Here is a 57,671-nt window from a genome sequence, read left to right on the forward strand (position 1 = left end):
GTAAAAGTTGACAAGACGCTTTTAAATTTAGACGGTACAGAAAATAAAGAGAAGTTAGGTGCAAACGCTATTTTAGCTGTTTCAATGGCAGTTGCGAGAGCAGCTGCGAATTCCTTAGGACTTCCACTTTACAAATATTTAGGTGGAGTAAATGCCAAAGTTCTACCAGTTCCTATGATGAATATCATAAATGGAGGGCAACACGCTGACAATAATTTAGACATACAGGAATTTATGATCATGCCTGCAGGCTTTAACTCCTTTAAAGATGCTTTAAGAGCAGGTGCTGAAATTTTTCATAATTTGAAAAATATTTTAAAAAAAGAAGGTCACATTACTGCAGTAGGGGATGAAGGTGGGTTTGCTCCTAACTTGAAATCAAATGAAGAAGCAATAAAATATATCATAAGAGCTATAGAAGCTGCAGGATACAAACCTGGGGTACAAGTGTTTATAGCTATGGATGCAGCTGCATCAGAATTCTATAATGAAGAAACAAAAAAATATTCTATTGATGGAAAAGAAATGAGTTCTTTAGAGCTCTCAGATTATTATATTTCATTAATCGATAAATACCCAATAAAATCAATAGAAGACCCATTTGACCAAGAAGATTGGGAAGCTTACGCTAATTTTACTTCAAGAGTTAGAGATAAGGTTCAAGTTGTTGGAGATGATCTTTATGTAACTAATGTAAAAAGGTTGCAGAAAGGCATAGAATTAAAAGCAAGTAATTCAATTTTAATTAAGTTAAATCAAATTGGGACGGTTACAGAAACATTAGATGCTATTGAATTAGCATTTAAAAATAATATGACAGCTGTAGTTTCTCATAGATCGGGGGAAAGCGAAGATACTTTTATAGCTGATTTAGTTGTAGCAACAAATGCTGGTTTTATAAAGACTGGATCGTTATCTAGAACAGATAGAATTGCAAAATATAATCAATTATTAAGAATAGAAGAAGAATTAGGTGAAACTTCTCAATACAGAGGAGTAAAAGCTTTTTATTCAATAGGTAAATAGAAAATACTTTTTTTATTATAAGAAGGCTACTCAGTTGATGAGTAGCCTTCTACTTTATTATATTTACTCACTTTAGAAACTTTAAAATTCAATTTTTAGGAAAAGATAAGCCGTGCCTTGAACCCTATGTATCAATAACAATATAATACTTGAACGAAATAGATTTTATCATATCACTTTCTAAAACAAACTAATTCTTTTTACTTTATACTCTTTAAACTCTAAAGATTCAATTAATTGCTTTACATTTAAACTAAAAAACTCTCGATTGTTTTCAGCATCAAAATCTATATAGATTTCATTTCTATAAGAAAATATAACAAATTCAACGACACCAAAATTTTTAGTTAACATTAAAAGATCTATTTTATGACTAACGTCTGATTGAAATTTAGAAAAATCTTTTTCATATTGTCTTTCAATCATTGAAAAAATAGGAATTCCAAACAATAAAGTAAGAATCATAGGAGTTTTTTGTTCCATGGACAAATTTTGTAATTCTAAATAGGAATTTAAAAGCTTATTAGTAATCTTTTCATTTTCATAAGATTTCGTCTTTTCAAAAGTTAAATCTGTAAGTTCTTTGAACAACTCGTTAGATTCTTTATTTTTTTTATACAGATTAGAGGATTCGTCTATAACTTTTTGATCATTAAAGACTTTTTCGATTATTCTACTAAGTTTATCTGAAATTTCGATAGGCGAAGGAACAGATACGGACGAATTTTTAAAAGATCTTAGAAAAATTTCAAGTAATTTTTTAATAAAAGTATTTAAAGAAATTACCTCTTTATTATTATTAAAAGGCACAGAGCTATTTTCTAAATTTTTATTTAGAGCATGTACAAACTCTGCAATCCAAGTTGAAACTTTAATTTTTAGATTTTCGCTACCTTGCTTAGAGTTTATTTCGATGAAGTTTGATGTTATGTTAGAAGAAAATTTAATATTAATTTTCAAACTTTCTTGTGAAAATTCTCCTAAATATTTAGTTTGAATTATTTTTTTTGAATCTGGAACAACGTCCATGAATTTAATCACAATAGGAGTTCCAGTTTGAAATTTCTTTTGACTCATATTTTCTAAAAATACAAATGAATCATTTATTTTTACTATAAGTACATTGCCTTTTGAAAAAATCACTTCTCCCATCGATTCTACAATATTATTCAATTTTATGGATGAAGCAAATTGAGTATTATTTTTATTGACAACTAAGTTTAAAATATTGTTTATCATATAAAGACCTACTTTTCATCGTTATTATTGTCTTCATTGAATAAACCCAAATCTACTGATTTCTTAATACTTTTGTACCTCTTTATCTTAGAGATTACTAATTTTTCTGATGTAACTGTTTTTTCCTTCATCATAATATATCTAACGTTAACAGGAGAAGTAAAATACCAACTACTCGAACTTGAAGAATATTCTGGTAAATTCACTTTGAATTTTGTACCAATAACTGCGTGAGATTCAATTTTTTCAATTGCATTAATTTTTTTAAAATAAGTAATAGCATTTTGGGATCTTCCTATACTAATATTTAAGTTTGAAGCAATTTCACGAACACTCGTATAAGTTATCGTATGATCGTAACCTACACCGTAACTTAAGTTATATAAATATAAATATACTTTTGCAAATGATGACGGGGTTAATTGTAGAATATACATTAAAACTTTTTCAGGAATTTGCAAAAAAGGTCTTACAGGCCTATATTCATAAAGTGGAATATTGGTATCTTTTCGATTACTCATTATTAACGTACTCCCATTCATCTTTAGATATTGTTTCGCCATTTTCTAATTTGTAATCTATTAATCTGTAATTTTGGTCAAAAGTTGCGAATAAATGTATCTTGTTAAAACATTTTGATCCAATATATTCTTTATCTATAATATACCCACCATTATCGTAATCGGTAATAAAATCGTATCCTTTTCTAAGATAACTTCTGAATTTTTCTCCACACTTTGAACACTTAAAGTATATAATCAAAGTGTTTTTATCTTCATAAAAAATTTTTTTTCGATTATTTTTATTTTCTGATTTCTTTTTCTTTCCAAATAAATTAAACATATTTTTTCCTCCTATATTTTTAATTTATACTCACTTTAGAAATTCCAAAACTTAAGTTTTGTCAATATTTTAGTTTTAAATTTTTTCAAAAATACCTCCATAGCTTTAATCTTTACTAATTCTTAATTCTTTTAACTTTTTCGGTACTTGTACCGAGAGAGGGAAGGGGGCTCCGCCCTGGACCCATTTTAAATTCAAAAGCTTATTTTAAAAAAAAATTCATTTCTAAAGTTCCTATTTTAATTTTTTGTTCGATTTATGAATCCTGAAACTTCCTTTTACACTTATGATTATTATACCACAATTTAATTCTAAGCCATATATCTTCTTTAATACTTGAACGAATTTGTTTTATCATAACAAAAAAAACACTACACAAAAACAAAGTATGATAAAATAATATAAAGTAATCAAATAATAGCAAACTATAAGAAGGTGCATTATGAAAGAAATTTATTTATCTAAAAAAGAAACAAAGTTTAAAACACATAAAGGATATCCTATGTTGGGGATAAAATTAGAGGAAAACGGTGCGAATTTTGGTTTATTTACAAGAAACGGTCTATCTGTTTCTATTGAAATATATGAAAATTATTATGACGATAAACCAATTTTTAGTTATGTTCTTGATAAAAAAAATAATAAAACAGGAGATATATGGCATGTTTTTATAGAAGATATTCACCAAGGAATGTGCTACGGTTGGCGTGTTGATGGTCCGTATAAACCAGAAGAAGGATACAGATTCAATAAACATAAACTATTGTTAGATCCTTACGCTAAAATTTTTTCTGGGAAATTAAATTTTTCAGATGAATGTATATATGGATATAATAAAACAAGTCCTGAAAAAGATTTAAGTTTTAATGCATTAGATTCGGCAAAATCAGGTTTTAAATCTACAATTTGGGATACTTTTAATTATAATTGGGAAGAAGATGAACACCCAAGATATCCTTTGAATGATTTAATAATTTATGAAATGCACATTAGACTATTTACTATGAGTACAAATTCCCAAGTAGAACATAGAGGAACTTATAAAGGTTTAATAGAAAAAATTGATTATCTAAAAGAATTAGGTATCAATGCAGTAGAGCTTATGCCGATTTTTGCATTTGATATGGAGGATAATCCAAATATTAATCCAATAACTGGAGAAAAATTGAAAAATGTGTGGGGATACAATCCTATAAGTTTTTTTGCCACAACAAGCAATTACAGATATGGCTTAAAAGTTGGAGATGAAGTCATTCAATTTCAAGATCTTGTAAAAAATCTTCATAAAAATAAAATTGAAGTAATTTTAGACGTTGTATACAATCACACAGCCGAAGGAAATGAATTAGGTCCAACATTGAATTTCAGAGGACTGGAAAACTCTGTTTATTATTTACTTAAAAACGATAACAAAAGATATTATGAAAATTTTTCAGGAACTGGAAATACAATAAACTCTGGACACTACGTTGTAAAACAAATGATTTTAGATAGTCTAAGATTTTGGGTTTCAGAAATGCATGTTGACGGTTTTAGGTTTGATTTAGCTTCAATATTAGGAAGAGATTTTAAAGGTAATTGGGTAGGTGATCTATCTTTATTAAAAGATATTGCAGATGATCCTCTTTTAGCTGGAACCCATCTTATTGCGGAAGGTTGGGATGCTGCTGGAGGATACTACGTTGGAGATTTTCCTACGGGATGGGCCGAATGGAATGGTAAATTTAGAGATACTGTAAGAAAATTTGTAAGAGGAGATGAAGGAACTGTTGCAGACCTGGCTACAAGAATTGCGGGAAGTCCCGATCTTTTTGAAAAAAGAGGAAGAAAACCATATCATAGTGTAAATTTTATAACTTCCCATGATGGATTTACGATGTGGGATTTAGTTTCATACAATAATAAGCACAACGAAGCTAACGGTGAAAACAACCAAGACGGAACAAACGCTAACTATAGTTATAATTACGGAATTGAAGGAGAAACTGATGATGAAAAAATAATAAGGCTGAGAAAAAAACAGATTAAGAATTTTATCACGATTTTGATGGTTTCTCAAGGGCTCCCTATGATCCTTATGGGTGATGAATTTTGTAGAACTCAGTTTGGTAACAATAACGCATATTGTCAGGACAATTACATTTCATGGGTTGATTGGTCAAGGAAAGAAAAATTTAAAGATGTTTTTGAATTTACTAAAAATATGATCGAATTTAGAAAAAAACATTGTGCTTTTAGACGAGATAGATTTTTTACTGGTAAAGACATTAATGGAAATGGAATACCAGACATTACTTGGCATGGAGTAAAACCTTTTAAACCTGATTTTGGATATTATTCAAAAAGTCTTGCTTTTATGATTAGTGGAGAAGATATAATAACTGGTTGTGATGAAAAAGATAATGATATTTATGTCGCCTTAAATGCTTTTGTAGGAGAGTTAACTTTTGAAATTCCAAAATTGCCTAATAGAAAAAGATGGTATAGAGTTGTTGACACTTCAAAAGATTTCCCTGATGACTTTTTAAGCGAGCCAATAATTTTAGAAAATAATCACTACCAAGTTTCTTCAAGGAGTTCTATAATTTTAATCAGCAAATAGCTCGTAATTGGTCGTGAAAACCAAGAGATGCCTATATAGGAGTCCTACATGTACGAGATTGAATCGACTTTGAATTAGGAACTTTAGAAATGAAGATTTTCTAAAAATAAGCATTTGAATTTAAAACGGGTCCAGGGCGGAGCCCTCCCCTCTCTTTCACTACACGTAGCGAAAAAGTTAAAAAAATTCAGAATTAGTAAGGATTAGAACTGAGGAGGTATTTTGTAAAAAAATTAATTCTAAAACATATATATAATAAGGATTTTGAAATTTCTAAAGTAATTAATAATTTATACAAAGGAGGATTCCTAAAATGCGTGATTATCTAAAAATATATAAAAGTTGGCTTGAAAATCCTTATATAGATGAAGTAGCAAAAGCTGAACTTAAAATGATTTCAAACAATGAAGAAGAAATTAAAGATAGATTTTATAAAGATCTTGAATTTGGAACGGCAGGTCTAAGAGGAAAGTTAGGAATAGGCACTAATAGAATGAATATTTATACTGTAGGAAGAACTACTCAAGCTTTAGCTGATTATATAAAAGGTTTTGGGAAAGAAAGGATGAAAATGGGAGTAACAATAGCCTACGACGTAAGACATTTTTCGAGAGATTTTGCAAAAGAAGCAGCTTTAATTCTTTCAGCCAACGATATTATTACATATTTATTCGAAGATATAAGACCAACACCTGTTTTATCTTTTGCTGTTAGATTTTTAAAATGTACATCCGGTATAGTTATAACTGCAAGTCATAATCCTAAAGATTATAATGGCTATAAGGTTTATTGGGATCAAGGTTCTCAAATATTAGATGATGTAGCAAACGGAATCGTTGAAAAAATCGAAAAAATTGGATACGATTTCGGGAAAATTAAAAAAATTTCTGAAGAAGAAGCTTTAAGAAAAGGCCTTTTAAAGTATATTGGAAAAGAAGTAGACGAAGAATATATAAAAAGAGTAGAAAGCTTGGCTTTAAGAGATAAAGAAATTGATAAGAATATAAATATTGTTTATACTCCTTTAAATGGTACTGGAAATTACTTTGTTAGGAAAGTACTAAAAGATAGGGAATTTAAAAATGTTTTTGTTGTTAAAGAACAAGAATATCCTGATCCAGATTTTAAAAGTGTAGCTAACCCCAATCCTGAATATGAGATAGCTTTTGAATTAGCTAAAAAATTAGGAAAAGAAAAAAATGCTCATCTTCTAATAGCTAATGATCCTGATTGCGACAGAACAGCCATTGAAGTTTTAGATAATAATTTTGATTATAAGATGTTAAATGGTAATCAAGTAGGTGCTCTTTTAGTCAACTATATATTAGAAAGTAAGAAAGAAAAAGGTAAATTAGAAAAAAATTTAGCTATTATAAAATCGATAGTAACTGGAGATCTATCTACTCGCATAGCAAAAAAATATGATGTCAAAGTATTTGAAACGTTAACAGGTTTTAAAAATATTTGTGGGAAAGAAAACGAACTCGAAAAGCAAGGGAAATACAAATTTCTTTTTGGTTTTGAAGAAAGTATAGGATATGTTATGGGAACTTTTGTTCGAGATAAAGACGGTGTGATATCTGCAATGCTTATCTCTGAAATGGTGGCATATTATAAAACGTTTAATAAAAATCTTTTAGAGGTTCTTGAAGATATTTATAAGGAATTTGGATACGAATTAGAAAATAATTATTCTTTGATTTTAGAAGGAATAGCTGGACAAGAAAGAATTAATAGGATTATGGATTATTTTAGAAATAACTTTTTGAAAGATAACTTGAATACCTTTAATTTAAAAATTTCTAAATATGCTGACTATCTAAAAAGTGAAATTTATTATATAACGGAGGATAAAATTGAAAAAATTAATGACATTGCGTCTTCCAATGTATTGAGATATTGGCTTGAAGATGGTTCTTGGTTTGCAATCAGACCTTCCGGAACAGAACCTAAATTGAAAATATACATATATTCGTATGATAAAAATAAAAATAAATCTGAAGTAAAACTTGATTTGATAAAAAGCACTATAGATAATATAATTGATTCTATAAAATAAAATTTATTTCTTTTTTGGGGGATACACAATGGCTAAAAGTGGAGCTAACTTAAGTAATTACACTGATAATCGTGAAAAAATTGATGAATATATAGAGGAATTTTTATCCTATCTGAAATTTGTTAAAAGAAGATCTAATTCAACAATTAAAGAATACAATAAAATTTTAAACAACTATAAAAATTTTGTCGTTACATATGGGCTTAATAAAAATTGTTTTTTTAAATATTTAGAGTATATTTCAAACCTTTCTCAAAGAACTATTAAATTAAGAATAGTTGTACTTAGATCTTTTTTAAATTATCTTTACGAAAATGGTGAAATTTCTGGTAAAAAATATTGGAAAGATGCAAATGCTAATATACCAACAGATATTCCCAAAGGATTAACTGATGATCAAATAGAAATTTTTTTCAAAGTTATAGATAATGATTTTGACAAAACTTTTTTTTCATTGTTATTAAAAACAGGTTTAAGAATATCTGAAGCACTTTCTTTAAAAAAGGAAAATATAGTTTTCAACAAAACTTATGCTGAGATAATCGTAAAGGGAAAAGGAAGTAAAGAGAGAATTTTAAAAATATCAAAAGAATATGCGGAAGAATTGATTAATTTTTCAAACAATAAAAACTATTTATTTTCTAATGACCATGATATTCCTTATACTTCAAGAACCATGGAAAGAAGATTTAAAAAACATGTAATTAATGCTAATCAAGTAATTGAAACGTTAAAAAACAGTCAGGGGAAAAACGTAAATTTCATTAACGCTACTCCACATGCATTAAGACATACATGTGCTAAAAGACTTTTAGCTTCGGGCAAAAATTTGGAAGAAGTACGTTACATATTAGGGCATACAACAATTTCAACAACTGGAATATATGTAAGAGCTGATAAACATAGCTCACTTTTGGATAAAATATAAATTTTCATTTAATTTTAATGAAAATCTTTTATAATAATATAAGAAACTTAATATATAATTAAGTGGTTGTTTATTATTTAGGAATTTTAGAAATGAATATTTTCTAAAAATAAGCATTTGAATTTATAACGGGTCCAGGGCGGAGCCCTCCCCTGCATAGCTCCAAGTACCGGAAATGGTAAAGAATTTAAGAATTAGTAAGGACATTTACCTTTTAATAGGGACTTTAGAAATGATAATCTTCAGAAAATAAGATTTTGAATTTAAAGTGGGTCCAGGGCGGAGCCCTCTCCCCATTCCTTCGGTACAAGTACCGAAAAACTAAAGAATTTAAGAATTAGTAAGGGTTAGAAGTGGGGAGGTATTTTGTAAAAAAATCAACGCTAAAACATATACTTAATAAGAATTTTAAAATTTTTAAAGTGAGTATGTTTACCTTTTAAGAGAAGTAGGTGTATTAAAAATGAAAAAGATTATAACTATTTTTTTGATAGTAAGTTTTTTAACATTAGTATATGGTGATTGGAAATTTTCTTCGACCTTTATTTTTTCATCAACAAAGAATGATATAAAATATGAAATATTTATCATCGATTCTAAAAAAGATGATAAAGGCCCACCACCGTGGGCACCAGCTCATGGATATAGGGTAAAATATCAATACTATTATTATCCGAATTCACAAGTTTATTATGATAGCGATCGAGGACTCTATTTTTATTATTCTAACGAAAACTGGGAATTTTCAGTTTCTCTTCCATCTTTTATAAATTTAGATAAAGATATATCCGTTATTCTTGAAATGGATGCTGATAAACCTTACATTTATCACTCAGAAATTGTTAAAAGATATCCTCCAAAAGCAAAGAATAAATAAATTTTATAATCAAAGATAAAAATAGTTTTTATTTTTAATTTTTTGATGTAAAACGCGATATAGTAGTAACTATATTGCGTTTTTTATGTTTATTACTTTTAATAATTTCCTCTTTTTATAAAAAATTAAAAAATTTCTATTTTATTTATGTGTTTGTGTAATTATAACAAAAATTAAAATAAAAGATATTAAACAGTAAATTGCAGTATATATGCTCTTGATAAAATTAAAAATATACTATTAAAATTTACTAAATTCAGGAGGTAAGAGATGTCAACTGTACTCTATATCAAGGCAAATCCCAAAGATGATAAGGATTCTCGTACTTTTAGAATTTCAAATCACTTTATAAATGTTTATCAGAAAACTCATCCTAACGATCAAGTTATTACCCATGATCTTTATAAGGAAAACATTCATTTTTTAACAAAAGAAGATATCCAAACAATATTTTCGCCAAAAACCGAAGAAAGTCGAAATCATCCTATTTTGAAATATACATACGAGTTTGCTGAAGCAGATAAGTATATCTTTGCTTTTCCAATGTGGAATTTAAATATGCCAGCTATTCTCAAAGCTTATTTTGATTATATTACAGTTTCAGGAATTACATTCAAGTATACTGAACATGGTGCTGTTGGCCTTTTAAATAATAAAAAAGCGCTTTGTATTACAACAACTGGTGGTGAATATCTTACTCCTCCAATGTCAGACTTTGAGATGGGAATGAGATATATAAGGACCATACTAAAATTTATGGGAGTTGATGATATCAAAGCAGTAGCTGCACAAAGATTAGACATTATTGGAGAAGATGTGGAAAAAATAATTTCAGATGCTTTAAAAGAAGCTGAAGAAGTAGCTAAGAAATTTTAATAAAATTATTATTAAATTAATAGCAATTCAATTTAGTAAATAAAAAAGTCCACTTAAAGTGGACTTTTTTATTTTGAATTCACTTGATATGTATAATAAAGAAGAAAGAAAAAAAAGATGGATCGTAAAAATTTGAAAGAACATAAAAATATTTTATAAAATTCTAATAATAATTTGAATATTATCAAATTTATAAAAAAATACTTAAATTATTTTATTATTTTCCTTGACTTTTTAATAATAACATGATATAATTTATTAAAAATATTAAGTTATAAATCAATAATTTTAAAGGAGGGGATAAAAATGTTCAAACCTACTTATAAAAAACTTAGAAAAAATGAATCTTATTATACTGCCTATGACAATCTCGATAAAGAACTATACTACTTTTATTTAGAAAATATTAAAAGATTATGAGAAATCTTGAATTAAAACTTAAGTGGGAGAACCATCTCTCCCACTTAAGTTTATCTTAATCATATTAATTTAGAGCAGCTTTAAAAACATTTCGCATTAAAATTACTGATGTAACATTACCCACACCGCCAGGTACGGGTGTGACGTTGCATATTTCTGACACTTCCTTAGAAACATCTCCCACTATCTTACCATTTATAACGTTTATTCCTACATCTATTATAATTGTACCCTCTTTTACGAAAGTTTGATCAACAAAGTTAGCTTTTCCTATAGCAGCAACTAAGATATCAGCTTTTTTGGTAATTTCTTTTAAATCTTTAGTTCTTGTATGGGTTACCGTAACAGTAGCGTCTCTTCCGTGTTTCTGCAAAAGAATCGCAACAGGTTTTCCAACTGTTGTACTCCTTCCCATTATTACAATATTTTTCCCTTCAGTATCTTCAATATCTTCTATTATTTTTACAACTGCTTCAGCTGTACACGGGACAAATATTTCTGATTCGTAAAACATAGAACCAATATTGTACAAGCTCACTCCTTCTACATCTTTTAAAGGATTTATATTTTTTGCAACATCCAATTCTGTATAACCTTTTCTTAAAGGTCTGCCTACAAAGATTCCATCTACTGAACTATCTTCATTATACTTTTTTAAATCATCTATTAAATTCTTACTCTCAATAATTTCCAAATTTATGCCGTATTTTTTTGCACTTTTCTTTTGAGAATTTAAATAAGATATTGTAGATTCATCTGGTTCCACCACTAAACTAATTAACTTTGGTTCATAATTTATTTGTGATTTAATTTGTTCTATTTCAGATTTTATTTTGTCTATAGTATTTTTTACATCTATTATCACAGGAATCAACCCCTTTTCAATATAATATACTGTCTTTAGAAATTGTAAAATATATATATTATATATGTTTTAGCTTGGTCGTCTCTACACGTAACCAGCAGAGGGCTTCGCCTCTAAAGTATTTAATTATCAAATTTAAAAGTATATCAAGATAAACCTGTAATAACTCCATCTTTGTCGATGTCCATATTAACAGCGTTGGGAACTTTTGAAAGACCTGGCATTCTCAGTATATCTCCTGCTAAAGCTACTATGAAACCGGCTCCTGCTGATAATTCAAAATCCCGTATTGTAAATGTATAATCTTTTGGAAATCCTAATTTATTAGGATCGTCTGATATCGAATATTGTGTTTTAGCCATAATAATCGGTAATTTATCATAACCATATTTTTTTAAAAATTTAATTGATTGAAGCGCATCGCTTGTATATTCTACTTTAGACGCTCTATATATATTTTTAGCTAATTTTTCAATCTTTAATTCTAATGAGTCCTCAAAATTATATATTGTTCGTAAATCTGACCTTTTCTCACAAGCAGAAGCTACTTTTTCCGCTAAATCTAAGGCTCCTTCAGATCCTTTAGCAAATCCATCATTAATACTTGCTTCTACATTAAAACTTTTTACAAATTCTTCAACTGTATTCAATTCTTCTTCTGTATCTGTATCGAATTTATTAATGGATACAACTAACGGTACATTGAATTTTTTTAAATTTTCAATATGCACTTGTAAATTAGAAAGTCCTTTTCTTAAACTATCTAAATCAGGCTCAGATAATTCTTTTTTATTTTTACCTCCATGATATTTCAAAGCTCTAACTGTTGCAACTAAAACCGTAGCAGAAGGTTTTAATCCAAATGTAGGAGAGACAAAATCATAAAATTTTTCTGCTCCCAAATCAGAACCAAAACCACTTTCAGTAACTACATAATCAGCAAGTTTTAAAGAGAGTTTTGTAGCCACTATAGCGTTAGTTCCATGAGCTATATTCGCAAAAGGACCTCCATGTACAAAAGCGGCTGTATTTTCTATTGTTTGTACAAGGTTTGGATTTATAGCATCTTTTAATAATATTGTTAATGCTCCGGCAATTCCAAGATCTTTTACTGTTATTGGACTTCCTTCTTTATTTCTTGCTACAACTATTTTAGAAAGTTTTTCTTTAAGATCTTCTAAACTTGTTGACAAACACAAAATTGCCATAATTTCAGACGCAGCAGTTATCACAAATCCATCCTGACGAAGATACCCATTTTCTTTTCCCCCTAATCCTACAACTATTTCCCTTAATGCTCTGTCGTTCATATCCATTGCTCTTGGCCAAGAAACTCTTGTGGAATCAATATTTAACTTATCATATTTTATATAAGCATCCAATACAGCAGAAATAAGATTATGTGCTGAAGTAACAGCATGGATGTCTCCCGTAAAATGAAGATTTATATCTTCCATAGGTAAAACCTGTGAGTAACCGCCACCAGCTGCTCCACCTTTTATCCCCATAACAGGACCTAAAGAAGGTTCTCTCAAAGTTACTATAGAGTTTTTTTTAATTTTGTTTAAAGCCATCGACAATGCTATACTTGTAGTTGTTTTACCTTCTCCAGCAGGTGTAGGAGTTATAGCAGTTACAAGTATCAACTTCCCATCCTTTTTGAAATCAAGCTTTCTTAAATAATTGTGTGAAACTTTGGCAATGTATTTTCCGTACAAGTTGTAGTCTTCCTCTTTTATATCCAGTTCATTTGCAATATTCGTAATCTTTTTCAATTGAGCAGCACGAGCTATTTCAATATCAGTAAGCATCTAAAATCCTCCTTTGTTAGTTTTTTTACTTACTTTAGAAATTCTAAAATCCTTATTATATATATGCTTTAGCATTGATTTTTTTACAAAATAACTTCCCGCTTATAGTCCTTACTAATTCTTAATTTCTTCACCTTTTTCAGCCCTTGCAGCCAAGAAAGGGGGAGAGGGCTGTACCCTGGACCCATTTTAAATTCAAAAGATTATTTGAAAATCTTTATTTCTAAAGTACCTATATAATGGATTTTTCTTACTTTTTCACTAAGTGTAGCAAAGAAAGGACTGTACCCTGGACTCATTTAAATTCAAAAGCTCCTTTTCTGAAAATTATCATTTCTAAAGTTCTTATACTTTTTTGTGTAGTTACCTTAATTAAATCAGAGTTTTTAAATTAACTACTTAAATTATTTAAAAGCTTTATAAATACTTTCACATGCTTTCTTTAGTAATTCTTTGGGACAAGCGATATTCATTCTAAAAAAACCGTTTCCTTCTTCTCCAAAAATACTTCCCTCTTCCAAACCAACTTTAGCTTTGTTTATAAGGATATCTTTTACTGTACTTTCATCTCCATATTTTCTAAAATCCATCCACATTAGATAAGTTCCTTCTGGTTCAATAATTTTTAAATCCGGCATATTTTCTGAAAAAAACTTAAGAACAAACTTTATATTATTCATTAGATATTCAAGTAACTCATTCAACCACTCTTCCCCATTTTCGTAAGCTGCTTTAGCACTTGTCATACCAAAAATATTTAAACTATCTGTCGAAACACTTTTTATCATATTTTTATATTCATTTCTTAATTTATCATCGGGTATTACTACAAAAGAAGCATGTAGCCCCGGTAAGTTAAATGTTTTGCTTGGTGCATAGAAAGAAAGCACTTTTTTTTGTATATCTTGTGAAAGAGAAGAAATCGGGAGGTGTTTATTGGGAGAGTATACTAAATCAGAATGAATCTCGTCAGAAAGTATTATTATATCTCTTTTTAAACATACTTCTGATAATCTTTCAAGTTCTTCTTTTTTCCAAACTCTTCCCACTGGATTATGGGGATTACAAAGTATTAATAATTTTGTTCTATTCATGTTTAATTTAGCGTCAAGATCTTCAAAGTCCATTTCATATCCATTTTTGTTCAATTTTAAGGGATTTTTTAGAATCATCCTTCCATTAGCTTTTATTATATTATAAAACGGATAATAGACAGGGCTTTGGATAACAACGTTGTCTCCTGGTTTTGAATAGGCCAGTATAGCAATTTTTAAAGCATCTACAACCCCATCAGCCGGAACTATCCAACTTTTGTCAATTTCCCAACTGTGTCTTTTCTTAATCCAAATAATAAAAGGATCAAAATAATTTTCATCTACCATAGGATAACCAAATATCCCGTGATCAGCTCTTTCCTTTAATGCTTTAATTATTTGAGGTGGAGACTTAAAATCCATATCAGCAACCCACATAGGAATAACATCATCTCTTCCATAGAGTTCTTTTAAGCCGTTCCACTTTACTGAGTCTGTATTTTTTCTATCTATTAGTTCGTCAAAGTTATAAATCATAGAGTTATGTCTCCTCCTATAATATTTTTGATTTACTCACTTTAGAAATTATGAAACTCATATTTTATAAATGTTTTGACGTTTAGTTTTTTAAAAAATATCTCCATTATTCTAATTTTAACCAATTGGCTATTTTCTTTAATTTTCATTTCTAAGCTGAAAGATACACAAGACCATGTTTTTGAGTTAAAATTTACCTAATGTTATAACTTTTATTAAAATTATATCATAAAAATTTAAATTATTCTTGGATATTTACAAAATAAGAAAATAAAAAGTATGCATATCCTATGGCAAATTTAAAAATAACTTCACTATCTCCATTTGCTTAAACCAAAAAAACGATACTTACTCTTTTTATATAAAAAGAATCAAACTGTTCTATTTTGAAACATATTTTTAGTTTTATTAGCAATTTTGACAAGGGTTAGGATTACTGAAACTTCTACTAATACATCCGCTACAGTAACAATTGTTGCTACCGATTGCAATCTAAAAAGTGGAATAGCAACGGCAACTCAAAAAAGTTATTTGCTTCGAGCATGGCTACAGGTGATGCGATGTTTTATGCTATCTTCCACACTACTTGATAAATCTATCTTGAACACATAGAATAAATCATTAACTATATTAATATCGCCACCTGAGTTAGGATTTTTAAAACATGCTTTTTATCGTCTTTAATCCGGTAACAATTCATATTATGTTCTTTATATTTTTTGTATCTCTCAATATCGTCTATAAATAAACTATTTTCTCGAAATTTTTCCTTTAAATACCTATAAAGTAATTCGTCCTCTTTTTTAAATTTAGCGTTTATCTCATAATATACCCATTGAGCATCTTTCAAAGAAGAAATAATTCCAATGGTTTTAAGCTTACTTAAATGCCTTAGAAACATTGGATTGAGTCATTTCAAGCAATACTTCCAATTCACAAACACAAAGTTCTTGTTGCTGCATCAATAAATTTAAAATTCTTAGTCTATTTTCATCTCCAAGAGACTTAAAAAGTTCTTCCATTAATTGAACATTCCCCCCGTTTATATTATTATATTCATCTATGCTCATATAATATAATAATATAATAATATAATAATTTCTCTTATTCTCCAAATTTCGTATGATATAATTTGAATAACTCTAAAAAATAGCATAAGGATTGTGAATTTTGTGTGTGGAAGGTTTGTTACTTATTCACCATTCAAAGAAATAATTCAAACTTTTGGCATAGATCTTGTTTTGATTAATGATTATATACCAAATTATAACGTTGCACCTTCTAACGAAGTATTAGTTGTGTTTGAAAAAGAAGGAAAAACTGCTTTAAATAAGTTTAGTTGGGGCCTTGTTCCTTCTTGGGCAAAAGATGTGAGTATTGGTTATAAGATGATAAATTCCAGAGTTGAAACATTAACTGAAAAAAGGACCTTTAAAAATTTAATTAATTCAAACAGATGTGGAATAGTAGCAAATGGCTTTTATGAATGGAAAAGAGAAGGAAATAGTAAAACTCCATACTTTGTAAAATTAAAAGGAGATAGATTATTTTGTTTTGCTGGATTATACGATATTTGGAAAATTGACGAGGAAAGTAATTTGTTTACATGCACTATAATTACTGTGGCCTCTAATGAAAAAGTATCTCGCATTCATGATAGAATGCCTGTTATGCTCGAAAAAGATGAAGTGAAAAAATGGATTGATAGTAAAAATACTTTTAACAATGTAAAAGAAATGTTGAAAGCCAAAGATGATGATAAGATCGAGTTATACCAAGTTAGTAGCAGAGTTAACTCACCAAGAAACAATTCAAAGAACAACTTAATTCCAGTAAATTAGGGAGGGATAGTATTGAAGGTTCCAATGATAATGACTCCAGGTCCAACTTATGTAAGTGAAGAGGTGAGAGACGCCCTATCTCAAAAGATAACAAATCCAGATTTGGACCTTAACTTCTATGAATATTACAAAGAAACATGCGAAAAAGTACAACAACTATTAAAAACGAAAAACAATGTTTTAATACTTTCTGGAGAAGGGATATTAGGATTAGAAGCATCCTGTGCTTCTTTAGTAGAACCTGGAGATAAAGTACTTTGTATAGAAAACGGTATTTTTGGAAAAGGGTTTGGTGATTTTTTAAAGATATATGGTGGAGTAGTAGATTACTTTACTTCCGACTACAGAAAAGCTATAGATTTAAAAACTTTGGAGAATTTCTTAGAAGAAAATCACGATTATAAATTAGCAACTTTCGTACATTGTGAAACTCCTTCAGGAATTACTAATCCAATCGAACAAATAAACTCCTTATTAAAAAAATACGGTATTCTTTCGATAGTAGATGCTGTCTCCTCTATAGGTGGAGAAGAAATCGAAACAGATAAATGGGGTATAGATATTCTATTGGGAGGTTCACAAAAATGTGTATCAGCTCCTCCTGGTATTACTTTTTTAAGTATTAGTGAAAAGGCTTGGAATATAATTTTAAATAGAAAAACTCCAATTACGGGATTTTATGTGAACCTTGCTAATTGGAAGAGTTGGTACGAAGATAAATGGTTCCCATATACGCCTTCCATAAGCGATATATATGGTTTTGGTGTTGCGGTTGAAAGATTACTTGAAGATAATGGTCGTGTAGAACGACATAAAAAGATAGCTAATGCAGTAAGAAAGAGTTTAATATCTGGTGGACTTGAATTGTATCCCCAAGATAATTTCTCTAATACCGTAACTACTGTAGTTGTTCCTATGGGAACTTCATTTAACGATATTTATAACAAGATGCTCAGCGAACATAACATAATGATCGGTGGAGCGTTTGATTTTTTAAAAAATCAAGTGTTTAGAATAGGTCACATGGGGGAAAATTGTTATGAAGATAAGCTTTACCTAACTTTAAAAGCATTAGACAAAGTTCTTAGAGATCTTGGCTTTGAATTAAAGGTAAAGTTGCATAAGTATTTTATTGAAAATTTGGATTCTTAATTTTAATTATGGTATTTGAAAATAAATATTGATTATGTATTGTATATATAATTATATATTGTGTAATATGATTTTTATAAGTATAAAATATTTACACATATAAAAAATATTATACCTAATATTTAATTTATACAATTATATAGTTAATATATAATTTAAATAAACAAGTTACACTATATAATATTGAACTTCTTAATTGGTTCTTTGAAAAATTTAGGAATTTTAAGATTGAAAAATTATTAAAAAAGATAAAAAAAATTTCTAAAAAATTATTATGAAAAAATCATAAGATTTTTATAAATACGTATCGAAAAAGATAAAAAATAAAGGAAATATTGTCGGAAAACCTAAGTTTTCCGACATACATAATTTGATACACTCCAAAACCTCTTTTTTAGTAAGTTTAAGTTGAGCTCTTTTTTATAGCCTCATATACGTAGTTTAAATGGTGTGCTTATAGAAAAATACTTCTCCTTTCTATTAAATAGAAAATAAAAGCTCCTATGAAGAGGTTATATTTACCTAAATATACATTATAAAATTTATATATAATTCTATATATTTTTATGCATTTTTCATTCTAATTATTTTATAAATAATATTGATGCATTTTTATAAATTTTTTCTACGTTAAATATTATATATATAATGTACAATAATCTTTTGTTGTATAAAAAAATTAGAAATAATTATTTTTCAATATTGTTTATTTTAACGTTGGGGAGGTAGACAATCATATGAAAAAATCGCATAGCACGCGAAAAAATACTTTACATAAATACACTAAACTTATAGATATTTCTAAAGGAGAATTACTTAATAAAGGTATTTCCCAGTTCAACTACGAAAGAGTCATTTTATTTTCAGGTTTAAGTAAAACTACTGTATATAAAAAATTTGGGAAAAAAGAAGATTTTATTATTTTTTTGATAAAGTCTATTTTAGATGACTTTTATGTTTCATTTAAAGAGTATGTTCATAAATTTACATCTTTCAAAGAAGTTATTGACTTTGTTTCACATTTGAATTTTGACATAGAAACAATTTTAAAAGATTATCCTATAGATGATTTTTTTCAACATTCCGAAATAACTTCATATGTAAATAATTATTATTATCTTACTTTTGGAAATGTTATAATAGACAAAATAAAAGAATTTCAAAAAAAAGGAGAAGTTAGGAATGACATAGAGGCAAAGTATATATTAGAATTTCTTACTTCAGTTACAAAAGGAATGGGAATGATGCTTAAAGATCATGATTCTAAAGATGTATTAAAAAATTATACAAAATTAATTGAGTCAGCATTATCAGTAAAATATGAGTGAAATTAAAAAACTAAAAAGGGAGTGAATCTATATTATCAAAAGTATAAAAAAATTTTTTCCTATTATTGTTATTTTACTTTTTATTTGTATAACTTCTTATACTGCCCCTGTGTCAAGTCGAGTTCCTATTATAAGAGAAGAAGATCTCAGTGAGAAAATCGAAGTTTTACAACCTTCTAAAACTTCTCAACCTACAGAAATTCAAGAACCACCAATTACTACACCCCCTTCTATTTTCTCCCCGGTTATTCAAATCTCTGAAAAAAACAAAAATGATGTTATTACCATGCTTGACTCTTTCAATGGATTTGTTGGATTTGAATTAAGAGATTTGAATTCAAATCAAATACTAATTGAATACAACTCTCAAAAATTATTCGTGCCAGCTTCTTTATCAAAACTATTTACTGCCTTAGTTGCTTTAGAAAGTTTAGGAAATAATTATAGGTTTGAAACACATGTGTATATAACTGGAGATATAACTCCCAATTTTATGGGCAATATTTATATAAAAGGATTTGGGGACCCTGTTTTAACCTCTGTTCAATACAAAGAAATTTTAAAAAAAATAACTATTGAAAAGGGGATAAATAAAATATATGGAGATATTATTTTTGATTATTCATTTTTAAAAGAGGAAGGTTTCGGAAGAGGCTGGATGTGGGATGATCCTCAGCCTCAAATAGCATCCTTAAATATTTGGCAAACAAATTATGAATCTTTCAAATATAAAACAGATCTTGAAATAAAAGACTATATTACATATTTGACTACTATATATCTACAAGAATTAGGAATAACGTTCTATGGAGAAATCAAATATGAAAAAGTACCGGTCAATTCTAATCTGATATATACTCATTATTCACCACCCCTTATTGATATTACCAAACAAATGTTAGAAACAAGCGATAACCAAATAGCCGAACAGCTCTTTAGAAATTTAGGATCTATTTATGGAGAAGGCACAATTGATTCTTCGGAGAATCATTATAAGAATGTTATAGAAAAAACTTTAGGATATCAGTCAGATAAATATATCATAAAAGATGGTTGTGGATTGTCTATGTACAATCTAACTTCTCCTAAAATGGTAAATGATACAATTTTTTATCTGTATAAAAAATATGATGATAAGTTTTTAGATCTTTTAGCTTCTCCATACGAAGAAAGCACTATAAAAAATCGATTTAGTTTTGAAATATGGGCAAAAACGGGAACTCTATACTACGATTCAGCAATTTCTGGCATTCTAAAAACAAAGAAAGGCAATTCTTATTTATTTACTTTAATGGAAAATAATTTTGCTTTTAATAATAGAAGGGCAAAAGAATTTGAAAATTCTATAATCCAATACATATATGAAAATCTATGATCTGTTAAAAAATCAATGAATTAAAGATAAAGACTTCAGAAATGAGATTTTTTGAGAATAAGTTAAAATAGAATCCTGCCATTTATAGAATTTGAGGTTCATAATTTTGAAAGTAGTATCTCAATAAATAGATACTTTAGAAACGATAATTTTCAGAAAATAAGCTTTTGAATTTAAAATGGGTCCAGGGCACAGCCCTTTCTCCCTTCTTTGGCTATAAGTACCGAAAAAGGTAAAGAAATTAAGAATTAGTAAGGACTAGAAGCAAGGAGGTATTTTGTGAAAAAATCAATGTTAAAACATCTATAATAATAAGGACTTTGAAATTTCTAAAGTGGATATCAATAAACTGAAGGAGGTTAAAGTAAATGCATGCTCAATTTAATGGTTATTATCGTTATCCAACAATTTTTAATGATCAAATCGCATTTGTTTCAGAAGATGATATTTGGTTAATAACTACAAAAGGTAGTATTGCCAGGAGACTAACTACAAATTTAGGGGAAGTTTCCGATTTGGCTTTTTCAGAAGACGGAAAATGGATAGCATTCACCGGAAGAGATGAAGGAGTACCAGATATTTACATAATCCCTTCCGACGGTGGAACTTCAAAAAGATTAACTTTTTTGGGATGTAATAGTAAAGTTGTTGGATGGCATAACGAAACAGTTATATTTTCAACTAACTATGCTCAACCATTCAAAAGAATAACTGAACTATGGGAAGTGGCTATAAATGATAAAACAAAACTAAAAAAATTAGAGTATGGACTTGCTACAGAAATATCGTTTGGCAAAGATAAAGGAGTTGTACTCGGTAGAAAAACTGGTGAACCCGCCAGATGGAAAAATTATAGAGGAGGTACTGCAGGTGAAATATTAATTGACGTAGAAGGAAACTTCAACTTTAAAAAATTAATTAACTTAAAATCTAACTTCGCTAATCCTATGTGGATAGGCGATAGAATTTATTTTGTCTCAGATCATGAAGATGTAGCAAACATTTTTTCTTGCTTAGTTGATGGAAGTGATCTAAAAAAACATACCCATCATAATAATTATTATGTAAGAAATGCAAAAACTGATGGAGAAAACATCGTATATCATGCCGGAGCAGATATTTATGTTTTTAATGTAAAAAATAACGAAACAAAAAAAATAGATATAAAATATTTAAGTGGTTTAACTCAGAGAAATAGAAAGTTCGTTGATCCATCAGAATATTTTGAAAGCTTCAATGTTTCTAAAAAAGGTGAAAAACTATTAACAACTCATCGAGGGAAAGCTTATTACTATGAAAATTGGTTTGGACCTGTAAAACAAATAGGAAAAGCACATGGGGTAAGATATCGCCTCTCCACCTATTTAAATTTGAAAGATGAAGAAAAAATTGTAACAATTAGTGATGAGAACAATGAAGAACATATAGAAATACATAATTTGAAAGAATCAAAAACAGAAATTTTAAAAATCAAAGATCTTGACTTAGGAAGAGTCACAAAAATAATTCCTAATCCTAATAAAGAAGAAATCCTTTTGACGAATCAAAGAAATGAATTAATACTTATTGATTTAGATAAAAAATCCAAAAAAGAAATAGACAAAAGTGATATAGGGCCAATTAATGGATTTGCATATTCTCCAGATGGAAGATGGATTACTTACTCTAAGTATATTAATAGGAAGCAAGCCGCAATCATGATATATGATAAAAATGAAGAAAAAACTCATCAGGTTACAGAACCTGTGTTATTAGATGTACTTCCCACTTTTGATCCAAATGGGAAATATTTATACTTTTTATCTTATAGGACTTTTAACCCAGTTAGTGATAATTTACAATTCAATTTTGCTTTCGTTAAAGGCGTTAAACCTTATTTACTTACTCTAAAAAAAGATATTCCTTCTCCTTTCCAAGATGAAGGAGAAAAGGATACCTCACAGGAAAGTTTTGACAAAAGAGATGAAAATAAAGAAAATATGAAGTTAAAAGAAATTGAAATTGATTTTGAGAACATAACTGATCGAATTCTTCAATTTCCAGTAAGTGAAGAAAGATATTTAGATATTGAAGCAGCCCAAAATAAGATTTTTTATACTATAGCTTCTGTTAAAGGAGAATTAGATAACGAAGAAGATATTTTTAAGAGCTTACCTTCAGAACTCACTTTGAAATATTATGATCTTTTAGATAAAGAAGAAAAAACCTTTCTTGAAGGAGTTTCAGAATTTAAAATCTCAAATGATACTCAGAAAATAGCAATTAGGATAGGAAATGATCTAAGAATTTTATCAACATCAGAACCGCCTGCTTCGGAAGAAGAAAAAGATGAGACAAAAAAGTTTAACAAAAAAACTGGGTGGATAGATCTTTCACGAATAAAGGTAGAAGTAGATCCCCTAAGTGAATGGAAACAAATGCTTTGCGAAGCATGGAGATTACAAAAGTTTTATTTTTGGAATAGTGAAAATCCAAAAGTTAATTGGGATGAAATTTTGAACAAGTATATTGTTTTAGTAGATAGAATAGGATCGAGAACCGAATTTTCAGACTTAATTTGGGAAATGCAAGGTGAATTAAAAACTTCACATGCTTACGAAGTTGGAGGGGATTACAAGCCAAAACCAACTTATAAAATTGGTTATTTAGGAGTTGACTTAGAATACGATGAAACTGAAAATATCTATCGAATAACTCACATATTGAAAGGAGATCCTTGGGATAACAAATATAAGCCTCCATTAATTGGCCCAGCATTAGATGTAAAAGAAAGCGATTACATTGTTTCTATAAATGGTAAAGATCTGAAAGAAAAATCATTTAATGAATTATTGGTAAATTACAATAATCAGTTCGTAGAAATATCTACAGTACATGAAAGAAAAGATACTATAATAAAAAAGTTTGTAGTAAAAACTTTGTCCGATGAAACTCCTTTACGATATAGAGAATGGGTCGAAAAAAATAAGAAATATGTTCATGAAAAAACAAATTCAAAAGTTGGATATGTGCATATTCCAGATATGGAAGCTTTAGGCTATTCTGAATTTCATAGATATTACTTAAATGAAATTCATCGGGATGCCTTAATAGTAGATGTTAGGTTTAATTCAGGCGGAAGTGTCTCTTCGCTAATCTTAGAAAAATTAAATAGGAAATTCATTGGTTATGATTTTCCGAAATGGATGGCCCCAGAACAATATCAATACGACTCAGTAAAAGGCCCTATAGTAGCTGTAACTAACGAATTTGCTGGTTCCGATGGAGATATATTCAGCCATTCATTCAAAATGATGAAGTTGGGAAAGTTGATAGGGAAAAGAACTTGGGGCGGAGTAGTAGGTATTTGGCCAAGAAATCCTTTGGTAGATTTTTCAATAACAACTCAACCAGAAATGGCTTTTTGGTTTAAAGATGTGGGTTGGGGAATAGAAAATTATGGTACCGATCCTGATATAGAAGTAGATATAATGCCTAAGGATTATAAAGAAATGAAAGATCCACAACTAGATAAAGCAATAGAAATTATTTTAGATGAATTAGAAAAAAATTCACCTATGGATCCATACGACATAAAAAAATTTTAAATAGAATAGTAATATAGAACTTATAATAATATAATAATAACTAAAACGCCGAGAAATAAAGCATCTCGGCGTTTTAGTTATTTTGGTTATTCGTTATTCCTTACTTATTTTATGGGAAAAGAAACATATTTAGGTATACCGTTTTGATAAACAGGATAGCTTTCTCCATATATTAAAGGCTTAGCATATTCTATGAATTTTTCATTCATGTTATATCCATCATCACTTATATATTCTTCAGGTAAATATTTAGTATTGTTCGCAACTTCAAATAATGGAACCTTTCCATATTCCACTTCATATGGATCATTAGACAATCTATTTATTGTTACCATATAACCCGTTATACCATTTAAAGCATATTCTAAAGCTTTTTCCCCTATTTTTATAGCTTCTTCCTGATCTGTTTTACTTACTATATGACCTCCGCTTCTTTGCAGATAATCTGGAATAGCAACATGAACCTTTAATCCAAGCCTCGTAAGAATAATATTTGCAATTACTCTACCAACGTCACCTAATTGTCTATTTCCGAAACTGTCTGTATAACCCATATCAGAAACAAAAGCCCCACTTTTATATTTTATGCCTTCTGAAACGGCTATAGAACAGTACCCATTTCCTTCAATCTCTTTTTGTACTTTACTTAAAAAATTTTCTTCTTCAAAAATTCTTTCAGGAAGTAATATAATTTGAGGACCAAAATCTCCATTTAATTTAGCAAGGGAAGTAGCTGCTGCTAACCATCCCGCATGTCTTCCCATTGTCTCCATAATAAAGATTTTTGTCGAATCCTTTGACATGCTTCTTGTATCAATACTTGCTTCAAGCATAGAAATAGCAAGATATTTAGATGCAGAACCGTAACCGGGAGAGTGATCTGTTCCATATAAATCATTATCGATTGTTTTTGGCATTCCTATAACCATTAAATCGTATCCAATCTTTTTTGCGTACTCGTCTATCTTATTTGCAGTGTCCATAGAATCATTCCCACCGTTATAAAAAAAACAATTGATATTATAATCTTTAAAGGTTTTAAAAAGTTTCCTGAAACCTTCTTCATCGCCTTCTTTTAACCTATGCCTGCATGAACCAAAAGCACTTGCAGGCGTATATTTTAGTGCATTTATTTTCTCTGCTGATTCCTCAGTCAAATCAAATAATTTCCCTTCAAGGATACCAGAAATACCGTTAATTCCAACATAAATTTTGTCTATAGACTTATTTCTTCTTGCACTATTAATAAGTCCATAAGCAGAAGCGTTTATTACACTAGTAACTCCACCTGATTGCGCATAAAGAATGTTCTTTTTAACCACTTAAAACACCCCTTAAAGTCTATATTAAACTTACTTGTTTAATCTAAACCATTTGAACTGTTTTATAATTTTGAAAGTAATTTAAATTTTCTTCCTCTACTATATTTTTTTTCACAGACATAACCATTCCAAAACCTTGGGCATTTTTAGCTCCTAACCCTGAATTCAAAGCTAATTCTATTAATTTTTTGTCACCTTTTAAAATAAAATATCCCGTCCAACCTTTTATTATGATATCTTTATAAAATAAAAGTTTTTCATTTTTTTCTGTTATTCCATAAGGTTCTATAGAAAAATGTGAATCTCTAATTGGCAATTTTAAAGCCGAAGACTTTCTCTTAAGATTTTCTTCTATAAGCTTTTTAAAATCAGACGAATAAGGAGAAAAATAATGAGTATACCTTTTACCATTAGGTAATAATATAGTCGAATAAACAGTTATAGGAGACAACGTTTTTACTAATATTTTTTCTTTAACAAAAGCTTTTACTTTCTCACACTTTACTAAAGTAAAACTATTTTTTTCTATCCTAAAAATTTTTTGTTCGTTAAGACTATTTAAAACCGAATCAACCAATTCTTCAATAGGTGAAGCAAAAAAGATCGTAAAAAGTCCTTTAAATCTCATCCTTTTTTCTTGAACCTTAAAAGGGCCAGAGGGATAAATACGTGAAAAAGTGAAAAGTTTTAATTTTTTATCTTCGGCTTTGGTACCTATATCATGATAGCCTGGCATCTCTTCTGACATTAAGCTATAAAATAATCCTTGCAATGGCCTATTGTAATGAACTGGCAAATCTATTTCTTCTTCGTTAATAGGCCCAAAAACGAGTTTAATTATCAATAATATTCCCCCCAATAAACATTATTATTGAATTAATTCCCATTATGGCAACACCATAATGGGAATTAACATAATTTATTATTAAAATATAGCTTGTTCGGTTTCCTTATCAAAAACATGAATCATTTCTAAATCAACAACTACTTCAAATTTTTGACCTGCTTCCGCACGTGTTTGTGGACTAACTTTAGCTGTTATCGCTTGATTACCAATAGCCAAATGCAGCAATGTTTCGCTCCCTAACGGTTCAACAACATCTACAACAGAGTTAAGCACATTACCTTCATTTGCACTGCTCGAAATTGATTTATCATATAAATCTTCTGGTCTAACGCCAAGAACAACTTCTTTATCTACATAACTTTCTAAAAGAGATGCTCTATTATCTGGAACTTTTATAGCAATACCCTCTTCTTTTAACCAAATGCCATTTTCTCTAACAACTTTTACGTTCAAAAAGTTCATAGGAGGTGTTCCAATAAACCCAGCAACAAAAATAGTTTTGGGATTATTATAAACTTCAAACGGACCACCAATTTGTTGAATTATTCCTTCATTCATTATAACTATCTTATCCGCCATTGTCATAGCTTCAACCTGATCGTGTGTAACATAGGCAACTGTTGCTTCTAATCTTTTTTGCAACTTTTTAAGTTCTGCTCTCATTTGAACTCTTAGCTTTGCATCTAAGTTAGAAAGAGGCTCGTCAAATAAGAAAACCTTAGGATCCCTAACAATAGCCCTACCAACAGCAACTCTCTGTCTTTGACCACCTGAAAGTTGTTTGGGTTTTCTATCAAGCAAATGTTCTATCCCTAAAATCTTTGCAGCTTCTCTTACTCTTTTTTCTATTTCGTCCTTAGGGGTTTTTCTTAATTTTAAACCAAAAGCCATATTATCATAAACAGTCATGTGAGGATATAACGCATAGTTTTGGAAAACCATAGCAATATCTCTATCTTTTGGTTCAACATCATTTACAACTTTTCCATCTATCTTTATAGTTCCTGATGTTATATCTTCCAATCCTGCAATCATTCTTAGTGTTGTTGTTTTACCACATCCTGATGGACCTAACAATACTAAAAATTCTTTATCCTCAATAATAAATTCAGCATCTTTAACTGCATGAAAACCATTCGGATATACTTTATTTATTTTTTCTAATAAAACTTCTGCCATTTATTAGCACCTCCATATTAGTTTTAATTAATTTTTTAAAAATTATAAAACATAAATTCTATAAATATTTCAAATTCTGAATTTTTTAAAAAATATCTCCTCCTTTAATCTTAGCTAAATATAAATTTTTAATGAATTCATTTATTATGCGATTCACAAAACATTAAGCATCAAAATTTTTGAAAAAGGCTTTAATATCTTTAAATTTCTCCACATCTTCTAAATCAAAAAGCGATATATCTCTTATTTCATCAATAAATTCCATTAAATGAATAAACTTATTATAATTTATCATTACACTTATAGGAACACCATTTTTTGTTATAATTACATCTTTATCCTTTGTTTGGTCGACAACTTGAGAAAATTTCGCTTTTGCATCCGCTAAATTATAAAATACAGAATCTTTCAATTCCATTATAACACCCCTTGACTATAATTATAGTCATTTTATAAATATTTGTCAACAATACCAAACTGAAGATTTTGCATTCTAATTGGTTATAATACCATACAATCAATTATAATCTTCTATAAATAGATTTATTGAAAATATTTACTACGCGCATAATTTTTTACTTCATTTATTTCATCTACATTCAATGTAAAATTTGCCCAATATGGTATATAGGTATTGTTCAACAATAATGGATCAATATTTTCAAAAATATATTTTTCTTCAACCAATTTATTGAACTCAGTTGTACCAGGTATAGGTGTAAATTCATTTAAATTTATTCTAATTCCTAAGGAATAGCAAAAATCTATTGCTTCTATAACTTTTTCTTTGCTTTGACCAGGCAAATTAATTAAAATATAAGCAGATATGTCATCTTTACTAAAACCTACTTTTTTTAGGTTTAAAATAGCTCTTTCAAGATCTCGATTACTTACTTTAAACCCTGTTTCTTTTTGAGTTTTATAATCATAACTTTCATATCCCAGCTTAATCGTTTTAAAATTAGCTTTTTTTAGTAAGTAAGCAATCTCTTCATCAACTCTTCTTGCATGTATTCCATTTGGCAAGTGAAATCTAATCTCAAAAGCAGAAAGCGCCTTTAGCAAATCTTTAATATCATCCCTTAACAAAAAAGCATCATCGAAAAAGACTATATCTTTTATATAAGGTCTTTTTTTTAATATAAAGTCAATATTATCTACAATCTTATCTATGCTTCGATATTCGAAATGCCACATTTTTGGAGTAACACAGTAAGAACACTTGAAGGAACATCCAACCGAAGTAATTAATACAACATAAGGAAGGTCAGAATCGTATAATTCATAGGTCAAATCTGTTTTTTCAAACCAATCTAATCTATCTAAACTTTCTGAATTCAAATTTAATTCATTTAAAACACCTTTTAAAGGTAAAATTCCCATACCAGGAAAAACAGAAACATTATAACAAGAAAATGTCTCTTTTGCATGTTCTGTATATAAAGTAGAATAAATACCACCAAAAAATATCGGAGTTTCAGGGAAAAATTCTCTTAAAACTTCAATACATTTAAGTCCCCCATAATACCAATATGTAAGAGTAACTCCAACCAAAATAGCATCTACTTTTTCATTTTTTTTAATTTTCTCTAATTTTTGTCTGAATAGTTCGATTGGTAAACCGTATCTTTTAAAATCTCTTGGTATATTTTTTAATATGGATGGTTTTTCAACAACTTCATTATAAAACTTACCAGTACCATAGTATTTATCTTTTACTTTTTTTTGTTTCACCAATTCTTTGTCATACCTGTTTAATAGATCTATAAAAATTACCTCATGGCCTAAATTTTTTAAAATTTCAGAAATATACAAAAGGCCTAATGGTTTTAACCAAAAATCATAAGCAGCTGAGTCATAAATCCAAGGATTCACAATTAGAAACTTCACGTCCGTTCCTCCGCATTTATCAACATTCTTAGACCAAAAAGTTTAAGTGCTATTCTAAATCCAATTTCATTGTTTATTTTAAAGAGTTTTTACTTCTTTCATATAATACTTTATACCTTTTAAAGTAAGGTTTGAATCATATTTATCAAAAAAAGAAAACTTTAAAAATTTAGCATCGCCGCCAGTCACAACCACAAAAAAATCTTGTTTTCTCTCGTTTTTTATTTCTTGAATTAATTTTTCTATGCCAAATAAAGTAGTTTTAACAACTCCTATTTGTATATTATCAATAGTATTTTTGCCTAAATTATAATTCACAGGAATTAAATCAACTTCTGGAAGTTTGGCAGTTTTAGAAAATAAAGCATTTATAGCTGTTCTAAATCCCGGAATTATAGCGCCGCCAACAAAATTTCCTCCTTCAAGAACATCAACTGTAATTGCGGTTCCAAAATCTACAGCAATTACATTATCTCCATAATCAACTTTACTCGCTATTACATTACTTAATCTATCTGCACCTATTTCTTTTGGATAGTCAACTAAGTATCCAATATTATAAACTTTGTGTTCTGAAGAAACAAATATAGGCTCTATGTTAAAATATTTATTAGAAAATTGTTCCAAAATAAAGTTTACTTTTGGAACGACTGAAGATATTCCTATTTCTTTAATATTATTAATATCAAGTTTAGAATATTCTACTAATTTTGATAGATTTGCGAATAATATATCTTCCGATTCGAGGATACTTGGTCCCAATCTCCATGTAAAAAACTTATCAACGTTGTGTATTCCAACAATCGTATAAGAATTCCCAACATCAAATAGAAGTTCCATGCATATCCCCCTTTATATTATTTTCCAAAATTTTGATAAATTAATTAAACAGTTTTTTCTGATGCTTTTCTTAAACGATTCATCACAGCAATACCTATACCTTTGTCTTCTATACCTTCAACAATCATAACTTCTACTTTTTCATCGTACTTTCTTAACATCTCAAAAAGTTTTGCTGCAAATTCATAATAGTTATCCTCACTACCTATAATATCATAATTTATGTTTTTTTCTTTGTAAAAAAGAGAATGCTCTCTTAAACACAATACAATTGCATTTGAATATTTTTGATATTCATCGACGACCTTATTTACCATATTTTCTTTTTCATCATGTTCTATTAATATTACAGGAGTATTAGGAGAGTAGTGCTTATATCTCATTCCCGGAGCTTTTATATAATCGGCTTCTACAATACCATATACAAATTTCGGAATTTCAATATCGCCAAAAATCTCTTTTAACTTTTCAGGAGGTATTGGCCCTGGTCTCAATAGTACAGGAACTTTACCTTGAGTTAAATCAATTACGGTAGATTCCACACCAAATTCTACTTTGCCACCTATAATTATATAATCAACTTTTCCTTTTAAATCATGTATAACGTGTTCAGATAAAGTTGAACTCGGCTTACCTGATATATTAGCGCTTGGGGCAGCTATTGGAACGCCCGCATACTCAATAAGCTTTAAAGCAATAGGATGTGCAGGCATTCTTATTGCAACAGTATTTTTGCCTGCAGTAACAATATTAGGGATTATCTCTTTTTTTCTAAGGACAAAAGTCACAGGACCAGGTAACAGTCTCTCTATCTTTTCTAACAACGAATATGAAATGTACGAGAACTCTAAAAAAGATTTGATATTTGCAACATGTAAAATCAACGGATTATCAAAAGGTCTACCTTTTGCTTCAAAAATCTTTCTTACAGCGTTTTCTGAAAATCCATTTGCTCCCAACCCATAAACCGTTTCTGTAGGAAAAACTACAGTTTTATTTTCTTTAATTGCTTGAGCAGCTTTTTTAATTTTTTCTTCTTCAATATTTAAAGGATCTATTTCTAAAATTATCGTTTCCATTATATACTCCCCTTTGTCTTTTTTCCAAAAAGGAAAAACCTCTAATAATATATTATATAAAAAAAACGAGAAAAAGTAAAATAATTAAAAATAAAAGCTTTTAATTGCTCTTAATCATGCGTATATAGAAATATTCATAAATTACGAAATAACTCTCCTATTATGTTATAATAAAAAAAGAATAGCAAAAATAAAATGGTTAAAAGATGAGGAAAAATAGATGATAAATTATGAATGATAAATTTTCGAACAGTTTTAATGATTTGAAAGAGAAATTAGAAAAGATTGAATCAAAATTAGACGAATATTTAAATTCTAACGATTTCGAAAACTTTTCCAAATCGTTAGAATTTAGATTTAGTTTATTGAAAGAAATAGAAGTTTATAAAGAGAATCCTGAGACTCAAAACATTGTGCAAGATATTTTAAAAAAAGATTTAGAAAGAGAAAAGAGAATAAAAGAACAGTTTGAAAAAATTAAAATCCAGCAACTAAATCTACAAAAAAGTAAAAATGCCATGAAAACCGGTTATTTGAAAGTTGAGGAAAATATGAGCAGACACAAAATAAACAAAAGTGGTTAAGTTTTTTTAAATTATTATATTGTTAGATATCTTTTCTATAATATCGTGATTTAAAAAATATCTTATCAACATCCCTATAAACTTTTTCTCTCACTTCTTTCAATGTTTTACCGCTATTTACAATATTCAAAACTCTTCCCCCGTTGGTTACTAAATCTTTATCTTCTAACTTAACACCTGCATAAAAAATCTTAGACGTTATTGTGGGATCTATAATTATTTTTTCACCAACGTTGTAAGAAAAAGGATAATCTTTAGTACAAATCGTTAAGCATAAAGAAAATTCGTTGTTCCATTGAATTTCACAATTATTAATATTCTCATTTTGAAGTGAATTTACAATGTCTAATAAATCATTTTTCATCAAATATAAAATAGATTGAGCTTCCGGATCACCGAATCTTACATTATACTCTAATACGTACGGCTCATCATTTTCTATCAATAATCCAATATATAACACACCTTTATAAAACAAACCTTCTTTTTTTAAACCATTTAGTGTTGGAAAAATAATTTTTTGATCAATAACTTCTCTCAATTCTTCTTTTATATCAGGATGAGGAGTTATAGCCCCCATTCCACCAGTATTAGGCCCTTTATCTTCTTCCAAAAGTTTTTTATGATCCTTAGAAAAGCATAAAATATTGTAGTTCTCCCCATCTAACAATATAAATAATGAAGTTTCAAAACCACTTAAATATCTTTCTAAAACAATTTTTCGAGCAGCTTCTTTAAAAAATGATTTCTCCATCAACTCATTAAGTGCTTTTTCTGATTCTTCTAAATTATTACATATAAAAACTCCTTTTCCCCCAGCAAGACCGTCAGCTTTTATAACAAGCGGATATTTTGAGTTTTTTAGATTTTCTATATAAGATCTCGTTTCATATAAATTATCAAATGTTATGTAATCTGCTGTTTGAACTCCATATTTTTGCATAAAATTCTTGGCAAAAACTTTACTACTTTCTAACCTCGCTGCTTTCCTTTCAGGACCAATTATATTTAACTTATTTTCCTTAAATTTATCAACTATTCCTTTAGCAAGATACTCTTCAGAACCTACAAAAGTTATATCTATACTTTCTTTTTTAGCAAAATCTAAAATCTCATCTATATCGTCAATATTTACACACTTACATTTATTTTCAAAAGAGATACCATCGTTGCCAGGCATAACAAAAATATTTTCAACATTTTTATTTTGTGCAAATTTCCAAGCTAACGCATGCTCTCTACCACCCTTACCAATCACCAAAATTCTCATTACTTAAAAACCTCCCGTAAAATTTTTTTATACTCACTTTAGAAATTTCAAAATCCTTATTATTATAGATGTTTTAACATTGATTTTTCTAAAAAATACCTCCTGCTTCTAGTCCTTACTAATTCCTAATTTATTTACCTTTTTCGGTACTTGTAGCCAAGAAAGGAGGAGGAGGCTCCGCCCTGGACCAATTTTAAATTCAAAATGTTGTTTTTAGAAAAGTCTTATTTCTAAAGTACCTAAATTTTTTATTAAATACTTTAAAAATTTTAAAGTCTTAGATAATATTAAAGCCATTTTAAACTTCCATCAGCTTTTAATATTTCTTAAAATCAAATAGTTCATTCATAAAAAATGATGCCCGTTTTCCCTTCTTTTTTTGCTTTATACATTCTTTCATCAGCTTTATTCAAAATTTGAGTATAACTGTCAACTTTTTCTTCACTACAGCAACAACCGGCACTTACAGATATTTTTGGTTCCATTTCATTAATACACGAAAAAATCCTATTGACTATATTTAACAAATCTTTTTTAAAAATGTTTTTAAGTATCAACACAAACTCATCCCCACCATATCTATATACCCTATCATCATTTCTTGTATTATTTTGTAATATATTTGCAATTTGAATTAAAACCCAATCACCAAATTCATGCCCATAAGTATCGTTGAAAGCCTTAAAATTATCGATATCAAAAAAAACGAGACATATTTTTACTTTTTCCTTTTCAAATTCTTCTAAATCCAAAAAGAGTTTAGAATGATTATAAACTCCTGTTAAACCATCTTTTTCAGAGCTGTTTTTAATTTCAAGAAACTTCTGCGAATGAGTTAAAACCAATGAGACCATCTCAGCAAATACAGATAAAATGTTCATTTCTTCTTTTGTTGGTTTTAAGTTGTTTTCAGGACCGTCCAATGAAATATACCCTATTAATCTATCTTTTTCATCTCTCAAAGAAAGCAACAATAAATCATCAGGATCCCATTTATTCGACGTTTCTTGAAAATAATTTTCATCAATATTTTCCCGAGGTTGATGGGTATAGATATCATTTATTAAATTTGCTTGAGGAATAAAATAAATTTCTTTGTATTTATATTTTTTTCTAAAAAATCTATTGACTTCGCTAATCGGTACTTCTTGATTTTGAATCTTTTCAAAAATCTCTTTTGATAAACCTTTTTGAGTTACTCTCCTGATAAGTTTCTTATCAAAATCAAAAAGACTTATTAAAACATAAGAATATCCTAATTCATCATGTAAAATATCCCCGATTTTATCTAAAATTTGTTCTGGCGGAATTTTTAAAGAAAAATCTTTTAAAACTGACCCCAAATTTATTATTACTTCATTCAACTTCCTCAATCTTTCACTTTTTATATTTTCATTCAATTTTTGATTTAATAAATTGACGAAAGCATAAAAAATCAACAAGATAAACAAGTTAACTAACAATATAGAGTATCTAAAAATGCTTTCTGAAAAGTATAGATATAAAAAAGAATAAGGAATAAAACTTAAGAAAAGTAAATATTCAAATAAAAAAAAGCTTAGATCAACTTTTTTAGGAAGATCGACTATTAAATAATTTAAAAATTTGGAAATACTGACAAATAAAAACAAAGAAAACAAAGAAAACGATGTCGAAAAACTGTATGATATTAATGCCGCAACAGAATAGGCAGTAGAAAATACAAGAACCCTATATATTCTTTTTGATAATTCCTTATGTTTCGTTCGACTAAAGATTATTATCAAACAAGAAATTAAAATATACTCTGGACCTAAAATAAAAGCATATAAAAAAGCCGGCATATTTGATATCAATCTATTGTTTTTCCAATAAATTTTTATATTATCTGTAATAATAGTTATAAAAACAAGAAAAAGAAAATCCATCCAATTTACATTAATAAAATCTAATTTTAGTAAGTAAAAAGATACAATAGTAGCGATAAAAAGAAGTAAATTCTTAATTTTTAAGTTCAACTTTATCATCCCTTTGCTTTTCTAATTGTTAATATTATATCACAAAGGGCAAATTTTTAAAATTTATTATTAAAACAATCTATTTTATATTTTCTTTATGTTACTTTTATAAATGTTTAAAATGTCTCATTCCTGTGAATACCATAGAAATACCATATTTATTACACGCTTGTATAGAATCATTGTCTCTAATAGATCCACCTGGCTGAATTATAGCTTTTATACCATATTCTGCTGCTTTCTCAACTACATCACTAAAAGGGAAAAATGCGTCTGAAGCCAAAACTTCTGCTCCTTTATCTTTGCTTCTTTCAAGTGCCTCAATCGCCGCCCAAATTCTATTTGGCTGACCAGTACCAATCCCTGTAGTAGCTTTATTTTTTGAAACAACGATGGCATTAGATTTCACAAATTTAACGACTTTCCATGCAAATATTAGTTCTTCTTTAATTTCGTCTGTGATTTTTTCTTCTGTAACTACATGGAAATCATTAATTAAATCTTTATCAACTTCTTGAGTTAACAATCCTCCATCTATTGAAACATGTTCATATTTATCTAAAGGAGTATATTTCATTTTAAGTATCCTAAGATTTTTCTTCTTTTGTAAAATTCTTAAAGCTTCTTCATCATAATCAGGTGCCATAACTATTTCAAGAAATATTTCATTCAATTTTTTTGCGGTTTCTACATTAACAGATCTATTAAAAGCAACGATTCCACCAAATATTGATACAGGATCACATTCATAAGCCTTCTTAAATGCTTCCAATGTATTTTTACCACTGGCTACCCCACAAGGCGTACTATGCTTTAAACCACAGCATGTAGGTTCATCAAATTCAGCTACTACTTTCCAGGCAGAATCTGCGTCTCGTAAGTTATTAAAAGATAACTCTTTGCCATTAAGTTGATCAAAAGTAGTCATACTTCCTATATTTAATGAATTTTTGTAAAAATAAGCTTTTTGATGAGGATTTTCTCCATATCTTAAATCAAAAGTCTTTTCAAAAGGGATAGTTAAATATTTTGTTTGATAATCTTTCCCTGTCTTTTTAGAAATAACATTTTGCAAAAAACTACTAATGCAAGTATCATAAAAGGCTGTTAAATTGAAAGCTTTTGAGGCTAAATACAATCGATAATCTTCATTTATCTCTTCACCGTTTATCAATTTTTCTTCTACTTTTTTTGCATCTTCTTCATCAACAATAACTAATACATCTTTATAATTTTTAGCAGCAGCTCTTATTAAAGTTGGACCACCTATATCTATGAACTCAAATAATTCACTTAAATTAATATCATTATTTTGGGCCATATCTAAAAAAGGATAAAGATTTACATATACAAGATCTATAGGCTTTATATTATATCTAACTAAAATTTCCATATCTTCTCTTTTATTCCTTCTCGCTAAAATACCACCATGTATTTTTGGATGTAATGTTTTAACTCTACCATCTAAAATTTCTGGAAAATCGGTAATTTCCTCAATAAGAGTAACTTTAATTCCATTTTCTTCTAATTTTTTAGCGGTTCCCCCTGTAGAAACTATTTCTATCCCTATATTTTTTAAAAAATTTGCAAAATCAACCACATTTTCTTTTTTATAAGTACTTATCAAAGCCCTTTCAATCTTAACCATTATTGTCCTCCCCTTTTATTAAAATTTACTCTTTAGTTCTAATATCCCTTAATTATATATTTTTTTAATTTCTTTGTTACTTGTAGTCAAAGAAAGAAAAAAGTCTTTTTTCTTTATAACTCTTATTATATTATTATATTCCACTTATGCTTTTTAATATTTTTTCAATTATCTGTGGATAATATTGATGCTCTAATTTATGAATATTTTCTTCATATTTTTCTAATGTCCAATTTTTTAGTATTTTTAAGTTTTTTTGAAAAATAATTTCTCCCGTATCAACTCCTTCGTCCACATAATGAATAGTTATGCCACCGTAAGATTCTCTATTGTTAAATGATCTTTCTATAGCGTTTAAACCTTTATAATTAGGTAAAAGAGAAGGATGAATATTTACAATCCTTTTTTCATAATATTTTACTATATAATCGGGAAGTATCCTCATATAACCAGCTAAAACTATTAAATCAAAATCTAAACTCTTCAAAAGTGCGAAAAGTTTTTTGTTGTATTCTTCTCTACTTTTACATGAGTGATAATCAATAACCCAACAATCAATTCCAACCTTTTGTGATCTTTTAATTACAAAGGCTTTTTTATTGTCAGTAATCAACAATTTCACTTTAACGTTTTTTTTAGGATCCGAAAAATAATTACATATTGCTTCAAAATTAGTTCCATTACCAGAAGCTAAAATTATTATTTCTTTCAATCTTAATTCTCATCTCCTAATTTTTAAATGTCTCCCTATAACCACTTCAAATTCAAAACGTTGCGAATATTAGAAACTTGCATCACACCTTTTTAAAATTCAAGATAGACTTTTTCTTCAACACTTTTACAATTCGATATTTCCCCTATTAACAAAACTGTTTCTGAAAATTCAATTTCTAAGATTTCCTTTACTTTAGTTAGATTATCTTCGTTCATTATATAAATCATTCCAACTCCCATATTAAAAACTTTAAACATCTCATTAAGAGATACTCCAGCATCCATTATATCGTGAAAAACTTTTGGATATTCCCAATCAACTTTAATATTTGCACAATAACCGTTAGGAATAATTCTACCTAAGTTATCTATAATGCCTCCACCTGTAATATGAGCAGCGCCTTTTATATAATCTCTTATTCTTAAAGTTTGATCAACATATACTCTTGTAGGATTCAAAATATAATTCTTATAGGCCAATTTCTGATCTTTCAATAATTTTCTAACTAATGAATAACCATTAGAATGTATTCCTGAAGAAGTTAATCCTATCAATTTATCTCCTGTTTTTATCTTTGAATAATCAAACATTTTTTCTTTTTCAGCAATTCCTACAGCAAACCCTGCAACATCTTCTTGATTCTCATAAAAAATACCGGGTAATTCAGCAGTTTCTCCACCCAAAAGTTTGCAATCATATTTTTTCAAAGTCCCTGTCAAATTTTTTATAAAACATATAAAATCGTTTTTATGAAGTGAAGAAGTAGCAAAATAATCCAAAAAGAATAAAGGTTTAGCTCCCATACAAACTAAATCATTTAAGTTCATGGCAACAAGATCTATGGCTGCAATGTCCCACATTTTATGTTCTTTCAAAAGTTCCAATTTTGTTCCTATTCCATCTGTTGTTGCTACCAATACAGGATCTGTATAACCGTTGAAAGCTAAAAAATCATACAATGGAAAAATCCCCGCATATGCTCCAATATTATCTCCAACTAACTCCTTTATTTCTTTTATAGCTTCATTTGCCTTATTAACATCTACCCCTGATTCTTTATAATACATAACTTCCTCCTATTTATATTAATTTTACTTATTTTAGAAATTCCAAAATTCTTATTATATATATGTTTTAGCGTTGATTTTTTTACAAAATACCTACCTACTTCTAATCCTTACTAATTCCTAATTTCTTTACCTTTTTCGTTACTTGTAGCCAAAGAGAAGAGGGCTGTGTCCTGGACCTGTTTTAAATTCAAAAGCTTATTTTTTGAAAATTATTATTCTAAAGTACCTAATATTAATTTACTAACTTTAGCTTTAGAAATTCTAAAAACCATTTTTATGTATGTTTTATCGTCAAATTTTTTATAAAATGCCTCTATAACCTTAATTTTTACTAATTATGACTTCTTTTAACTTTTTGGTACCTCTACCGAAGAGTAGGAAGAGGACTCCGCCCTGAACTCGTTTAAAATTCAAAATTTCATTTCTAAGGTCTCTAATATTAATTTATTTAGTTTAGAAATTCTAACCTTCCGAGTGTATAAATGTTCTGAATTTTAGTTTTTTTAAAATATCTTTATAGTTTTAATACTCACTGATTATATATTCCTTTAAATTTTTCTCACTTGTAGGCGGAGAAGGGAGAGGACTTAACTCTGAACCTGTTATAAATTAAAATGCTTATTTTTAAAAGCCCTTATTTCTGATTCTCTTCCAAAAATAGCATGTAAAAAATAAGATACAAACAAAAGACGTGGAGACAACAGTTTATACTGTAATGAAGTAGCTTTCTTTAAAATTTCCTTAAGCAAATAATCCCACATCTTATAAGGCTTTTAGCCTACCACCACTTTAGCCGGAGAAATTTCACTTAATTTAACTCCAGCTTAATTATCCATAATATTTGCAAGAGAACCAAAACTATCCGTTATTTCTGTGTAAACTCTAAAAGGAAGTTTCTCCCCAATCATTTTGAAAACAATGTAAGCAATATTTTCTACCATCTGATCCCAAAGAATTCAATAAATTAGTCAACGATATAAATTTAATAGAATCGGCATTGACAAGGACTTCAATTTCTTTTAAAGATTTAGTAGAGCAAATTAAATCATTTTTATCAGGAATGTCCACTCCCCAATGACAAGTATTAACAACCATAGGAGAGGCAATTCTAATATGAACTTCTTGAGCACCATTTTCTCTCAACATTTTAACTATATATTTTACGGTGGTACCTCTAACTATCGAATCATCTACCAATACCAATCTCTTGTTTTCTATAACTTCTTTTACAGGAGAAAGTTTCCTTCTTACTCCTAATTTTCTCTCTTGAATATCAGGATCTATGAACGTCCTTCCAACATATTTGTTCCTCATAAGACCCATTTCTAAAGGAATACCAGATGCTTTTGAGTAACCTAATGCTGCAGAAAATCCACTGTCCATGACAGGAATTACTATATCAGCATCAATAGGATTCTCCTTTGCGCAAAGTTCCCCCAATTTTTCTCTCATTAAATGGACATTTTCTCCAAATACATTAGAATCTGGCCTCGCAAAATATACCTGTTCAAAAAAACAAAATTTATAATTTTTATTAGGATTGATCTCATAACTTTTTATGATACCATCTTTTATTTCAACCGCTTCTCCTGGTTTGATTTCCCTGATATTTGCATCCCTTAGAGGAAAAATTTTGAATGCACTGTCCTCGGAAGCAACATAAATCCCATTTTTTGTTTCACACAAAAATAACGGCCTATATCCAAAAGCATCTCTTAATACAATAATTTTATTTTCGAACAACAACAATAAAGAGTAAGAAGGTCCTATACTTTTATCAATTACTTTTCCTACTTCTTTTGATTCCCACTTTGAAGGAGCTTTTTTGAAATTGTTAACTAACAAATGAGGTATCAGTTCAGTATCAGAAGTAGTCATAAAAATTGAACCCTTTTCTTCAAATATTTTTTTTAACTCTGCGCTATTCTCTATTTGCCCATTATGTGCTATAGAGAAAAACTCATTTTTATATCTTACAGTCAAAGGTTGAGCATTTACAAAGTTAGAAAAACCATTAGTTGAATATCTCACATGGCCTATGCCAAAATAACCTTTTATCTTTTGTGAAATACTTTTATTAAAAACCGAATTTACCACTCCTTTTCCTTTGTAAGTTTGAATTTTAATTCCATCTGACACTGCAATCCCTGCTGCTTCTTGACCCCTATGCTGCAAAGCTAATAATCCTTCAATTATTCTTCCAGTTACATTGTATCGTGAATCTTTTGAATAAGCAGCAAATAATCCACAATTCTCCATCAACATAATATTCACTTTTCCTCCACTAAATTAGAAATACAATTATAATATAAATTGCTTAATTCTTCTATTTCAAACTTACCGAATCCAAATTCTATACCTTCTGACTTTTCTTTTATCTCACCTAACTTTTTGAATCCAATATTAGCTGCTTTCGCCAACTCTTCAAAATGGTTGACATTTTCACGAGATATAGAAACAATAAATCTACTTTGATTTTCCCCAAACAATTCCTCTATGGAATTCCCTAAATTGCCTAAAAAACCCTTTTGGCTTAAAATACATGATTCAGCAATAGCAAAAGCCAGACCTCCTTTTGAAACATCGTGTACGCTTTCAAAAATTTGTTTGCTTATAAGATCGATAATAAAACGATCTAAATTAGTTTCATAAAAAGTATCTACAAGATCTATTTCTCCACCAATAAAGTCTTTACAGATCTGAAGATACAAACTTCCCCCCAAACGGTCAAAATCTATGTCTACTTTACCTAATAAGTACACAACATCTGTAACATTTTTGAACTTTCTGTCTACTATTTTATTAATATCTGTTATTTCACCTATCATGCCAATTACAGGTGTAGGATATACCGAAGAATTTTTATAGGAATTGTAAAAACTAACATTGCCACTAACAACTGGCGTTGAAAGTTCACGAGAAACATTTATTAAAGCTTCTATACTTTTTTCAAATTGCCACAAAACTTCTTCATCATCTGGATGACCAAAGTTTAAATTATCGGTAATGGCCAAAGGTTTTGCTCCGACAGAAATTAAATTTCTTGCAGCCTCATAAATTACATTTCTTGTACCTTCATATGGATCTAAATAAGAGTATATACTGTTACTATCTATTGTCACGGCAAAACCTTTTGTTGTTCCCTTTATCCATAACACCGAAGCATCTGCTTCACCAGGAATTATAATTGTATTTGTACCAACCTTATAGTCATATTGTTGGAATATCCATTGTTTACTTGTAAGATTGGGATCTTTCAACATTTTTTTTAAAATTGTTTCAACAGTATCGTCTATTTTGGGTATTTTTCTAGCTTTGTTCAATATGAAAATATGTGGAGTAATAGTTTTTTTATAATATTCCGGTGCATTAACTAAAATGTCTATCGGGATATCAGATAATAAATTACCTGTTTCACTATCTTTAATTCTATACCTTTTTAGGGATATTGTTTTTCCTATTACAGCGAATTCTATCAAATATTTTTCACATATAGATTTAACTTGATCTTCATATCCAGGTTCTACTAAAAATAGCATTCTTTCTTGAGATTCGGACAACATGATTTCCCATGGTTTTATATCTTTTTGCCTTTTTGGAACTTTGTCTAAATATATTTCACAACCAAGATTTCCCTTATAAGCCATTTCAGAGGTAGAACTTAAAATACCAGCAGCTCCCATATCTTGACAAGCTTTTGCTCCTTTGATTTTTAGTATTTCAAGTGTCGCTTCAATTAAATTTTTTTCTGTAAAGGGATCTCCCACTTGTACAGAAGGTCTATCATCTTTACCTGTTAATTCTTTGGATGCGAATGAAGCACCATGTATACCATCTCTTCCTGTTTTAGAACCAATATAAACAAAAAGCTTATCCGGACCATCGGCATGAGAAGAAACTAACTCATTCTTGTTAGCAATCCCTACACACATAACGTTAACTAAAGGATTTGTAGAATAAATTTCATGAAAATAAGTTTCGCCAGCCACAGTGGGTACTCCTATAGAATTACCGTAATCACTTATACCTGATACTACACCTTCAAAGATATTCTTGACTTTTGGGTCCTTTATGTTACCAAATTTTAAAGAATCCAATAGAGCTATAGGCCTTGCTCCCATAGCCAATATATCTCTTACAATTCCTCCGATACCGGTTGCAGCTCCTTGATATGGCTCAACTGCCGATGGATGATTATGGCTTTCTACCTTAAATACTATTGCCTTTTTACCAATTTCCACATAACCTGCATTTTCACTTTCGTACGATGCATTCAATTTTTTTAAATAGTGTTTTGAATGTTTATAGCCACAATGTTCCGACCATTGAGCAGAAAAAAGAAAAGTTTCAAATTCGTTTGGTTCCCTTCCTAATCTATCGACTATCAAATTAAATTCTTCTTCTGACAGCCCTAAATTTAAAGCTAATTGTTTAATTTCTGACGAATTGTTCACTTGTTAAATACCTCCTGATGGATCGAAAAATATAATTCCCATCTTCATTTTTTAAAATTTGCGTACAAGCTCTTTCAGGATGTGGCATCAGTCCAAACACGTTCATATCTTTATTTACTATACCAGCAATATCTTCAAATGAACCGTTAGGGTTTTCCACATATTTTAATACAATTTGATCTTCAGCAATATCTTTTTTTAATGAAAAAAACCTTCCGTATTTATGAGCTATCGGTAATCTTATTATCTTTTTATTGATTGAATTTGTAAAAGGAGTTTTATTGTTAACTATCTTTAAATCAATATCTTTACATATAAACCTATGAGATGTGTTAACTGTCAATGCTCCGGGTAATAAGCCAGCTTCAGTAAGAATTTGAAAACCATTACACACCCCAATTATTAAACCTCTTTTCTTCAGCACATATTTTTCAACAGAATTCATTACCGGAGAAAATCGCGCAAGTACTCCAACTCTCAAATAATCACCATAAGAAAATCCTCCTGGAATGAATATTAAATCATAATCCAGCATTTTGCTAAAATCATGCCATACATACTGAACTTTAAAACCATTTGTTTTTAAAGCAAAGTAGGCATCTTTGTCACAATTAGACCCAGGAAATACTATAACAGCGGCTTTTAGACTATTCACCTATCTCACACTCCATATAGCCGTTAGTTATCTCTCTCACTTCAAAATCTTCAAGAACCGGGTTAGAAAGAACTTTATAAGCTATCTCTTCTGCGACCTTTTTAGCTTCTTGCGAATTGTTTTCTTTTATTAATAATTTTATACTTTTATTGAATCTGACATCTTCTACTGGATAATTAAGTCTCTTAAGAACCTTGTACGTTGCAGTTCCTTGGGGATCTAAAATACCCTCTCTTAATTTGACTTTAATTTCAAACTCAAAAATCTTTCCTTCTTTGTTCATATATTTAGCCTCCTGAATAACTCCTCATAAGCATTAATTAAATTACCTTTTTCTTCACGATATACATCTTTATCAAAAGATTCCATAGTATTATCATCCCAAAATCTACATGTATCAGGAGATATCTCATCTATTAACGTCAATCTTCCATCTTTTTTCGCTAAGCCAAATTCTAATTTGTAATCAACTAAGATTATATGCTTAGATTTTAAATAATTTGACAATATCTTATTGACCCTTTTAGAAATAGTTTCAATCTGTTCTAAGACATCTTCAGAAGTGATTTTCAACAGTAATATTGCATCTTTAGTTATCATTGGATCTCCTAAATTGTCATCTTTCAATGAAAATTCAACTAAAGTATCATCGAATTTATATCCTTTTTCTACACCATATCTTTTACAAAAGCTACCTGCTGCAAAGTTTCGAACAATAACTTCTAAAGGAATTAAATTTGTCCATTTAGCAATAAAAGAGCTATCATCATATTCTTTTATGTAGTGTGTATTTATAGATTCTTTATTTAGCATTTTGAAAAAGAATTCAGAAATCTTTTTATTAATCTTACCCTTATTTACCACATTACTTTTTTTCAATCCATTGAATGCGGTAACATCGTCTTTAAATTCAATTAATAGTTCGTTCTCGTTATACTTATACACCTTTTTTGCTTTTCCTTCATAAAGTAAATCAAATTTTTCTTTATCCATTTAATTCACCTTCTGTTTCTAAAAGTCTTTTAACAAAATATGCTGCGTTTTTCATTCCATTAGCACCGATACCCATAGTGGCAACTGGTACACCACTTGGCATTTGAACCATAGAAAACAATGCATCTAATCCATTCAAAGGTCCAACATCTCTTGGAACACCTATAACTGGAAGATTTGTTAAAGAGGCAACTACACCGGGTAATGCTGCTGAAAGACCTGCAACAGCTATAATGGCACAATAATCTTTTTCGGAAATATTTTCTATGAACTTTGTTAGCTCTTTTAGTTCTCTATGAGCACTATAAACTCTGTAATCACATTCTATTCGCCATTCACTAAAAAGCTCTATAGCTGATTTCACAAAAATTTCGTCGGACTTACTTCCTGACAATAAAAGTACCTTTCTCAATTAATTCACTCCTTTATATAAATAAAAATAAAAAATCCTGCCTTTCTTTAATTTTCATTACAGCAGAGAGGCAGGATTTTATCTGTATTTTTGAATAAAATCTCTAATCCCCTCTCACTGTAGTCAAACAGTTTACGGCTGTTTGGTAGAAACTGCTGAACCTTATTATCAGCATTATACAGAAAGAGGCTATGTAAACTTCACATATATTAACTTGATTAAACCTTTTATATAAACATTCTAACAAAAAAACAAATGAATTGTGTTAAATTATTGAAAACAAATTATAAAATCCTATATTTCAAAATTTGCTTTTATGTTTGAGTATTTATCAGTATTTTGGACAAAATCTACTATCTTTTTTTCTATTTCGTCTCTGACTCTTCTAAAAACTTCCAAATTTTCTTCTTCACTTCCTTCAAAAGCCGCTGGATCGTCAAAAGGCCAATGCAATCTGATACTTACCCCAGGAAAAAACGGACATTCTTTTTCAGCTTTTGAACATACAGTTATCAAAAAACCAAATCTATCGTTCAAGTATGTATCTAAACTTTTTGAATAATGATCGCTCATATCTATGCCTTTTTCTTCCATAACTTTTACAGTATACGGATTTATTTGCGAAGATTCTAAACCTGCACTATAAGCTTCGAACTTATCATCTCCATACTTTTTTAAAAAAGCCTCCGCCATTTGACTTCTTGCAGAATTTTTTGAGCATAAAAATAATACTTTAATTTTATTCATCTCTGTTTTCTCCACCCTTCGTAAAATAATTCATTTGGGCAATCTCGTCTAATTCTTTAATATCCTTTCTTTTTTCATCCGTTTTATAACTTTCAAAACGTCTCTCTTGGAGTTTTTGAAGTACATCTTTTTCTTTTTTTGCATTCAAATAATTATTTCTTGCTATTTCTTCTTCTTGTATTTTTTGATTTAATTTTATTACAAGATTAGAAAGCAAAGAATTCAATTGTTTTTTATAATCTATCATATTGGTTAATTTTGATACAGAAACAGATTTCTTTATTTCATTTTTAAACTCTAAAGAAAAAGCTTCTATCTTTTTATTTAAAGAAGCAATTTCTTTTTCTATTGCGAGTCTTTCTTCTATCTTTTTACCCAATTCTATGCGAGACATTTCTTCATAGCGCTCACGTAAATCTTTAAGCCGTTCCAACTTAAATTTGAAGGCCATAACGATCCCCCTCACCCTAAAGATACCTATCAAAACCTATTTAATGCCATATCTATCTAATTTATAATATAAATTTCTAACTGTTAAACCCAACTTTCTTGCAACTTCTGTTTTGTTACCATGACATGCCTCTAATAGTTCTATAATTATTTTCTTTTCTAATTCTTCTGTCATCTCTTTCAATGTACCTTTAACTTCTTGCTTTTTTTCTTCTAAATCTGGTACATGTGAAGAAGTTATCAAAACATCACTATTTTCTAATGCAAGCATAGCCCTATCTATAACATTTTCTAATTCTCTTATATTACCAGGCCAAGAATAATTTATTAATTTGTTTACAGCATCATCTGTAAATCCATAAACAATTCTCCCATATTTTTGATTCAAAGTATGTAACAATTGTTTAGCTAAATCCGGAATATCTTCTTTTCTTTCTCGTAAAGGAGGAACTTCTATGGTGACAACTGAAATTTTATATAACAACTCTTTAGAAAACTTACCTAAGCTTGTTAATATTTTTAAATCTTCTGTTGTTGCGAAGATAAATCTAACATCGGGTACAAAATCGTAATATTCACATTCAAAAATATTTTCATTCAATAATTTCAAAAACTTTTGTTGAATTTCTGTATTCATCAAATGGATATTTTCTAAGAATAAAGTCCCCTTATGAGCATTAGCTATATAACTATTCTTTCCAAAAAGAAACTCTTCTTGATTTTCAAAGGAAATAAGAGAAAAATTAAGTTTTAAGTATGGACCTTCTCTTCTATTACTTGCATTATGAATTGCCTGGGCCAATACTTCTTTCCCTACTCCAAATTCTCCTACTAATAAAAGATTTACATCTACATCAGCAATTTTTGTGGCTTCGGTGATTACTTCTTTCATAGTGGGAGATTTTGAAACTATATCATCAAAAGTATGCGCAGCACTTTCCTTTTTAAGCAATCTTTTAGTCGCTTCTAATTCGTTTATTAATCTTTGTATCTCTGAAATATCGTGTATTACTGCTACACTACCTTTAAATTCGTTATTTACAAAAAGTGGTGTAACACTTGCGATAATTTCTTTTTTATTTGTTGCTAATATTTTTCTAACGTTATAAATAGGTTTTTTCTCTCTTGCACACCTTATATGTAAGCTTTCTCCTTCTGCAAGATCAATAGTAGCAGGTTTTCCTATTACTTCTCTGGGAGCTAACCCTGTAATTCTTGTATAAGCTCTATTAACCATAACAACACGACCTTCTTGATCAGCAACTGATATTGCATCTGAAGTCGAATCTATTATAGATGTTAGTAAAGCTTCTATTTCTCTTAAATTAGTTATCTCTTCAGCCAATCTTTGCAATGTAGTAACATCACGAAATACCGCAGCTACCGCTATGGTTTCATTATTACTATTTTTTATTGGAATTCTTGAAGTAAGTATAACTTTATTCCCTAAATTTTGAAGTTTATCGTATTCAGCTTCTCCAGTTCTTAAAACTATGTGAAGTCGCGTATTAGGAATACTTTCTATGGCAGTTTTTCCTAATATATCATCCTTTTCAACTTCGAATATTCTACAAGCGGTTTCGTTTATATAAAATATTATCTCTCTTTCATCTATAATTATTATTCCTTCTTGTAATTGGTCTAACAAAGACCTCATCATTTCTATTTCTGTCATATAAAATCACCCCATCAATTAAAAGCATCAAAGTATCAAATACTAAACTGTAAATTTTAATTTCGAAGAATTATCATATAAATCAGGCAAATTATGAGTCTGTATCCAACCATTTTTAAACCCCAATTCTTGCATATAGCTAATTACTTCTTCATATTCAGACTTGTATAAATACCTTGAAAGCTTTTTATAATTTTTTGCTTTAAATACGGGTACATATTGGTCCATTAAACTAATATAAATTTCTTCTGAAATTTCATACTTTAAAAATTTTAAGGCTTCTTTTGTTTGATTTAAAAAGTTTGGAAGAACTAATAACCTTATAATTATTCCCTTTTTTAGTTCATTAGTTTTTTCGTCTAAAACAAAACTTTTCCCTAACTGCCTATACATTTCTTTTATAGCTAACTGTGTTTTAGTCCAATAATCTTTAACTCCAGAATACCGCTTACCTACTATATCACTTGTATATCTTATATCCGCCAAATAAATATCAACTACTCCTTCCAACAATTTTAAAGTTTCTATAGTTTCATAAGAAGAAGTATTCCATACTATAGGTAAACTAAATCCTTTCTCTATCGCATAAATTAGTGCTTCAAATATATAAGGTAAATAAGGTGTCGCTGTAACTAAATCAAGATTTGTAGCTTTCTTTTCAAACTGTAACTTCAGAAATATTTCCCCTAATTCCAAAGTAGATATTTCTTTTCCTCTACCCAACTGACTGAATTGAAAATTTTGACAGTATACACATCTCATCGTACAGTTACTAAAGAAAACTCCTCCAGCTCCATACTTCCCGTTTAAAACAGGTTCTTCTCCGGGATATAATACAAACTCAGAGACTTTTACTTTATTGCCAACCCTACAACTTCCAAAATGTAAATTTCTATTGATTTTACAATCTCGTGGACAAATATCACAGTTGTTTAATTTTTTCATGAGTAAATCTCTTCTTCTCTGAAGTTCACCAGATTCGTATAGAGTTAAATAAGATGGCAAAAAATCAAAACTAATAAAGGGTCTCCTCCTTTTCAATTTCAATATACTCACTTTATAAATTATAAAACTTATATTTTATAAATGTTTCAACGTTTAATTTTTCCAAAAGTGCCTTATTAACTCTAATTCTCATAGAATATGAATTTCTTTAACTTTTTCGCTACGTGTAGCTAAGGAGAGAGGGGAGGGCTCCGCCCTGAACCCATTATAAATTCAAAAGCTTATTTTTAAAAAATTCTCATTTCTAAAGTCTCTATTCTCTAAATTTGAATATACTTACGAACTGGCCCCAAATAAATTAAAGCATCAGTTTATTCGAAGATTTTCTAATTTCACAGACTGTTATACAATCTTTTCGTGGTTTCATAATTGAATATAATATTCAATTTTCAAATGCACAGCATTCATAGGAATAATTAATTTTAAAGTTACTATTTTTAGCTTGTTGAACAACCTTATTAACAGGTTGAACGATCTTATCAACAATCCCTAACAAATTACTTTGAAGTTCTAATCTGTATTTCCCTTTTGGTACCATGCATCCAAGTGTTATATTTTTATTTCCTATTATATTTTTAGTTTCTAAGATAACGTTAATAACTTCTTGAATATTTACTGGATCAGCCCTATAAAAATCTGTTCCTACTGTTGGGATAAAAACAAGAAAAATAATTTCATCTATATAGTTTTCAAGTTTTAAATCTTTTATCCGTTGAATGGTTTTAATTTCATGAGAAATTTTACCTTTATTTAACCCAATAGTTATATGTGGCTTAACTTTAAATCCATTTTCTAAAAGTATCTTAAAAGATAGCCACATCTTTTCAAAATTATCTATACCATAAACTTCTTTCATTGTTTCTTTATCTCCAACTAAATCATAAGAAATTACGTCCCCTATTAATCTTAGATAAGAAATATCGCTTTCCTCAATATTATATCCAGTATGTAGATTAAACTTCAAATTATATTTTTGTTTCAATAAATACAGTTCATCTAAAAAAAACTTATAAGGAATCTTACCGTTAGGCATCAAACCTCCACTTAAAAGAAAAGATGTTTTGCCTTCCTTTGCTAACTTTTCAATGTCTATAAATTTAGCCATGCCTTTTAAATAATGTTTATTACAATGCTTGCAAGATAACGCGCAATAAGAGTTGGTTAATGATATAGATGAAGTATTTTTCAACACAACAAATTCTATTTGTTTAATTGGTTCAAAACCACCAAATTTTTTATTTTCTTTCTTATTTATTTCCATTTTCAGCCAGATCTTCCTGTAATAGTTTTTCGCATGCCATCTTTGCAGCAAATTGTTCGGCCAACTTCTTTGAAAATCCTTCCCCTATTCCAAGAATTTGGTCATCCAACTTAACTGCAACTTTGTATTTTCTAAGGTGAGAAGGACCACTAACATTTAATAAGACATATTCCGGTAATTTCTTAGTTTTTTCCTGAGTAATCTCCTGCAATTTAGTCTTATAATCTAAAAACAAATTTCCTTCTACTGCTTCTTCTATATATTCTTTCAAATGTTTCAAGGTAAATGTTTTAACCTTTTCATAATTGCAACTTAGATATATACACGCAAGCAACGCTTCAAATGCATCTGACAATATAGAATTTTTTTCTCTTCCACCTTGTTTATCTTCGCCTTTTCCTAAAAAAAGAAAATTGTTCAGTCCTATATTTAAAGCAAGTTTTGATAAGATAGTTTCACTTCCAACAATCGATCGAACCTTAGACATGTCTCCTTCAGAAAGGCCGTAGTTATTATAAAGAAACTCGGAGATAATTAATTCTAAAACTGAATCTCCGAGAAATTCAAGTCTTTCGTTTGATTCCAATTCTCTTATTTCATTACTAACTTCAAATACATAAGATTTATGACATAAAGCAACAAACAAAAGATTGTTTTTTACGCATTCAGGTAAATTTAAAACCCTTTTTGCTCTAAGAACATTTTCTTCTTCTTCACTAGTCATTTTAGAATATTTTACTTTACTCATTTTTCTTCTATTAATCCTTTAATCTTTTTTACTAAAGATTCACTGTCAAAGCCATAGAGTTTGAGTAAATCTTTAATAGTCCCTGAAGGAGCATAATCTTTTAATCCCATTGGTTCGAAATATTTTGGATATATATGATTTTTAATCATTTCTTTTGAAAGCTCATTGGCTAATCCACTTTCTACGTTATGATCTTCAAGTGTCAAAACAATTTTATTTTCAACATAATCCTTAACCCTGGTTATATCAAAGGATAAAGGTGTTGCCATTCCTATAACACTAATTTTTATTCCTTCTTCTTTTAGTCTATCTGCTGCTTCTACTGCCAAATGAGCAAAGCTCCCATATGTGAAGATTGTTAATTTATCGCCTTTTCTAAATATATCAAATTCTCCATAATCGAATTCATAATTTTCATCATAAAATATTTCCCCTTCTTCGTTGAGAATTATGGGTAAATTAGATCTTCCAACTGCTATTATGATATTTCCAGGAGTTTTTGCGGCATACCTTACTGCTTTGTCAGTTTGATTTGCATCACAGGGAACTATAAGCTTTGTGTGATAAAAATTTCTAACTATTCCTATGTAATTAACTTCATGATGTGTTTTTCCATCTTCACCAACATCTATTCCACAATGAGTTACGACGGTTTTTAAGTTTGTGTGGTTGACATCGTTCAATCTTTGTTGATTAAACACTTCATCTAATCCGAACACTCCAAAATCCGAGAAAAATGTTAATACACCACTTACCGACATAGCTCCACCTATTGTTGCAGCATTATGTTCTTCTATTCCTATTTGTATATAACCTTCTGAGTTGACCTTTTCAAACTTTTCTAATTTTACGGAGGGCTTTAAATCACAATCTATAGCAGCTACTGGAAATCTGTTCTTATTTAAAGTTGCTATATCTGCTATTGCGTTGCCGAAGGCATTCCTATTAGCAACCTTTTCTCCCTTTTTGTATACACGAGAAGCCCCTATTTCTACATCTAATTCTATATTTGGATATATAATTTTCTCTCTTTGCAAAGACATTTGTTTTCTCTTTTCTATATATTTTTCCACATCATTCTCTAAACCTAATTCTTTCAAAGCTTTGTCCAATTCTTCCAAACTTAAAGCTTTTCCATGATATGTGGGTGTATTTTCCATAAAAGATACACCTTTACCTATTATTGTTTTTGATATTATAGCTGTAGGCCCTATCTTTTGATTTTCGGCAACTTCCAAAGCAGTATTTATTTGTTCCAAATCATGACCATCTATCTCTATTACATTCCATCCCGCAGCTTGGTACTCTCCAATTATGTTTACATACAATATATCTCTTGCTCTCCCTGATATCTGAATATCGTTATAATCAATTAATACAATTAAATTGTTAAGATTCTCTTTTCTTGCAGTTCTTCTTGCCTCTGCTATTTGCCCTTTAGCACTTTCTCCGTCACTTGAAAACACATAAACTTTGTAATCTTTTTTAGTTAACTTTGCAGCAATTGCCATACCTACTCCGGCCGAAAGTCCTTGACCAAGATTTCCTGTCGACCATTCAACACCTGGAATCCCTCTTGTAACATGACCTTCAAATATACTTCCCACATGTCTAAAACCTACTATAACATCCTCAATATTCAAAAAGCCAGTTCTAGCTAAAGCTACATAAAAACCGGGTGAAGTATGCCCATGACTCACTACTATCCTATCTCTATCAGGATTAAAAGGATCTTGTGGAAAAACATTTGCCCTATTTAATACAGACAAATACATATCTATAGACGACATTGAACCACCAGGATGCCCAGAATCAGCAACGGTTGTCATCTTTAATATGTCCCCTCTAGCTAACGTTGTTATTTCTTTTAATTCGTTTATGCTCCTTTTCAAAAAAAATTCACCTCCAAATATTTGTAACTACTTTTAAAACAATCTTTTTATTAGAATTGAAATTAATGAAATCAAACCGCTTATTAATAACATTGTAGTTATTGGAAAATATATTATGAAATTATCTCTTTTTATTATTATATCGCCAGGCAATCTTCCTAATTTCACCCCAAAATATAACATAATCCCTATGGAAACAAACAAAATACCAACTATTAAAAAAAACTTGCTTAATTCTTGCATCCTTACTCCTGACCATCTTTTCGCTTTGAATCGCTATTAAAATACGAAAAAGGAATTTTTACCAATATAGGCTGATTTTCTTCTATTACTTGTAATGTTACTTCTTTTAAAAATATGTTCACAGTAACAACTTTTGCTGGTTTCCCTTCATATTCTATTGTGGTATTCTCGCTTGGAACATTTTTTAAAACTTCTTTATAAAAATCGTTTTCATATTTTAAACAACATAAAAGTTTTCCGCATCTTCCAGAAATTTTTGCCGTATTTATCATCATTTGTTGAGTTTTTGCCAATTCCATTTTTATAGATGAAAAATCTCTCAAAAATCTACAACAACAAGCTTGCTGACCACACAACCCTAAGGAACCGATAATTTTTACTTCGTCTCTAATACCAACTTGTTTTAATTCTATTCTAACTTTATATTTTTTTGCCAAAATTTTTACAAATTCTCTAAAGTCAACTCTTACATCAGAACCAAAATAAATTATTAATTTCGTTTTATCAAAAGTATATCTAACCTTTAAAATCCTCATTTTTAAACCAAGTTCTTTCACTAATATTTTAGCATATTCCGCAACTTTTTCAGCTTCTTGTTTAATTTCTCTAACAATTTCATTATCTTCTTCGCTTAATTTTCTAATAATTCCTTTTGGTTCGTAACCTATTTCTTCAAATTTCATCATTTTAGGTCCCATTACAACTCTTCCTACATCAAAACCATTTTCTGATTGAACTATAACATAATCGTTTAATTTAATTTTCTCACCATCTATGTAAGAATAATAATAAATTTCTCCCAATCTATCTAATTCTACACCATACACTTCGGCTTCAAGATCTATCATTAAATCACTCCCAATATTTATCAGTTTATAAAACATCTCTTCAATCGTAAAAAATGCGAAAATATTTCTATTTCAAAGTTGAAATTAGAAACCTTACTATTGAGTATACTATTTAAATATTCAAGATATTCTTTGACTATTTTTGTATCAACTTTGTATTCATTAAATCCAAAAAAATATACTAAAGACGAATTCCAAAAATATTTCCACTTTGTAGTAGATATAGAAACAAGAGAGTCTCTTATTAAAAACTGTGCTAAAGAACTTATCTTTTTTAAAAAAGTATAACTATCAATGTCATTTTTAATTTTTAATATGTTTTTATAGCAATTAAACAATTCTTCTGGAGATAGCTTCAACAATATTTCAAATAATTTAAAATAAGAAAGGTCAAATTTTAGTTTGTTAAGTGGGGTATTTAAAGGTAATTTAAAAATTTCTAATAATTGTTCAAAATTATCGTATGACAAATTTAAAATATCATTTATAGCCTTTTTTATTTCAGAAATATCTGTTGCTTGGTCTTTTAGATAGTATAACACATCAGTATCTATATGCTGAAAAATTTTTAAATAGATCGACAATTCACCATACTTATTTTCGATTTCTTGCCAATAAGCTTTTGGTAAAGGTATCTCGAATTTTATAAATCTACTTTTGATCGTAGGTAACAAATAATCCCATCGAGAAGTAGCAGCAAAAATCAAAGAATATTGTGGAGGTTCTTCTAATACTTTCAGAGAAGCATTAGCCGCTTCCAGAGTCATAGCATCAATCTCTTCAATTAGTATAATTCTCTGATCAGAAAAATTAGGTTTATATAACATAAAATCTACAATTTCTCTTATTTTATCTATTTTAATATTTCCATTTTCTGGCATCACAAATAAAACATCATTAATATTTAAATTAGGTATTCTCAATAAAATTTCTCTAACAAACTCTTTATAAAGATAGTTATTTTCAGAAACAAAACATAAAGAAGAACCTTGCAACTTTCCAATATTTTTTACAATTTTATCAATTATCTCATCAAATTCTTCTATTTTCAAATTTCCACCTTCTAAACTTCTAAAATTTTGAATATAAGATTATCTGATTATTGATAAAGATCTAAGAGCAAACCATTTATCTCTTCTATAGTTGAAGCATATATAATAGTTCTTTTTTCCTTTTTAAGTAAAACATCAGTTAGTTCTTTAACTTTTTCATCAACAATTTGAGCAACTACGTGTAATTTAGGAGAAGCATTCTTGTAATCAACTTCACTTTTAATCACATACCAATGTTTTTCAAGTCTTTTTAAAAATTCTTTTATAGCCTGTTTATAACTTCTTAAATTAGAAGAAGTTGGAGATTTTACAAACTTATTACCAGCGTTGATAACGTTATCGACTAAAATTTTAAGTTCTTTTTCAGATATTTCTATTTGTGTATCCAATAATACGTCAAAAAAACCTGAAGATTGATTGATTGAATTGTCAGAAACATCTCCAGACTTTAAATTTTTAATCTTTCGTTTTTTAATTTCTTTTTCTGTCTTCTTTTTGTTGTTTATAGGATCGATTTCCATAATATTAACTCCTGCATAAATATCATGATATTCACTTTAGAAATTCTAAAATTCATCTTTTATCAATGTTTTAGCGTTTAACTTTCTATAAAATACCTCCACAATTCTAATTTTGACCAATTCTTTATTTCTTTAACTTTTTCGCTGTTTAAAGCCATTTTACAAACAAAGATTATCTATTAATTCAAGAAGTTTGTCTTTTATCTTGTCTTTCTTATAACTTCCATAAAATTTCCCAGATAAAAAGATAGCACCTGAGGAATTTCTTGTACCTACAATTGCAATATCCGAATGCTTAGCCTCACCTGGACCATTGACCACACACCCCATGACTGAAATTGTTATATTTCTATTTACTTTTTTATCTTTCACCCATTCTTTGACCTCGTAAGCTAATCTTTCAACATCTATTTCTGTCCTTGCACAAGTAGGGCAAGCAATCACTCTTATTCCGTTTTTAAATCCTAAAAGAATCAAAAGCTGTTTCGCTAAATAAACTTCCTTAAGTGGATCTCCGCTAATTGAGACTCTAATTGTATCCCCGATTTTGTTTATTAGTAAAGTACCTATTCCGGCAGAAGACAAAATTGATGCATCTTCATAGACTCCGGCTTCAGTTATTCCTATATGCAAAGGATAAGGCACCTTTTCCGATATATACTTGTTTGCAAGAAAGTTCTCTCTCGCATCAACTGATTTAGCTGAAATAACTATATCATAAAACTCATTTTTTTCTAACAATTGAACTTCTCTTAATGCGCTTTCAGCCAATGCTTGCGATCTAGGTAAATTTGAAAACTCCTTTGCTATAGAACCAGAATTAGTACCTACTCTAATAGGAACTTTGTACTCTTTAGCTACTTTAACAATTTGTTTTATCTTTTCATTTGAACCAATATTTCCAGGATTAATCCTAACCTTGGATGCTCCAACTTTTATAGCTTCTATAGCAATCTTATAATCAAAATGAATATCTGCAACTATTGGAAGTGAAGAATTTTTAACAATTTCCGAAAAAGGTAAAATATCATCCATATCCCTAACAGAAACTCGTACTATCTCTGCTCCTGCTTTTGCCAAATTATTTATTTGAGACAAATTAGCCGTTACATTTTTTGTATCTATATTTGTCATACTTTGAATAACAATAGGGTTACTACCTCCTATTTTTACTCCTTTGACATTAACTTCATTTTTTGAAAACATAAAACACACCCCTAAAAACTATCGAAAAAATCGCATAATATCATTATAAGTTACAAAAATCATTAAAAATATCAAGAATAAAAATCCTATAGTATTTACTATAGCTTCAACTTTTGGACTAACCCTTTTTCTCGTAATCATCTCATATATAGAAAAAACTATCCTACCTCCATCTAAACCAGGAATAGGTATAAGATTAAATACACCCAAACTAATCGTTATCAAAGCCATAAGATTCAAAATTGCTTCTAAACCTACTTCTGCTGCTTGACCTATTATAGCTGCTGCTCCAACTGGGCCTGCTAATTGATCTGCAGATAATCTACCTGTAAATAGTTGAACAAAAGATTGAAAAGTTAAAGCAATCATATTGTTTGCCCATTGAACAGGAACGGTTAAAGCTTCTATACCCTTAGGTCTCCAATTTTCATAAGCTGATTTTAATACGCCAGGTTTCAAAATAAAATCCAAAAAATCTGTTTTAGATATAGTAATTTCAAATCTTTCATTATTTCTCTCTATTAATACGTTAAGATAATTATCATCGAATGGTTTGTATTCATTTATTATTTCTTTTTCTGATATTGAAAACATCAATTGATCTGGATTAAGTTGAATCCTATAAACTACATTTTGTAAGTCCGAACCATTTTCTATAGTAACACCGT

50 protein-coding genes and 1 riboswitch (2 of these 51 cut by a window edge) are annotated in these 57,671 nt (G+C 29.0%); of the genes, 12 read left to right on the forward strand and 38 right to left on the reverse strand.

Annotation, left to right across the window (positions count from 1 at the left end):
- A protein-coding gene (gene eno / locus X924_RS08495; RefSeq protein ID WP_121958481.1) for a phosphopyruvate hydratase crosses the window boundary here: on the forward strand, positions 1-1,026 show its 3' portion. 273 nt of this gene lie to the left of the window's left edge; the window shows 1,026 of its 1,299 coding nt (coding positions 274-1,299); the start codon falls outside the window, past its left edge; it ends in the stop codon at positions 1,024-1,026.
- Positions 1,027-1,206: 180 nt separating this feature from the next.
- Here the strand turns inward: eno and X924_RS08500 are convergent, their stop codons facing one another.
- Genes X924_RS08500 through X924_RS08510 form a run of 3 tightly spaced genes read right to left on the reverse strand, consistent with a single transcriptional unit; the run spans position 1,207 to position 3,108 of the window.
- On the reverse strand, positions 1,207-2,265 hold the full coding sequence (locus X924_RS08500) for a hypothetical protein (protein WP_121958482.1): 1,059 nt from the start codon (positions 2,263-2,265) through the stop codon (positions 1,207-1,209).
- 8 nt (positions 2,266-2,273) lie between these two features.
- Positions 2,274-2,786 (reverse strand): hypothetical protein, encoded by a 513-nt coding sequence (locus tag X924_RS08505; protein WP_121958483.1) that lies wholly within the window; start codon positions 2,784-2,786, stop codon positions 2,274-2,276.
- Positions 2,779-3,108 carry a hypothetical protein gene (locus X924_RS08510; protein WP_121958484.1) on the reverse strand — a complete coding sequence of 110 codons (330 nt, stop codon included), beginning with the start codon at positions 3,106-3,108 and terminating at the stop codon, positions 2,779-2,781. The genes X924_RS08505 and X924_RS08510 overlap by 8 nt, the downstream gene beginning before the upstream one ends.
- Before the next feature lie 442 nt (positions 3,109-3,550).
- Between X924_RS08510 and glgX the strand changes: the two genes are divergently transcribed.
- From glgX to X924_RS08535, 5 genes are all read left to right on the forward strand, one after another.
- Positions 3,551-5,710 (forward strand): glycogen debranching protein GlgX, encoded by a 2,160-nt coding sequence (glgX, locus tag X924_RS08515; RefSeq protein WP_121958485.1) that lies wholly within the window; start codon positions 3,551-3,553, stop codon positions 5,708-5,710.
- Positions 5,711-6,023: 313 nt separating this feature from the next.
- Positions 6,024-7,769 carry a phospho-sugar mutase gene (locus X924_RS08520; protein WP_121958486.1) on the forward strand — a complete coding sequence of 582 codons (1,746 nt, stop codon included), beginning with the start codon at positions 6,024-6,026 and terminating at the stop codon, positions 7,767-7,769.
- Positions 7,770-7,797: 28 nt separating this feature from the next.
- A complete protein-coding gene (locus X924_RS08525) occupies positions 7,798-8,697 on the forward strand; it encodes a tyrosine-type recombinase/integrase (protein ID WP_121958487.1) in 900 nt (299 codons plus the stop codon).
- Positions 8,698-9,160: 463 nt separating this feature from the next.
- Positions 9,161-9,574, forward strand: a complete 414-nt coding sequence (locus X924_RS08530) for a hypothetical protein (RefSeq protein WP_121958488.1) — start codon at positions 9,161-9,163, stop codon at positions 9,572-9,574.
- Positions 9,575-9,844: 270 nt separating this feature from the next.
- Positions 9,845-10,450, forward strand: a complete 606-nt coding sequence (locus tag X924_RS08535) for an FMN-dependent NADH-azoreductase (protein WP_121958489.1) — start codon at positions 9,845-9,847, stop codon at positions 10,448-10,450.
- A gap of 484 nt (positions 10,451-10,934) precedes the next feature.
- Here X924_RS08535 and X924_RS08540 read toward each other — a convergent pair whose 3' ends face one another.
- The 4 genes from X924_RS08540 to X924_RS10255 form a co-directional block, all read right to left on the reverse strand.
- The gene (locus tag X924_RS08540; RefSeq protein WP_121958490.1) at positions 10,935-11,735 is read right to left on the reverse strand and encodes a bifunctional 5,10-methylenetetrahydrofolate dehydrogenase/5,10-methenyltetrahydrofolate cyclohydrolase; all 801 of its coding nucleotides are present in this window, start codon (positions 11,733-11,735) and stop codon (positions 10,935-10,937) included.
- A gap of 146 nt (positions 11,736-11,881) precedes the next feature.
- On the reverse strand, positions 11,882-13,546 hold the full coding sequence (locus X924_RS08545; RefSeq protein WP_121958491.1) for a formate--tetrahydrofolate ligase: 1,665 nt from the start codon (positions 13,544-13,546) through the stop codon (positions 11,882-11,884).
- 404 nt (positions 13,547-13,950) lie between these two features.
- On the reverse strand, positions 13,951-15,117 hold the full coding sequence (locus X924_RS08550) for a MalY/PatB family protein (RefSeq protein ID WP_121958492.1): 1,167 nt from the start codon (positions 15,115-15,117) through the stop codon (positions 13,951-13,953).
- Between the two features lie 878 nt (positions 15,118-15,995).
- Complete coding sequence (locus X924_RS10255; protein WP_199172686.1) at positions 15,996-16,139, reverse strand: metalloregulator ArsR/SmtB family transcription factor; 144 nt, start codon at positions 16,137-16,139, stop codon at positions 15,996-15,998.
- A gap of 150 nt (positions 16,140-16,289) precedes the next feature.
- Here X924_RS10255 and X924_RS08560 point away from each other — a divergent pair, with 150 nt between their 5' ends.
- The 5 genes from X924_RS08560 (at position 16,290) to X924_RS08580 (ending at position 24,400) form a co-directional block, all read left to right on the forward strand.
- Positions 16,290-16,958, forward strand: coding sequence for an SOS response-associated peptidase (locus tag X924_RS08560; protein WP_121958493.1), 669 nt, complete (start codon positions 16,290-16,292; stop codon positions 16,956-16,958).
- 12 nt (positions 16,959-16,970) lie between these two features.
- A complete protein-coding gene (locus X924_RS08565; protein ID WP_121958494.1) occupies positions 16,971-18,110 on the forward strand; it encodes an alanine--glyoxylate aminotransferase family protein in 1,140 nt (379 codons plus the stop codon).
- A 737-nt stretch (positions 18,111-18,847) separates the two neighbouring features.
- Positions 18,848-19,438 (forward strand): TetR/AcrR family transcriptional regulator, encoded by a 591-nt coding sequence (locus X924_RS08570; protein WP_121958495.1) that lies wholly within the window; start codon positions 18,848-18,850, stop codon positions 19,436-19,438.
- Between the two features lie 109 nt (positions 19,439-19,547).
- Positions 19,548-20,813, forward strand: coding sequence for a D-alanyl-D-alanine carboxypeptidase/D-alanyl-D-alanine-endopeptidase (locus X924_RS08575; RefSeq protein WP_121958496.1), 1,266 nt, complete (start codon positions 19,548-19,550; stop codon positions 20,811-20,813).
- Positions 20,814-21,181: 368 nt separating this feature from the next.
- Entirely contained in the window at positions 21,182-24,400 is a 3,219-nt protein-coding gene (locus X924_RS08580) for a S41 family peptidase (protein ID WP_121958497.1), read from the forward strand.
- Positions 24,401-24,504: 104 nt separating this feature from the next.
- Here X924_RS08580 and X924_RS08585 read toward each other — a convergent pair whose 3' ends face one another.
- The 7 genes from X924_RS08585 to X924_RS08615 form a co-directional block, all read right to left on the reverse strand.
- Entirely contained in the window at positions 24,505-25,722 is a 1,218-nt protein-coding gene (locus X924_RS08585; protein WP_121958498.1) for a 6-phosphofructokinase, read from the reverse strand.
- A 43-nt stretch (positions 25,723-25,765) separates the two neighbouring features.
- On the reverse strand, positions 25,766-26,566 hold the full coding sequence (gene cas6 / locus X924_RS08590) for a CRISPR-associated endoribonuclease Cas6 (RefSeq protein ID WP_121958499.1): 801 nt from the start codon (positions 26,564-26,566) through the stop codon (positions 25,766-25,768).
- 81 nt (positions 26,567-26,647) lie between these two features.
- Entirely contained in the window at positions 26,648-27,748 is a 1,101-nt protein-coding gene (locus tag X924_RS08595; RefSeq protein WP_121958500.1) for an ABC transporter ATP-binding protein, read from the reverse strand.
- 163 nt (positions 27,749-27,911) lie between these two features.
- Positions 27,912-28,166, reverse strand: a complete 255-nt coding sequence (locus X924_RS08600) for a type II toxin-antitoxin system prevent-host-death family antitoxin (protein ID WP_121958501.1) — start codon at positions 28,164-28,166, stop codon at positions 27,912-27,914.
- A 125-nt stretch (positions 28,167-28,291) separates the two neighbouring features.
- On the reverse strand, positions 28,292-29,638 hold the full coding sequence (locus tag X924_RS08605; protein ID WP_121958502.1) for a radical SAM protein: 1,347 nt from the start codon (positions 29,636-29,638) through the stop codon (positions 28,292-28,294).
- Between the two features lie 78 nt (positions 29,639-29,716).
- Positions 29,717-30,478 carry a type III pantothenate kinase gene (locus tag X924_RS08610; RefSeq protein ID WP_121958503.1) on the reverse strand — a complete coding sequence of 254 codons (762 nt, stop codon included), beginning with the start codon at positions 30,476-30,478 and terminating at the stop codon, positions 29,717-29,719.
- Between the two features lie 44 nt (positions 30,479-30,522).
- Positions 30,523-31,557, reverse strand: coding sequence for an L-threonylcarbamoyladenylate synthase (locus X924_RS08615; RefSeq protein ID WP_121958504.1), 1,035 nt, complete (start codon positions 31,555-31,557; stop codon positions 30,523-30,525).
- A 230-nt stretch (positions 31,558-31,787) separates the two neighbouring features.
- Between X924_RS08615 and X924_RS08620 the strand changes: the two genes are divergently transcribed.
- Positions 31,788-32,141 carry a hypothetical protein gene (locus X924_RS08620; protein WP_121958505.1) on the forward strand — a complete coding sequence of 118 codons (354 nt, stop codon included), beginning with the start codon at positions 31,788-31,790 and terminating at the stop codon, positions 32,139-32,141.
- 22 nt (positions 32,142-32,163) lie between these two features.
- Here X924_RS08620 and purD read toward each other — a convergent pair whose 3' ends face one another.
- The 24 genes from purD to X924_RS08740 all read right to left on the reverse strand — a co-directional run.
- A complete protein-coding gene (purD, locus tag X924_RS08625; protein WP_121958506.1) occupies positions 32,164-33,411 on the reverse strand; it encodes a phosphoribosylamine--glycine ligase in 1,248 nt (415 codons plus the stop codon).
- 341 nt (positions 33,412-33,752) lie between these two features.
- Positions 33,753-35,408: a sensor domain-containing diguanylate cyclase gene (locus X924_RS08630; protein WP_158245358.1), complete on the reverse strand. Its 1,656-nt coding sequence runs from the start codon at positions 35,406-35,408 to the stop codon at positions 33,753-33,755.
- A 106-nt stretch (positions 35,409-35,514) separates the two neighbouring features.
- Positions 35,515-37,056, reverse strand: a complete 1,542-nt coding sequence (gene purH / locus X924_RS08635; protein WP_233186624.1) for a bifunctional phosphoribosylaminoimidazolecarboxamide formyltransferase/IMP cyclohydrolase — start codon at positions 37,054-37,056, stop codon at positions 35,515-35,517.
- Positions 37,057-37,189: 133 nt separating this feature from the next.
- Entirely contained in the window at positions 37,190-37,768 is a 579-nt protein-coding gene (purN, locus tag X924_RS08640; RefSeq protein WP_121958508.1) for a phosphoribosylglycinamide formyltransferase, read from the reverse strand.
- 92 nt (positions 37,769-37,860) lie between these two features.
- A complete protein-coding gene (purM, locus tag X924_RS08645) occupies positions 37,861-38,838 on the reverse strand; it encodes a phosphoribosylformylglycinamidine cyclo-ligase (protein WP_121958509.1) in 978 nt (325 codons plus the stop codon).
- 885 nt (positions 38,839-39,723) lie between these two features.
- Complete coding sequence (gene purF / locus X924_RS08650) at positions 39,724-41,106, reverse strand: amidophosphoribosyltransferase (RefSeq protein ID WP_233186627.1); 1,383 nt, start codon at positions 41,104-41,106, stop codon at positions 39,724-39,726.
- A gap of 5 nt (positions 41,107-41,111) precedes the next feature.
- Entirely contained in the window at positions 41,112-43,295 is a 2,184-nt protein-coding gene (gene purL, locus X924_RS08655; protein ID WP_121958511.1) for a phosphoribosylformylglycinamidine synthase subunit PurL, read from the reverse strand.
- On the reverse strand, positions 43,273-43,950 hold the full coding sequence (gene purQ / locus X924_RS08660) for a phosphoribosylformylglycinamidine synthase subunit PurQ (RefSeq protein WP_121958512.1): 678 nt from the start codon (positions 43,948-43,950) through the stop codon (positions 43,273-43,275). The genes purL and purQ overlap by 23 nt, the downstream gene beginning before the upstream one ends.
- Complete coding sequence (gene purS / locus X924_RS08665) at positions 43,943-44,233, reverse strand: phosphoribosylformylglycinamidine synthase subunit PurS (protein WP_121958513.1); 291 nt, start codon at positions 44,231-44,233, stop codon at positions 43,943-43,945. The genes purQ and purS overlap by 8 nt, the downstream gene beginning before the upstream one ends.
- Positions 44,230-44,943, reverse strand: a complete 714-nt coding sequence (gene purC / locus X924_RS08670) for a phosphoribosylaminoimidazolesuccinocarboxamide synthase (protein WP_121958514.1) — start codon at positions 44,941-44,943, stop codon at positions 44,230-44,232. The genes purS and purC overlap by 4 nt, the downstream gene beginning before the upstream one ends.
- Positions 44,936-45,355, reverse strand: coding sequence for an AIR carboxylase family protein (locus X924_RS08675; RefSeq protein WP_121958515.1), 420 nt, complete (start codon positions 45,353-45,355; stop codon positions 44,936-44,938). The genes purC and X924_RS08675 overlap by 8 nt, the downstream gene beginning before the upstream one ends.
- Before the next feature lie 100 nt (positions 45,356-45,455).
- Positions 45,456-45,557: riboswitch (purine riboswitch) on the reverse strand.
- Between the two features lie 92 nt (positions 45,558-45,649).
- On the reverse strand, positions 45,650-46,102 hold the full coding sequence (locus tag X924_RS08680; protein WP_121958516.1) for an arsenate reductase ArsC: 453 nt from the start codon (positions 46,100-46,102) through the stop codon (positions 45,650-45,652).
- Entirely contained in the window at positions 46,095-46,553 is a 459-nt protein-coding gene (gene fliJ, locus X924_RS08685) for a flagellar export protein FliJ (protein WP_121958517.1), read from the reverse strand. Before fliJ ends, X924_RS08680 begins: the two co-directional genes overlap by 8 nt.
- A 36-nt stretch (positions 46,554-46,589) precedes the next feature.
- Positions 46,590-48,227, reverse strand: a complete 1,638-nt coding sequence (locus X924_RS08690) for a sigma-54-dependent Fis family transcriptional regulator (RefSeq protein ID WP_121958518.1) — start codon at positions 48,225-48,227, stop codon at positions 46,590-46,592.
- Between the two features lie 42 nt (positions 48,228-48,269).
- Positions 48,270-49,172 (reverse strand): radical SAM protein, encoded by a 903-nt coding sequence (locus X924_RS08695; protein WP_121958544.1) that lies wholly within the window; start codon positions 49,170-49,172, stop codon positions 48,270-48,272.
- 442 nt (positions 49,173-49,614) lie between these two features.
- Complete coding sequence (locus tag X924_RS08700; protein ID WP_121958519.1) at positions 49,615-50,493, reverse strand: radical SAM protein; 879 nt, start codon at positions 50,491-50,493, stop codon at positions 49,615-49,617.
- Positions 50,480-51,241 (reverse strand): ribonuclease III, encoded by a 762-nt coding sequence (gene rnc / locus X924_RS08705; RefSeq protein ID WP_121958520.1) that lies wholly within the window; start codon positions 51,239-51,241, stop codon positions 50,480-50,482. The genes X924_RS08700 and rnc overlap by 14 nt, the downstream gene beginning before the upstream one ends.
- Positions 51,238-53,133, reverse strand: a complete 1,896-nt coding sequence (locus tag X924_RS08710) for a transketolase (protein ID WP_121958521.1) — start codon at positions 53,131-53,133, stop codon at positions 51,238-51,240. The genes rnc and X924_RS08710 overlap by 4 nt, the downstream gene beginning before the upstream one ends.
- Before the next feature lie 33 nt (positions 53,134-53,166).
- Positions 53,167-53,376 carry a DUF2905 domain-containing protein gene (locus tag X924_RS08715; RefSeq protein WP_121958522.1) on the reverse strand — a complete coding sequence of 70 codons (210 nt, stop codon included), beginning with the start codon at positions 53,374-53,376 and terminating at the stop codon, positions 53,167-53,169.
- Between the two features lie 2 nt (positions 53,377-53,378).
- Positions 53,379-54,224 (reverse strand): regulatory iron-sulfur-containing complex subunit RicT, encoded by an 846-nt coding sequence (locus tag X924_RS08720; RefSeq protein WP_121958523.1) that lies wholly within the window; start codon positions 54,222-54,224, stop codon positions 53,379-53,381.
- Between the two features lie 20 nt (positions 54,225-54,244).
- A complete protein-coding gene (locus X924_RS08725) occupies positions 54,245-55,276 on the reverse strand; it encodes a hypothetical protein (protein WP_121958524.1) in 1,032 nt (343 codons plus the stop codon).
- A 47-nt stretch (positions 55,277-55,323) separates the two neighbouring features.
- On the reverse strand, positions 55,324-55,797 hold the full coding sequence (locus X924_RS08730) for a YaaR family protein (protein ID WP_121958525.1): 474 nt from the start codon (positions 55,795-55,797) through the stop codon (positions 55,324-55,326).
- Positions 55,798-55,956: 159 nt separating this feature from the next.
- Positions 55,957-57,003: a flavodoxin-dependent (E)-4-hydroxy-3-methylbut-2-enyl-diphosphate synthase gene (gene ispG / locus X924_RS08735; protein WP_121958526.1), complete on the reverse strand. Its 1,047-nt coding sequence runs from the start codon at positions 57,001-57,003 to the stop codon at positions 55,957-55,959.
- 18 nt (positions 57,004-57,021) lie between these two features.
- Positions 57,022-57,671: the 3' end of a site-2 protease family protein gene (locus X924_RS08740; RefSeq protein ID WP_121958527.1), read on the reverse strand. Its footprint extends 880 nt past the window's final position; 650 of the gene's 1,530 nt are visible here — the last part of the coding sequence; its start codon lies beyond the right edge, outside the window; its stop codon occupies positions 57,022-57,024.

It is taken from the genome of Petrotoga sp. 9PWA.NaAc.5.4 (assembly GCF_002895485.1).
Lineage (GTDB): Bacteria > Thermotogota > Thermotogae > Petrotogales > Petrotogaceae > AZRK01.

Bases quoted from the DNA above. Each gene is read 5' to 3' on its own strand.
- X924_RS08525 (WP_121958487.1), top strand. From the start codon at position 7,798: ATGGCTAAAAGTGGAGCTAACTTAAGTAATTACACTGATAATCGTGAA.
- fliJ (WP_121958517.1), bottom strand. From the start codon at position 46,553: ATGGCCTTCAAATTTAAGTTGGAACGGCTTAAAGATTTACGTGAGCGC.
- X924_RS08720 (WP_121958523.1), bottom strand. From the start codon at position 54,224: ATGATAGATCTTGAAGCCGAAGTGTATGGTGTAGAATTAGATAGATTG.
- purF (WP_233186627.1), bottom strand. From the start codon at position 41,106: ATGTTGATGGAGAATTGTGGATTATTTGCTGCTTATTCAAAAGATTCA.
- ispG (WP_121958526.1), bottom strand. From the start codon at position 57,003: ATGTTTTCAAAAAATGAAGTTAATGTCAAAGGAGTAAAAATAGGAGGT.
- purC (WP_121958514.1), bottom strand. From the start codon at position 44,943: ATGGATAAAGAAAAATTTGATTTACTTTATGAAGGAAAAGCAAAAAAG.
- X924_RS08550 (WP_121958492.1), bottom strand. From the start codon at position 15,117: ATGATTTATAACTTTGACGAACTAATAGATAGAAAAAATACAGACTCA.
- purS (WP_121958513.1), bottom strand. From the start codon at position 44,233: ATGAACAAAGAAGGAAAGATTTTTGAGTTTGAAATTAAAGTCAAATTA.
- X924_RS08615 (WP_121958504.1), bottom strand. From the start codon at position 31,557: ATGGAAACGATAATTTTAGAAATAGATCCTTTAAATATTGAAGAAGAA.
- purH (WP_233186624.1), bottom strand. From the start codon at position 37,056: ATGGTTAAGATTGAAAGGGCTTTGATAAGTACTTATAAAAAAGAAAAT.
- X924_RS08600 (WP_121958501.1), bottom strand. From the start codon at position 28,166: ATGGAATTGAAAGATTCTGTATTTTATAATTTAGCGGATGCAAAAGCG.
- rnc (WP_121958520.1), bottom strand. From the start codon at position 51,241: ATGAGTAAAGTAAAATATTCTAAAATGACTAGTGAAGAAGAAGAAAAT.
- X924_RS08730 (WP_121958525.1), bottom strand. From the start codon at position 55,797: ATGGAAATCGATCCTATAAACAACAAAAAGAAGACAGAAAAAGAAATT.
- X924_RS08695 (WP_121958544.1), bottom strand. From the start codon at position 49,172: ATGAAAAAATTAAACAACTGTGATATTTGTCCACGAGATTGTAAAATC.
- X924_RS08715 (WP_121958522.1), bottom strand. From the start codon at position 53,376: ATGCAAGAATTAAGCAAGTTTTTTTTAATAGTTGGTATTTTGTTTGTT.
- X924_RS08680 (WP_121958516.1), bottom strand. From the start codon at position 46,102: ATGAATAAAATTAAAGTATTATTTTTATGCTCAAAAAATTCTGCAAGA.
- purD (WP_121958506.1), bottom strand. From the start codon at position 33,411: ATGAGAATTTTGGTGATTGGTAAGGGTGGTAGAGAGCATGCGTTAGCT.
- X924_RS08700 (WP_121958519.1), bottom strand. From the start codon at position 50,493: ATGGAAATAAATAAGAAAGAAAATAAAAAATTTGGTGGTTTTGAACCA.
- X924_RS08510 (WP_121958484.1), bottom strand. From the start codon at position 3,108: ATGTTTAATTTATTTGGAAAGAAAAAGAAATCAGAAAATAAAAATAAT.
- X924_RS08535 (WP_121958489.1), top strand. From the start codon at position 9,845: ATGTCAACTGTACTCTATATCAAGGCAAATCCCAAAGATGATAAGGAT.
- X924_RS08500 (WP_121958482.1), bottom strand. From the start codon at position 2,265: ATGATAAACAATATTTTAAACTTAGTTGTCAATAAAAATAATACTCAA.
- X924_RS08620 (WP_121958505.1), top strand. From the start codon at position 31,788: ATGAATGATAAATTTTCGAACAGTTTTAATGATTTGAAAGAGAAATTA.
- X924_RS08530 (WP_121958488.1), top strand. From the start codon at position 9,161: ATGAAAAAGATTATAACTATTTTTTTGATAGTAAGTTTTTTAACATTA.
- X924_RS10255 (WP_199172686.1), bottom strand. From the start codon at position 16,139: ATGGAAGAACTTTTTAAGTCTCTTGGAGATGAAAATAGACTAAGAATT.
- X924_RS08570 (WP_121958495.1), top strand. From the start codon at position 18,848: ATGAAAAAATCGCATAGCACGCGAAAAAATACTTTACATAAATACACT.
- X924_RS08580 (WP_121958497.1), top strand. From the start codon at position 21,182: ATGCATGCTCAATTTAATGGTTATTATCGTTATCCAACAATTTTTAAT.
- X924_RS08610 (WP_121958503.1), bottom strand. From the start codon at position 30,478: ATGGAACTTCTATTTGATGTTGGGAATTCTTATACGATTGTTGGAATA.
- X924_RS08505 (WP_121958483.1), bottom strand. From the start codon at position 2,786: ATGAGTAATCGAAAAGATACCAATATTCCACTTTATGAATATAGGCCT.
- purM (WP_121958509.1), bottom strand. From the start codon at position 38,838: ATGTATTATAAAGAATCAGGGGTAGATGTTAATAAGGCAAATGAAGCT.
- X924_RS08690 (WP_121958518.1), bottom strand. From the start codon at position 48,227: ATGACAGAAATAGAAATGATGAGGTCTTTGTTAGACCAATTACAAGAA.
- X924_RS08520 (WP_121958486.1), top strand. From the start codon at position 6,024: ATGCGTGATTATCTAAAAATATATAAAAGTTGGCTTGAAAATCCTTAT.
- X924_RS08595 (WP_121958500.1), bottom strand. From the start codon at position 27,748: ATGGCAGAAGTTTTATTAGAAAAAATAAATAAAGTATATCCGAATGGT.
- glgX (WP_121958485.1), top strand. From the start codon at position 3,551: ATGAAAGAAATTTATTTATCTAAAAAAGAAACAAAGTTTAAAACACAT.
- X924_RS08545 (WP_121958491.1), bottom strand. From the start codon at position 13,546: ATGCTTACTGATATTGAAATAGCTCGTGCTGCTCAATTGAAAAAGATT.